The sequence below is a fragment of the Shinella sp. R2-11 genome (genome assembly GCF_055330205.1).
In genome coordinates this window covers 333,598-389,465 of the sequence record NZ_JBVAPC010000001.1, presented here as the reverse complement: position 1 = coordinate 389,465, position 55,868 = coordinate 333,598, and the positions used below count along the sequence as shown (strand labels likewise).

Annotated in this window: 53 protein-coding genes, 1 pseudogene and 1 riboswitch (2 of these 55 only partly in view); of the genes and pseudogenes, 32 read left to right on the top strand and 22 right to left on the bottom strand. The window is 65.4% G+C overall.

Going from position 1 to position 55,868, the window contains the following annotated elements:
• A protein-coding gene (gene hemN / locus ACZ1A1_RS01905) for an oxygen-independent coproporphyrinogen III oxidase (RefSeq protein ID WP_463618527.1) crosses the window boundary here: on the top strand, positions 1-747 show its 3' portion. The gene continues 606 nt to the left of window position 1, outside the view; only the last 747 of its 1,353 coding nucleotides appear in the window; its start codon lies off the left edge, out of view; it ends in the stop codon at positions 745-747.
• Positions 748-807: 60 nt separating this feature from the next.
• Here hemN and ACZ1A1_RS01900 read toward each other — a convergent pair whose 3' ends face one another.
• The 6 genes from ACZ1A1_RS01900 to ACZ1A1_RS01875 form a co-directional block, all read right to left on the bottom strand.
• Complete coding sequence (locus ACZ1A1_RS01900; RefSeq protein ID WP_463618526.1) at positions 808-2,706, bottom strand: nitric oxide reductase activation protein NorD; 1,899 nt, start codon at positions 2,704-2,706, stop codon at positions 808-810.
• 8 nt (positions 2,707-2,714) lie between these two features.
• Positions 2,715-3,518, bottom strand: coding sequence for an AAA family ATPase (locus ACZ1A1_RS01895; RefSeq protein ID WP_463618525.1), 804 nt, complete (start codon positions 3,516-3,518; stop codon positions 2,715-2,717).
• Positions 3,519-3,582: 64 nt separating this feature from the next.
• Complete coding sequence (locus ACZ1A1_RS01890) at positions 3,583-4,929, bottom strand: cbb3-type cytochrome c oxidase subunit I (protein ID WP_463618524.1); 1,347 nt, start codon at positions 4,927-4,929, stop codon at positions 3,583-3,585.
• Between the two features lie 24 nt (positions 4,930-4,953).
• Positions 4,954-5,406 carry a c-type cytochrome gene (locus ACZ1A1_RS01885; RefSeq protein WP_463618523.1) on the bottom strand — a complete coding sequence of 151 codons (453 nt, stop codon included), beginning with the start codon at positions 5,404-5,406 and terminating at the stop codon, positions 4,954-4,956.
• 155 nt (positions 5,407-5,561) lie between these two features.
• A complete protein-coding gene (locus ACZ1A1_RS01880) occupies positions 5,562-5,837 on the bottom strand; it encodes a cytochrome C oxidase subunit IV family protein (RefSeq protein ID WP_415213076.1) in 276 nt (91 codons plus the stop codon).
• A gap of 10 nt (positions 5,838-5,847) precedes the next feature.
• Entirely contained in the window at positions 5,848-6,408 is a 561-nt protein-coding gene (locus ACZ1A1_RS01875; RefSeq protein WP_463618522.1) for a cytochrome c oxidase subunit 3, read from the bottom strand.
• Positions 6,409-6,506: 98 nt separating this feature from the next.
• Between ACZ1A1_RS01875 and ACZ1A1_RS01870 the strand changes: the two genes are divergently transcribed.
• Positions 6,507-6,662, top strand: coding sequence for a hypothetical protein (locus ACZ1A1_RS01870; RefSeq protein WP_162911266.1), 156 nt, complete (start codon positions 6,507-6,509; stop codon positions 6,660-6,662).
• A gap of 34 nt (positions 6,663-6,696) precedes the next feature.
• Here the strand turns inward: ACZ1A1_RS01870 and ACZ1A1_RS01865 are convergent, their stop codons facing one another.
• From ACZ1A1_RS01865 to ACZ1A1_RS01855, 3 genes are all read right to left on the bottom strand, one after another.
• Complete coding sequence (locus ACZ1A1_RS01865; protein WP_463618521.1) at positions 6,697-9,972, bottom strand: TonB-dependent receptor domain-containing protein; 3,276 nt, start codon at positions 9,970-9,972, stop codon at positions 6,697-6,699.
• Between the two features lie 107 nt (positions 9,973-10,079).
• Positions 10,080-11,087 (bottom strand): FecR family protein, encoded by a 1,008-nt coding sequence (locus tag ACZ1A1_RS01860; RefSeq protein ID WP_463618520.1) that lies wholly within the window; start codon positions 11,085-11,087, stop codon positions 10,080-10,082.
• A 141-nt stretch (positions 11,088-11,228) separates the two neighbouring features.
• Positions 11,229-11,744, bottom strand: a complete 516-nt coding sequence (locus ACZ1A1_RS01855; protein ID WP_463618519.1) for an RNA polymerase sigma factor — start codon at positions 11,742-11,744, stop codon at positions 11,229-11,231.
• Positions 11,745-12,005: 261 nt separating this feature from the next.
• Between ACZ1A1_RS01855 and ACZ1A1_RS01850 the strand changes: the two genes are divergently transcribed.
• The 4 genes from ACZ1A1_RS01850 to ACZ1A1_RS01835 are packed head-to-tail and all read left to right on the top strand — an operon-like array spanning position 12,006 to position 16,262.
• The gene (locus ACZ1A1_RS01850; protein WP_463618518.1) at positions 12,006-13,049 is read left to right on the top strand and encodes an ABC transporter substrate-binding protein; all 1,044 of its coding nucleotides are present in this window, start codon (positions 12,006-12,008) and stop codon (positions 13,047-13,049) included.
• A gap of 11 nt (positions 13,050-13,060) precedes the next feature.
• Positions 13,061-14,197 carry an ABC transporter ATP-binding protein gene (locus ACZ1A1_RS01845; protein ID WP_463618517.1) on the top strand — a complete coding sequence of 379 codons (1,137 nt, stop codon included), beginning with the start codon at positions 13,061-13,063 and terminating at the stop codon, positions 14,195-14,197.
• Between the two features lie 2 nt (positions 14,198-14,199).
• Positions 14,200-15,447 carry an ABC transporter permease gene (locus tag ACZ1A1_RS01840; protein ID WP_463618516.1) on the top strand — a complete coding sequence of 416 codons (1,248 nt, stop codon included), beginning with the start codon at positions 14,200-14,202 and terminating at the stop codon, positions 15,445-15,447.
• Between the two features lie 5 nt (positions 15,448-15,452).
• Positions 15,453-16,262 carry an ABC transporter permease gene (locus ACZ1A1_RS01835; protein WP_415215352.1) on the top strand — a complete coding sequence of 270 codons (810 nt, stop codon included), beginning with the start codon at positions 15,453-15,455 and terminating at the stop codon, positions 16,260-16,262.
• Between the two features lie 17 nt (positions 16,263-16,279).
• On the opposite strand, the gene ACZ1A1_RS01830 is transcribed toward ACZ1A1_RS01835, so the two are convergent.
• Both ACZ1A1_RS01830 and ACZ1A1_RS01825 read right to left on the bottom strand, forming a co-directional pair.
• Entirely contained in the window at positions 16,280-17,155 is an 876-nt protein-coding gene (locus ACZ1A1_RS01830; protein ID WP_313192022.1) for a LysR family transcriptional regulator, read from the bottom strand.
• A 69-nt stretch (positions 17,156-17,224) separates the two neighbouring features.
• On the bottom strand, positions 17,225-18,439 hold the full coding sequence (locus ACZ1A1_RS01825) for a M24 family metallopeptidase (RefSeq protein ID WP_424548037.1): 1,215 nt from the start codon (positions 18,437-18,439) through the stop codon (positions 17,225-17,227).
• Between the two features lie 294 nt (positions 18,440-18,733).
• Between ACZ1A1_RS01825 and ACZ1A1_RS01820 the strand changes: the two genes are divergently transcribed.
• The 10 genes from ACZ1A1_RS01820 to ACZ1A1_RS01775 all read left to right on the top strand — a co-directional run bounded on the left by ACZ1A1_RS01820 (position 18,734) and on the right by ACZ1A1_RS01775 (position 30,038).
• Complete coding sequence (locus tag ACZ1A1_RS01820; protein WP_463618515.1) at positions 18,734-19,903, top strand: transporter substrate-binding domain-containing protein; 1,170 nt, start codon at positions 18,734-18,736, stop codon at positions 19,901-19,903.
• Entirely contained in the window at positions 19,900-20,523 is a 624-nt protein-coding gene (locus ACZ1A1_RS01815) for an ANTAR domain-containing response regulator (RefSeq protein ID WP_313192024.1), read from the top strand. Before ACZ1A1_RS01820 ends, ACZ1A1_RS01815 begins: the two co-directional genes overlap by 4 nt.
• On the top strand, positions 20,510-21,403 hold the full coding sequence (locus ACZ1A1_RS01810) for an ABC transporter permease (protein WP_463618514.1): 894 nt from the start codon (positions 20,510-20,512) through the stop codon (positions 21,401-21,403). Before ACZ1A1_RS01815 ends, ACZ1A1_RS01810 begins: the two co-directional genes overlap by 14 nt.
• Positions 21,403-22,323, top strand: a complete 921-nt coding sequence (locus tag ACZ1A1_RS01805; protein WP_119255396.1) for an ABC transporter permease — start codon at positions 21,403-21,405, stop codon at positions 22,321-22,323. The genes ACZ1A1_RS01810 and ACZ1A1_RS01805 overlap by 1 nt, the downstream gene beginning before the upstream one ends.
• A 29-nt stretch (positions 22,324-22,352) precedes the next feature.
• Positions 22,353-23,978: an ABC transporter substrate-binding protein gene (locus tag ACZ1A1_RS01800; RefSeq protein WP_463618513.1), complete on the top strand. Its 1,626-nt coding sequence runs from the start codon at positions 22,353-22,355 to the stop codon at positions 23,976-23,978.
• Entirely contained in the window at positions 23,968-24,912 is a 945-nt protein-coding gene (locus tag ACZ1A1_RS01795; RefSeq protein WP_463618512.1) for an acetamidase/formamidase family protein, read from the top strand. The genes ACZ1A1_RS01800 and ACZ1A1_RS01795 overlap by 11 nt, the downstream gene beginning before the upstream one ends.
• Before the next feature lie 52 nt (positions 24,913-24,964).
• The gene (locus ACZ1A1_RS01790; protein WP_463618511.1) at positions 24,965-26,758 is read left to right on the top strand and encodes an ABC transporter ATP-binding protein; all 1,794 of its coding nucleotides are present in this window, start codon (positions 24,965-24,967) and stop codon (positions 26,756-26,758) included.
• Positions 26,759-26,808: 50 nt separating this feature from the next.
• Positions 26,809-27,057: riboswitch (cobalamin riboswitch) on the top strand.
• 166 nt (positions 27,058-27,223) lie between these two features.
• Positions 27,224-28,240, top strand: coding sequence for an ABC transporter substrate-binding protein (locus ACZ1A1_RS01785; protein ID WP_463618510.1), 1,017 nt, complete (start codon positions 27,224-27,226; stop codon positions 28,238-28,240).
• On the top strand, positions 28,237-29,277 hold the full coding sequence (locus ACZ1A1_RS01780; RefSeq protein WP_463618509.1) for a FecCD family ABC transporter permease: 1,041 nt from the start codon (positions 28,237-28,239) through the stop codon (positions 29,275-29,277). Before ACZ1A1_RS01785 ends, ACZ1A1_RS01780 begins: the two co-directional genes overlap by 4 nt.
• Positions 29,274-30,038, top strand: a complete 765-nt coding sequence (locus tag ACZ1A1_RS01775) for an ABC transporter ATP-binding protein (RefSeq protein ID WP_463618508.1) — start codon at positions 29,274-29,276, stop codon at positions 30,036-30,038. Before ACZ1A1_RS01780 ends, ACZ1A1_RS01775 begins: the two co-directional genes overlap by 4 nt.
• 68 nt (positions 30,039-30,106) lie before the next feature.
• Here ACZ1A1_RS01775 and speB read toward each other — a convergent pair whose 3' ends face one another.
• The 6 genes from speB to ACZ1A1_RS01745 form a co-directional block, all read right to left on the bottom strand.
• A complete protein-coding gene (gene speB, locus ACZ1A1_RS01770; protein WP_119255401.1) occupies positions 30,107-31,060 on the bottom strand; it encodes an agmatinase in 954 nt (317 codons plus the stop codon).
• Between the two features lie 107 nt (positions 31,061-31,167).
• Complete coding sequence (locus ACZ1A1_RS01765; protein ID WP_463618507.1) at positions 31,168-32,100, bottom strand: phosphatidate cytidylyltransferase; 933 nt, start codon at positions 32,098-32,100, stop codon at positions 31,168-31,170.
• Positions 32,097-32,753 carry a lysophospholipid acyltransferase family protein gene (locus ACZ1A1_RS01760; RefSeq protein ID WP_463618506.1) on the bottom strand — a complete coding sequence of 219 codons (657 nt, stop codon included), beginning with the start codon at positions 32,751-32,753 and terminating at the stop codon, positions 32,097-32,099. Before ACZ1A1_RS01760 ends, ACZ1A1_RS01765 begins: the two co-directional genes overlap by 4 nt.
• Positions 32,750-33,181: a hypothetical protein gene (locus tag ACZ1A1_RS01755; protein WP_463618505.1), complete on the bottom strand. Its 432-nt coding sequence runs from the start codon at positions 33,179-33,181 to the stop codon at positions 32,750-32,752. The genes ACZ1A1_RS01760 and ACZ1A1_RS01755 overlap by 4 nt, the downstream gene beginning before the upstream one ends.
• Positions 33,178-34,512: a phosphatase PAP2/dual specificity phosphatase family protein gene (locus ACZ1A1_RS01750; RefSeq protein ID WP_463618504.1), complete on the bottom strand. Its 1,335-nt coding sequence runs from the start codon at positions 34,510-34,512 to the stop codon at positions 33,178-33,180. Before ACZ1A1_RS01750 ends, ACZ1A1_RS01755 begins: the two co-directional genes overlap by 4 nt.
• Positions 34,513-34,519: 7 nt before the next feature.
• Positions 34,520-36,256 (bottom strand): bifunctional alpha/beta hydrolase/class I SAM-dependent methyltransferase, encoded by a 1,737-nt coding sequence (locus ACZ1A1_RS01745; RefSeq protein WP_463618503.1) that lies wholly within the window; start codon positions 36,254-36,256, stop codon positions 34,520-34,522.
• Positions 36,257-36,378: 122 nt separating this feature from the next.
• Between ACZ1A1_RS01745 and ACZ1A1_RS01740 the strand changes: the two genes are divergently transcribed.
• On the top strand, positions 36,379-36,975 hold the full coding sequence (locus tag ACZ1A1_RS01740) for a CDP-alcohol phosphatidyltransferase family protein (RefSeq protein ID WP_463618502.1): 597 nt from the start codon (positions 36,379-36,381) through the stop codon (positions 36,973-36,975).
• 4 nt (positions 36,976-36,979) lie between these two features.
• On the opposite strand, the gene ACZ1A1_RS01735 is transcribed toward ACZ1A1_RS01740, so the two are convergent.
• From ACZ1A1_RS01735 to ACZ1A1_RS01725, 3 genes are all read right to left on the bottom strand, one after another.
• Entirely contained in the window at positions 36,980-38,296 is a 1,317-nt protein-coding gene (locus ACZ1A1_RS01735; protein WP_463618501.1) for a replication-associated recombination protein A, read from the bottom strand.
• A 141-nt stretch (positions 38,297-38,437) separates the two neighbouring features.
• Positions 38,438-38,980: a flavin reductase family protein gene (locus tag ACZ1A1_RS01730; protein ID WP_463618500.1), complete on the bottom strand. Its 543-nt coding sequence runs from the start codon at positions 38,978-38,980 to the stop codon at positions 38,438-38,440.
• A gap of 139 nt (positions 38,981-39,119) precedes the next feature.
• A complete protein-coding gene (locus ACZ1A1_RS01725; RefSeq protein WP_463618499.1) occupies positions 39,120-39,509 on the bottom strand; it encodes a RidA family protein in 390 nt (129 codons plus the stop codon).
• A 163-nt stretch (positions 39,510-39,672) separates the two neighbouring features.
• Here ACZ1A1_RS01725 and ACZ1A1_RS01720 point away from each other — a divergent pair, with 163 nt between their 5' ends.
• The 5 genes from ACZ1A1_RS01720 (at position 39,673) to ACZ1A1_RS01700 (ending at position 44,653) form a co-directional block, all read left to right on the top strand.
• Positions 39,673-40,302, top strand: a complete 630-nt coding sequence (locus ACZ1A1_RS01720) for a hypothetical protein (RefSeq protein WP_463618944.1) — start codon at positions 39,673-39,675, stop codon at positions 40,300-40,302.
• A 264-nt stretch (positions 40,303-40,566) separates the two neighbouring features.
• Positions 40,567-41,769, top strand: a complete 1,203-nt coding sequence (gene repA, locus ACZ1A1_RS01715; RefSeq protein ID WP_463618498.1) for a plasmid partitioning protein RepA — start codon at positions 40,567-40,569, stop codon at positions 41,767-41,769.
• Positions 41,770-41,771: 2 nt separating this feature from the next.
• Positions 41,772-42,797, top strand: coding sequence for a plasmid partitioning protein RepB (gene repB, locus ACZ1A1_RS01710; RefSeq protein ID WP_463618497.1), 1,026 nt, complete (start codon positions 41,772-41,774; stop codon positions 42,795-42,797).
• A 156-nt stretch (positions 42,798-42,953) separates the two neighbouring features.
• Positions 42,954-44,276 carry a plasmid replication protein RepC gene (repC, locus tag ACZ1A1_RS01705; protein WP_463618496.1) on the top strand — a complete coding sequence of 441 codons (1,323 nt, stop codon included), beginning with the start codon at positions 42,954-42,956 and terminating at the stop codon, positions 44,274-44,276.
• An 89-nt stretch (positions 44,277-44,365) separates the two neighbouring features.
• On the top strand, positions 44,366-44,653 hold the full coding sequence (locus ACZ1A1_RS01700) for a DUF6074 family protein (protein WP_463618495.1): 288 nt from the start codon (positions 44,366-44,368) through the stop codon (positions 44,651-44,653).
• Here ACZ1A1_RS01700 and ACZ1A1_RS01695 read toward each other — a convergent pair whose 3' ends face one another.
• A complete protein-coding gene (locus tag ACZ1A1_RS01695; RefSeq protein ID WP_463618494.1) occupies positions 44,654-45,235 on the bottom strand; it encodes a LysE family translocator in 582 nt (193 codons plus the stop codon).
• 131 nt (positions 45,236-45,366) lie between these two features.
• Here ACZ1A1_RS01695 and ACZ1A1_RS01690 point away from each other — a divergent pair, with 131 nt between their 5' ends.
• Positions 45,367-45,867, top strand: a complete 501-nt coding sequence (locus ACZ1A1_RS01690; protein ID WP_318913202.1) for a heme-degrading domain-containing protein — start codon at positions 45,367-45,369, stop codon at positions 45,865-45,867.
• A gap of 42 nt (positions 45,868-45,909) precedes the next feature.
• Here the strand turns inward: ACZ1A1_RS01690 and ACZ1A1_RS01685 are convergent, their stop codons facing one another.
• On the bottom strand, positions 45,910-46,671 hold the full coding sequence (locus ACZ1A1_RS01685; protein ID WP_313192047.1) for a DeoR/GlpR family DNA-binding transcription regulator: 762 nt from the start codon (positions 46,669-46,671) through the stop codon (positions 45,910-45,912).
• A 228-nt stretch (positions 46,672-46,899) separates the two neighbouring features.
• Between ACZ1A1_RS01685 and ACZ1A1_RS01680 the strand changes: the two genes are divergently transcribed.
• From ACZ1A1_RS01680 to ACZ1A1_RS01640, 9 genes and pseudogenes are all read left to right on the top strand, one after another.
• Positions 46,900-47,808, top strand: a complete 909-nt coding sequence (locus ACZ1A1_RS01680; protein WP_463618493.1) for a phosphotransferase — start codon at positions 46,900-46,902, stop codon at positions 47,806-47,808.
• On the top strand, positions 47,805-50,246 hold the full coding sequence (locus ACZ1A1_RS01675) for a GcvT family protein (RefSeq protein WP_463618492.1): 2,442 nt from the start codon (positions 47,805-47,807) through the stop codon (positions 50,244-50,246). The genes ACZ1A1_RS01680 and ACZ1A1_RS01675 overlap by 4 nt, the downstream gene beginning before the upstream one ends.
• A gap of 447 nt (positions 50,247-50,693) precedes the next feature.
• Positions 50,694-51,812 (top strand): RHE_PE00001 family protein, encoded by a 1,119-nt coding sequence (locus tag ACZ1A1_RS01670; protein WP_463618491.1) that lies wholly within the window; start codon positions 50,694-50,696, stop codon positions 51,810-51,812.
• A gap of 10 nt (positions 51,813-51,822) precedes the next feature.
• Positions 51,823-52,339: pseudogene (locus ACZ1A1_RS01665) on the top strand (SDR family oxidoreductase).
• A 441-nt stretch (positions 52,340-52,780) separates the two neighbouring features.
• Positions 52,781-53,815, top strand: coding sequence for an ornithine cyclodeaminase family protein (locus ACZ1A1_RS01660; RefSeq protein WP_463618490.1), 1,035 nt, complete (start codon positions 52,781-52,783; stop codon positions 53,813-53,815).
• 201 nt (positions 53,816-54,016) lie between these two features.
• Positions 54,017-54,142, top strand: coding sequence for a hypothetical protein (locus tag ACZ1A1_RS01655; protein WP_463618489.1), 126 nt, complete (start codon positions 54,017-54,019; stop codon positions 54,140-54,142).
• Between the two features lie 194 nt (positions 54,143-54,336).
• Positions 54,337-54,696, top strand: coding sequence for a hypothetical protein (locus ACZ1A1_RS01650; protein WP_463618488.1), 360 nt, complete (start codon positions 54,337-54,339; stop codon positions 54,694-54,696).
• 184 nt (positions 54,697-54,880) lie between these two features.
• Positions 54,881-55,411, top strand: coding sequence for a YcnI family copper-binding membrane protein (locus ACZ1A1_RS01645; protein WP_463618487.1), 531 nt, complete (start codon positions 54,881-54,883; stop codon positions 55,409-55,411).
• A gap of 57 nt (positions 55,412-55,468) precedes the next feature.
• Positions 55,469-55,868 carry the 5' portion of a copper resistance CopC/CopD family protein gene (locus ACZ1A1_RS01640; RefSeq protein WP_463618486.1) on the top strand. The gene runs 1,199 nt beyond the window's last position, so 400 of the gene's 1,599 nt are visible here — the first part of the coding sequence; it begins with the start codon at positions 55,469-55,471; its stop codon lies beyond the right edge, outside the window.

Here is a 55,868-nt window from a genome sequence, read left to right as displayed (position 1 = left end):
AATTTCGACCTCATCTACGGCCTGCCGCACCAGACGGTGGCCTCCTGCATCGAGACGGCGCGGGCGGCGGTCGCCATGCGGCCGGAGCGCTTCGCCGTCTTCGGCTACGCGCATATCCCTTCCTTCAAGAAGCACCAGCGGCTGATCGACGAGCGCGCCCTGCCGGATGCGGCGATGCGCGCCGAGCAGGCCGAGGCCATCGCCGAGACGCTTGCCGCGGCCGGCTATGTCCGCATCGGCCTCGACCATTACGCCCTGCCGGCCGACAGCCTCGCGCTTGCCGCAAGGCGCGGCCGGCTGCATCGCAATTTCCAGGGCTACACGACGGATGCCTGCACGACGCTGATCGGCTTCGGCGCCTCGTCCATCGGGCGCACGCCGGAAGGCTACGTCCAGAACGAAGTGCCACCGGGGCTCTACGCCCAGCGCATCGCCTCCGGCCGGCTCGCGACCGCCAAGGGTTACCGCATCACGCCGGAGGACCGGCTGCGCTCCGAGATCATCGAGCGGCTGATGTGCGATTTCCGCGCCGATGTCGGCACTATCGCCGGCCGGCACGGCTTCGATGCGGCGGCGCTTATCGAGGGCAATGCCCGGCTGGCGGCGCTCGAAGAGGATGGGGCGGTTGACATCCGCGGTGGCACGGTCACCGTGCGGCAGGACCATCGCTTCATCATCCGCGCCGTCGCGGCGGCCTTCGACGCCTATATCGACCAGTCCGCCCACACCCACAGCAAGGCCGCCTGAAACGAGAAAGGCCCGGCATGGTGCGGCATGCCGGGCCTTTCCGCGCTGGTCCTGCGTCCTCTATCCCACAAGACCGCGATAGATCGCCGGCAGTGCCGCGGGCAGCCTGGCGATATTGCTGACGATGGCATAGCCATTGCGGCCGAACATGGCCGGCACATAGGCCTGCGCCTCCCGGTCGACCGTCACCCCGAACACACTGACGCCCGTGCGGCGCGCTTCCGTGATGGCGCGACGGCTGTCCTCCAGCGCGAAGCGGCCCTCGTAGTGATCCACGTCGTTCGGCTTGCCGTCGGTGAGGACGAGGAGGAGCTTGCGGCGGTTCGGCTGCTCGCGGAGCCTTGCCGCCGCATGGCGGATCGCCGGGCCGATCCGGGTGTAGAAGCCCGGCTTCAGCGCCGCGATGCGCGCCTCCACGCCATGGCCCATCGGCTCGCCGAAATCCTTCACCGTCTCGACGCGCACCCAGGAGCGGCGGCGCGAGGTGAAGGTGAGGATGGAATGGTTGTCGCCGCAGGCCGCAAGGCCGTGGGCGAGCACCGTCAGCGCCTCCTTCTCGACGTCGAGCACCCGGCGGTTGTCGAACCAGGCATCGGTGGAGAGCGAGACGTCGACGAGGATGGTGACGGCGAGGTCGTGCGCCTGCGGCCGGCTCATCAGGTGGATGCGGTCGCTGCCCTGCCCGCCGGCGGCAAGGTCGCTGCGCGCCCTGACCACGGCATCGAGGTCGAGTTCCGCCCCGTCGAGCTGCGCGCGCAGCATCTCGTGCCTTGGCCGCAGCACCTCGAACTGCCGGCGCACGCGGCGGATAAGGCTTTTCGTATCGGCATCGGCCTCCGGCACGGCGGCGGTGTCCGGCGCAGGTGATGCGAGCACGCGGCAATGGTCCGGCAGGTAGGTCGCCGTGCGGTAGTCCCATTCGGGATAGGTGTATTCGCCGGTCAGCCGCGTGCGGTCAAGCGCTTCCGGCGGCAGGTCGAGGTCGAAGTGGAAGCGGGCGGCGGGCCTTCCCTTGCGCTTGCCGAGCGTCATGTCGTCCAGCTCGTCGGCGGCCGAGGCGTCGTGGTCGTCGCTGTCGTCGCCGGGGCGGTCGACATTGACCATCTCGGCCATGGCGAGGATCTTCTCGAAGCGGTTGAGAATGAAGGGGCTGCGCTCGCTCTTGCGGTTCTCCGCCTTCTCGCGCTCCGCCACATGCCGGCCGGTCTCGGCGGCCTGCGGATCGCCGCCGGCCGCCGGCTGGTCGTCCTCTCCTCGTCCTTCGCCGTCCTCGCGCAGCAGCGCATCCGGCCAGAGCGGCACCGGCAGCATGGGCAGGTAGCCGGGCGGGGCACGGTGGGGGAAGATAACCGGCAGCGTGTCGTCGGCAATCCCGGCGCCCTTCTTCAGCAGGCCGAGGATGCGGTTCTCGACATGGCGTTCGATGGACGGCAGCGGCCGACTGCGCCGCGCATCGAGCGTCGCGGCGCAAAGCCGGCGATAGCGCCGGGCAAGGCCCGGAAAGGCGGCAAGCACCGCCTTTGCCGTCGCTTCCGCCCGCGCGAGGATCGCAAGGTCCCGCTGGAGCGGGTCGGCATGCGTCACCTGGTCCAGAGGCATGACGGCCATGGCGGCGGCGAGCCAGACATAGAGGTCGCGGTTGAGGCCGCGGTCGGCGAAGAGGGCGATCTCGCCGGGCAGCATCAGCGTCGCGTGGTCGCGGCCGGGCTGCACCAGCTTCTCCTCGCCGAGCCCCATGCGCTGGCGCAGCCGCAGGCGATGCGTCGAGGTGCGTCCGCGCGCCGGCGCGATCTGCATCGCGCCCTCCCCGCCGAAGCCGCGGAAGCAGACGGCGAGCACGGGCCGGACCTCCTCCAGCCGGACGGCATGGTCCGGGTGGCGTTGCCATGTGGCGGTGTTGCCGACGAGCCTGTGCCAGGCCCGGCCGACGGTTTCCTCCAGCTCCAGGAAATCCAGCATGGCGGGCCTCAGCGGATCATCGCGTCGGCGACTTCGAGGAGCGCGGTCCTGACATCCGGCTCGTCGGTGAGCGGCTCGATCATGGCGGCGCGAACCGCCTCGCGCATCGTCATGCCGCTGTCGATGAGGCAGGCGCAATAGACGAGAAGGCGCGTGGAGACACCCTCTTCCAGATCGTGGCCCTTGAGGGCGCGCAGCCGGTGGGCGAGCGCGACGAGCGGGGCGACGCGCGCCTCGTCCAGCCCGCTTTCGGTGGCGACGACGGCGATCTCGGCCGCCTTCGGCAGGAAATCGAACTCGATGGCGACGAAGCGCTGGCGCGTGGAGGGCTTCAGCGCCTTCAGGAGGTTCTGGTAGCCGGGATTGTAGGAGACGACGAGCATGAAGCCGGCCGGCGCTTCCAGCACTTCGCCAGTGCGCTCCAGCGGCAGAATGCGGCGGTCGTCGGTGAGCGGATGGAGCACGACGGCGACGTCCTTGCGGGCTTCGACGATCTCGTCGAGATAGCAGACGCCTCCCTCGCGCACGGCGCGGGTCAGCGGGCCGTCGACCCAGACCGTGTCGCCGCCCTTCAGCAGGTAGCGGCCGGTGAGGTCGGCGGCCGACAGGTCGTCATGGCAGGAGACGGTGGAGAGCGGCAGGCCGAGCCTTGCGGCCATATGGCTGACGAAGCGGGTCTTGCCGCAGCCCGTCGGGCCTTTCAGGAGCAGCGGAAGCTGGCGCGTCCAGGCGTTCTCGAACAGGGCGCATTCGTTGCCGGAGGGGCTGTAGGCGGGGATGTCGGCGCGCTCAGCCTTGAGCATCACGTTCATGTCGGTCTCCAGTTTCATAGAGGGGAAAGTGCCGGCCCCGCGGGATGACGGGGCCGGCCAGCACTCACTCGGCCGGCTGGACCATCCGGGTGAGACTGTCGGCACGCTCGCGGCCGGGCACCAGCACGGCCCAGATGAACATCAGCGCCGAGACGAGGACGACGGCGCCCGAGCCGAGGCGGACCCAGTAGAACAGCGAGAGCTGGTCCTGCACGTCCATGAAGCTTTCGCCGAGCACGCGCTGGAGGTGGATCTGCACGACGCCCGCGAATGTGAGCGCGAAGGTCATCACCGACATGGCCGTGCACATGATCCAGAACGAGGCGATCGAGAGCCACTGGTTGTAGGGCTGGCGGCCGCGGATCTCGGGGATCGCATAGGCCATCATGGCGAGGTTCAGCATCACATAGGCGCCGAAGAAGGCGAGGTGCCCGTGCGCGGCGGTGACCTGCGTGCCGTGGCTGTAGTAGTTCACTGACGACAGCGTGTGCAGGAAGCCCCAGACGCCGGCGCCGAAGAAGGCCATGACCGAGCAGCCGATCGACCAGAGCAGCGCCGCCTTGTTCGGATGGTTGCGGCCGGCCTTCCAGGTCATCACGAAGGTGAAGATGACCATGGTGAAGAAGGGCGCCACTTCCAACGTCGAGAACAGCGAGCCGATCCACTGCCAGTAGCCCGGCGCGCCGATCCAGTAATAGTGGTGGCCGGTGCCGAGGATGCCCGAGAAGAGGGCGAGGCCGACGATGACGTAGAGCCACTTTTCCACGACCTCACGGTCGATACCGTTGATCTTGATCATCAGGAAGGCGAGCACGGAGGCCATGATCAGCTCCCAGACGCCCTCGACCCACAGATGGATGACGTACCACCAGTACATCTTGTCGAGCGCGAGGTTCGCCGGGTTGTAGAAGGCGAAGAGGAAGAAGAGCGCAAGGCCCCACAGGCCGAAGAGCAGGATGTTGATGACCGTGGTCTTGCGACCCTTCAGCGCGGTCATGGTGATGTTGAAGAGGAACATCAGCACGACGACGACGATGCCGACCTTGGCGATGAAGGTCTGCTCGAGGAACTCGCGGCCCTCATGGATGCGGAACATGTAGCCGACGACCGTCAGCCCCGCCGCCACGAAGAACAGCCAGAACTGGAGGACGGCGAGCTTCGGGCTGAACAGCTCGGTCTCGGTCTCCTCCGGGATCATGTAGTAGGTCGCGCCCATGAAGCCCATGAGCAGCCAGACGACGAGCGCATTGGTGTGGATCATGCGCACGATGTTGAAGGGCAGGAGCTCGGAGAGCATGTTCGGCAACACGTAGATCGTGCCGGCGAGGACCCCGAAGGCCACCTGGGCGAGGAACAGGCCGAGCGCGCCGTAAAAATACAGCATCGCGGCCTTCTGCGTTTGATATTTCATATCTTTTCTCCTGGACGCTATCGGTCAGCCGGCATCGTTCGGCGGCCAGTTCTGGGTCTTGATCCTGCTCGTCCATTCGAGGAAGTCGGCAAGATCGTTGAGTTCCTGTTCGGTGAGGTTGAACTGCGGCATCTGCCGCCGGCCCTCCGCGCCGCTCGGCTGGGCGGCCATCCAGGCCTTGAAGGCCTCGCGCGCGCCCTCCGGGTCCTCCGCGCCGCCGTAGCGCTTCCACACATTGCCGAGCTCGGGCGCGAAATAGGCGCCCTCGCCGAGCAGCGTGTGGCAGTTGATACAGGCGTTCTTTTCCCAGACGTGCTTGCCGCGGGTGACGCTGTCGGTGAGCGTCGCCTCGTCCGTCGAGGTGGTGCGCATGTAATAGTGCGAGTGGGCCGTAAGCCCCACGAAGATCGTGAAGAAGAAGATGGACCCGCCATAGAAGACGTTGCGGGCCCCGGTCTTGGTTAGGCGCTCTGCCATCCCCCGGTCCTTTCCCTTGCCGAACCCGAGAGGCCCGGCGCCAAAACCCCGCCGATCGGTTGCCGGCGATCCCCTCGCCGGCCTGCGGGACGTCTCCGGTTCTAGCCGCGGGAGAAATGCCTTCTTTGCGAATAGGCAAAGACCGAGGCGGTTCGTCAGCCGATCAGGTTGATGGCAAGCGCGCGCACGAGCGCGAGGGAAAGCAGCGTCGCCGGCCAGGCGAGCAGCGCCGAGCGCATGAAGCCGCGGTTCGCCCGCAGTTCCATGAAATCGAGGATGACGAGGCGGCCCTTCGCATAGGCCATGACGAGCACGGCGGCGACCGGCACCAGCAGCCCGCCCGAAAGCCCGCCGACGAAGGCACCGCCGGCGGCGAGCGTCAGCAGCATGGCGAGGGTGGCGAGGAACTGTTCGCGGGCCTGTCGGGTCATCGGAAAATCCTCACGTCAGATAGATGATGGGGAACATGACCAGCCAGACGAGATCGATCGCATGCCAGAGCGTCGCGATCATCACGACATTGCCGCGCGACGGCCGGCGGGCGACGAGAAGCAGGACCGCCGCGCCGAAGACGACATGCAGCAGATGGAAGCCGGTGACGAGGAAATAGAGCTCGGCAAGCGTGCCGAGACCGCCGACGCCCGCCTTCACTTCGAGCCTATATTCGAAGGCCTTCACCACGGCGAAGGCGAAGCCGAGCAGCGCCGCCAGGACGAGGGGACGGCGGGCCGCCCTATCCCCGGCGCTGAGCCGCACCGCCAGCGCCGCCTGCCAGCCGCTCAGCACGAGTATGATGGTATTGGCGGCCGCAAGCCCGGGATGAAGATGGGCGCGAAACAGCGCCGCCCCTTGCGGATCGAGCACCGTCAACACCATGAAGGCGACGAGCAGCGCCCCGAAGACGGCAAGTTCGCTCCAGACCAGAATCCACAAGAGCAGGGAATCCGCTTCCCCGCTCTCCACCTTCGTTGCCGCCGTGCCGAGATCATTCGCTGCCGTCATGGCCTTTCCCTAGCAAGCCGGGCCGCGGCCTTCTTTGCGCCGGCACAAAGATGGAACCGGCGGAACGCGGCATGGTGGCGGCAGAAAAGGATGGTTTCATGAGCGACGCGCAGTTCGGCCTGATGGTCGCGGCCCCGGTGATTATCGGCTTTGCCCTCATGCTCTACCGCATGGGCGTGCTTCAGGGGGCAGGAACGCTTTCGGCCGTCGGCGCCTCGGTGGTCATCGCGGCCGTGCTGTTCTTCGGCCAGTAGGGGCCGCAGCTTCCAGGCTGCGGCCTCACTTCGCCTAGAACCGGTAGTTCACGCCCAGCTTGATCTGGTCCATGCGCGGCTTGCCCTTCCATCGATAGGCGACGCCGTTGAGCTCCGGCGTCTCGAAGCTGCCATGCGTCAGGTTGGCGAAGCTGTATTCGCCCGTGACGGTGACCTTGTCGGAAAGGGCATATTCGATGCCGCCGCTTGCCGTCCAGCCGGAGAAGCGGCTGCTGTCGGAGGCCTCGGACCAGACGAGCTCGCCGGCGATGCGCCGGGCGCGCTTATATTTGCCGTCCATGTCCGCCACGGCATAGCCCACCTTGCCGAAGATCAGGATGTCGCCGATGGCATAGCCGATGCGCCCGTGCACGCCGGCGAACCAGTTGGCGTCGACCTCCCCGCCCTGTATCCCGGTGATGACCATGTCCTTGTGGGTGTTCGACCAGGAGAATTCGCCGCCGACGCCGAGGACGACATTGTTGGTGAGCTGGTAGTCGTAGCCCATCTGGAAACCGGCGGCGTAGCCGGACGTGTCCCCGAAGCTGTAGTTCTGCGGGTTCATGCCGTTCTGGGAGAAATCGGCCATCTGGAAACTGGTCAGCCCCGTGCCGGCATGAAGGCCGGCATGGAAACCGGTCCAGTCATAGGTGTCGGCATCGTCGAGGCCGAGCGCGCCTTCGAGGGAGGATGCGGAAAGATCGGTCGTCAGGCTGACGCGGATCGTCCGTCCCGGCGAGGGAACCCGCGTCAGGCTCAGCGGCTCGACATAATAGACGTCCGTGAGGTTCTCGACGGCAAGGCTGAGCGTCGCATAGTCGGTCAGCTTGTAGGACGCCCACACGTCGACGATGGTATAGGGCTTCCACGGAATCTGCGCGATGAGGCTGGCGCCGCCCTGCCCCGGAGCCTGGGCGCTGGCGGCGCGCGGCCCGATATGGGAAAACCGGCTGCTCAGCGAAAGCCGCTCGTCCAGCAGGGTCTGCGTCAGCGTCAGGTTCACCTGGTATTCCGGCGGAACGTAGTTCGTGGCGTAGTCGCTCGCTAGCGAGGAATTCGCGCAAGTCGCGACGGTCACGCAATATTCGACATTGGTGTAGTAGGAGCCGCCCAGCTCGGCGGTGAAGCCGCCGCGCTCGTAGCGGGCGGAAAGATCGACGCCCGAGAACTTCGCCTGCTCGATATTGCGGATCCGCATGGTCGTGCTGTTGACCCGCGTCCGGTTGATATAGTCGTCGATCGTGCTGTCGAAATAGCCGACCTTCAGCCGCAGGCTGTCATCGCCGTCGAAGACGCCTTCCCGGGTGAGGTTCGTGCCGAATTCCCAGGTTTTCGAGGTTTCCGGCCGGAGGTTCGGATCGACGACCGTGGCGAAGCCGCCGGCCGATTCGAACAGGGATGGCAGGCGCGCGGCGTTCTTGTAGCTGCCATAGACGTTCCAGCCTTCGAGCGGCGTCACGGTCAGGGTGCTCGAATAGTCGAGTGCATCGTCCGTCTGGACCGGGTCGGTATTGCCCGGAGCATTGTTGCGGGATTCGAAGCGATGGTAGCGCAGGCCGCCGTCGAGCTTGAGCCAGTCGAGCGCCTGCCAGCCCGCATTGGTGAAGGCCGAGGCCTCCCAACGCTCGCCGTTCCGCGGCGCGACATTTCCCCCGACATTCAGCGGCCGCGTCTCCTCGTGGAGATAGGACAGGCCGTATTGCAGGGAGATGTCGCCGAAGGACGTCTGGAAGCGCGAGGTGTTCGACAGGTCCGTGCCCCGCATCTGCGATTCCTTGGTGATCGTGCCGTCGACCGCCTGCGTCTCCTCGTCGAGCCAGCTTCCCCACAGGTTCCACTTGAGATCGACGAGGTCGCTTTCAGGGTCCCAGTGGTAGCGGCTGGTCAGGGTATCGACGCGGATATGGGAGGGGTTGCGCTGGTAGGTCGAGTCGCTATCGGTTGCCAGTTCCGTGGCATATTGTTCGCCGAAGGTGCTGTCGTAGAGCGAATAGCCGAGTTCCAGCGTGTGGTCGTCGCCGAAGCGAAACGTTCCCTTCAGCAGGCCGGAATAGATGTCCTGCGAGGTGTTCAGGACCTCCTCGCCCGGAAGATAGATCGACAGGCCCTTCTCGTACCAGTCGAGCGCGCAATCGCGGCCGGCGGCATCGTCGCATGCCGCCGGGCTCGGCGCGCCGCTGCCGTTCCTGCCCGCGTGGTAATTGCCGGAAACGCGACGCGAAAAGCCGCCGAGGATATCGACATTCTCGCTCCGTCCGGCGAGAACGAGGCTCGCCGAGCCCGAATTGATGTCGAAGAGGCCCGGACGGTCCACCTTGCTTCCCGGCAGCGTCCAGAGATAGCCGGCCGTATCCCGTTCACCGGAGAGCGCCAGGTGGCGCTTCGACAGGGACGTCCAGGGCGAAGTGGTGTTGCTGCTGCCCTCGATCTTCATGCGCGCGCCGAAATTCTCGCCTTCCGGGATGATGTCGTCGGCGTTCAGCGTGCGCATGCTGACCATGCCGCCGATCGCGCCGGCGCCGGTCGCGCTGGTGCTCGGTCCCTTCTCGACGGCGACGCCGCCGATGAAATCGGGATCGATGAAGGTCGAATTGGCAATGCCCTGATAGCCCCGGTACATCGCGGTCGAATTCTGCGCGCCGTCGACCGTGACGGGAACGCGGCCCTGGCCCTGCAGGCCGCGGATATTCGCGTCGATGCCGCCGCTGGCGCGGCTCTGGCCCGAATAGACGCCCGGCGCGCCCTTCAGGATATCGGCGGGGCTCGCCCCGCGATAGCGCTCGATCTGGTCGCCGGTGATATAGGCGCTCGAATCCGATGCGACATAGGGATCGTCGGCGCCGTTGCCGGTGCGGGCGCCGTCGACCGTGATGGCCTCGAGCACCGTCGATCCGTCCGCATCGGCCGCCGCGCCGTCGATGGTGCCCGTCGCCTGGAGATCGACCAGCGCCGCGGTCGTCGGGCCGGTCATGCGCACCGAGAGGCCGCTGCCGGCCATCAGCCGCCGCAGCGCCGCGGCGGGCGGCATCTGCCCGGAAACCGCCTGCGAGCGCTTGCCGGAAAGCGCGCTTGCAGAATAGCCGACCTGCCAGCCGGTCGCGCGAATGAAGGCATCGAGCGCATCGGGCAAGGGCTGGGCCGGGATGGAGAAGGCAACGCCCCTGGTCTCCATGGAGACGCGGCTCGTCTTCTGCTGGGCGACCGCCTCGGCGGGCGTCATCGCAACGCTCGCCAATACCGTCGACGCCAGAAGCGCCCAACGGGTCGTCCTGCTGCCATGCCTCTTGTCGATACCATCGGCTTTCGCCATTTCGCTGCCCCTTCAAACGTCGTCGAATGCGGCGGCGGCATCCCCTGCCGCCGCCAATACCCATTCGACGTAAGCCGCCGGGCGATCTCACAAAAAAACTTGAGAATTTATCGAAGGATTATGACGCCGCCCGGAAGGCGGGTCCATTTCGCCCCGACGACTTCCGCCAGGCTGCGGATCGCGTTCTCGGCTTCATCCAGGCGATAGTTGCCGCTGACCAGCACGTCCGCGGCGCGATCGTTGAGCGTGATGACCCGCCCGCCGTAATAGCGGGAGAGGTCGCGGATCACCGCGCCGAACGGCTTGGAATAGAAGATCACCCGACCCTCGCGCCATGCGAGGTCGCGCGCGGGATCGGCCGGACGGATGGGGGAGAGCGCATCTTCCTCCACCTCGATCATCTCGCCGGGCTGGAGTTCCACGCCCTGCCCGCAGTCCGGCAGGCGGGCGACATCGACCCGTCCGCGCTCCAGAACGACGCGGTCGCCTTCATCGCCGGAGCGGACGGCGAAGGACGTTCCCTTCACCTCGGCCTCGCCATAGCGCCCGGCGACCCTGAAAGGATGGGCCGGATCGTGCCTGACGTCGAACCACGCCTCGCCGTCCAGCACGCGCACGTCGCGCCGGCCGCCTTCGAAGTCGAGCGCGACCGCGCTTGCCGTGTTCAGCAACATTCGCGAGCCGTCCGGCAGAGTGACATCCTTCTGCTCGCCGGCGGCCGTCAGGTAATCCGCCTGCCAGCGGATCAGAAGCGCGGGATATTCCAGCACGCCGACGACGAGAGCGATGCACGCGGCCATCGCCGCCACGGTCCTCATCCATGGCCGGCCGCTTGCGGGAACGGGCCGGCGGCCTTGCGTACCCTGCGCCCGCGCGAGGTTCTGCGAGGCGGCGGCGACCTCCGGCAGGTTCCAGATCCGCAGAAGTTCGGCATAGGCCTGCTCGTTCTGCGCGCTCTCGCCGCGCCAGCGGCCGAATGCCGCCAGCTCGGCCGGATCCTCGGTCCCCTGCAGGCGGACGAACCAGTCCAGCGCCTGGTCCGCGACGGACCCCGCATCTGCCGGCTCGATGCCCGGAACGTTCCGGTCGGGTTTCTCCAGGCTCAAAGCGCCCATCCCTTCTTCTTCGATTGGCACGCCCTTCCACAGGATGACGTTTCAGCCCGCGCGATCTCACAACGAACCCTCGGACAGAGACGATGTCCAGGGCGGGTCGCGGGCAGGCTTCCTGTGCCGGGGCTTTGCTTCAACACGATTTCATCCTCGATCAAGGCGGCTGAAAAGGTCCCGCAGACTGCCCATGACGAGCTTGACGTCGTTGAAGACGGTGTTCGGGGACACGCCGAGATGCTCCGCGATCCGGGGATAGGACCATCCTTCCACCCTGCTCAGGAGCCAGACGCGCCGCGCCCGGTCCGGCAGTTGCGTGAGCAGGTCCTCGACATGCCGGAGCCTGTCGGCCTGGATCATCCGCTCCTCGGCCGAAGGCGTGGCGTCCGCCACGCCCAACGCCGAGGGGTCCGCGGCATCCATGGTTTCGACATGGCCGCGCGTCCTGTTCTTCCGCAGGTAATCGAGGGCGAGGTTGTGCGCGGTGCGATGGAGGAACGCCTCCACATGCTCGACCGGCCCCTTTTCCATGGCGCGCCGCACGCGCAGGTAGCTTTCCTGGGCAAGATCCTCGGCGATCTGCGGATCGCGGACGACCCTGAGGGCCGTCGCCATCAGCGACCGGCGCATGCCGAGATAGATGCTTTCAAGATCAGCGGCCACGCTTTGCCTGCTACCAGTCCGGATTGCCTCGCCGGGCCGCCTTGAAGACGGCCGGGCGACAACGGTCGGCGACTACTAGACAGCAGAAACATGACTTTCAAGTTCATATTTATGCGCACGCGCCGATAAGCGCCACTCATGTCCCCATGACAGCAACTTATTTGCGCCGCGGCATGTCGCAACATAGGCTTTCCCCATAGCCCGCAAGCAAGACGGGCGCTGTGACGGGTACATCAGATCTGTCTCCAGAGAGGAATTTCCATGTTCAGAACACGCATGTTCCTGGCAGCGGCGACGCTTGCCTATGGCCTCGCGCTCGGCACGACGATGGCCGCCGAGCCGCTTTCCGTCATGAGTTTCGGCGGCGCCTATCAGGAAGCCCAGAGAAAGGCGGTGTTCACCGCCTATGCCGAGGAGACCGGAAGGCCCGTCTCCGAGCAGGAATACGGCGGCGAGATCGCCAAGATCAAGGCGATGATCGACAGCGGCAACACGACCATCGACGTCGTCGACGTCGACGCCCCGACGCTGCTCCAGGGCTGCGACGAGGGCATTTTCGAAACGATCGACTGGGAGAAGATCGGGCCGAAATCGGACTGGCTCGCCGGCACGACGTCGGACTGCGGCGTCGGCACGATCGTCTATGCGACGATCCTTTCCTATGACAAGGACAAGCTGGCCAAGCCGCCGACGAAACTGGCCGATCTCTTCGACCTTGCGAATTTCCCCGGCAAGCGCGGCCTGTGGAAGAACCCGGCGACCAATCTCGAATTCGCGCTGCTGGCCGACGGCGTCGCCCCGCAGGATGTCTATACGGTGCTCGCCACGCCCGAGGGCCTCGACCGCGCCTTCGCCAAGCTCGACACGATCAAGAAGGAGATCGTCTGGTGGGAAGCGGGCGCGCAGGCCCCGCAGCTCCTCGCCTCGGGCGAGGTGACCATGACGACGGCGTGGAACGGGCGCATCTTCAACGCCAACAAGGAAGGACGCCATTTCGGCATCGTCTGGGACAACCAGATCCTCGATTCCAACTACTGGGTCATCCCGAAGGGCGCGAAGGACATGGAGGGCTCGCTCGCCTTCATCCATTTCGCCGTCGAGCCAAAGGTGCTGGCCGGCATCGCGAAATACATTCCCTACGGTCCCGTCCGCACGACGGCCGCCGCGGAAGTGGCATCCGACGATGCCAGGAACCTGCCGACCAGCCCGGAGAACCTGACGACCTCCCTGACGCTCGACAACGCCTTCTGGGCGGACCATGGCGACGAGATCCGCAAGCGCTTCACCACCTGGCTTTCCAACTGAGGAGCGCGCGGATGAACACGATGACGATGGAAAGGGGGCGCCTCGACGAGGCGCCGCCGACCACGACCGCCAGCGAGACCATGGTCGCCTTCGAGCGCGTGCAGAAGACCTATGACGGGCGCACGCTCGTCGTCGAGGACCTGAACCTTGCGGTGCGGCGCGGCGAATTCCTCACCATGCTCGGTCCTTCCGGCTCCGGCAAGACGACGACGCTGATGATGCTCGGCGGCTTCGAGCAGCCGACGAGCGGGCGCATCCTGCTCGAAGGGCAGGCCGTGGAACGCCTGCCGCCGGAGCGCCGCGACATCGGCTTCGTCTTCCAGAACTATGCACTCTTCCCGCATATGACGGTGGCCGAGAATGTCGGCTTCCCGCTGCGCTATCGCGGCATCAGGGGAGCGGAGGCAAAGCGCCGGGTCGAGGAAGCGCTTTCCATGGTCAAGCTCACCGGCCTTGGCGAACGCCGTCCGGCGCAGCTTTCCGGCGGGCAGCAGCAGCGCGTCGCGCTCGCTCGCGCCATGGTGTTCAAGCCGAAGCTCATCCTGATGGACGAGCCGCTCGGTGCGCTCGACAAGCAATTGCGCGAGCACATGCAGGTCGAGATCAGGCGGATCCAGCAGCAGCTCGGCATCACCATGGTCTATGTGACGCACGACCAGTCAGAAGCGCTTACCATGTCGGACCGCATCGCGGTCTTCCACGAGGGGCGCATCCAGCAGCTTTCCGACCCGATGACGCTCTACGACCGGCCGGAAAACCGCTTCGTCGCCGGCTTCATCGGCGACAACAACACGCTCGCCTGCGAATTCGCCGGAACGGAAAACGGCCTCGGCGTCGTGCTGATGCCGGACGGAACGCGGCTTTTCACGACCGGGCCGTCCGGCCAGGCGCGCGCGGACCTCACGGTATCGCTCCGCCCCGAGCGGCTCGGCCTCGACGGTCCCGACCGTAGAAACGCCGAAAACCGTATCCCCGCCCGCGTCCTCGACAGGACCTTCCTCGGAGACCGGGTGCGGCTGACGTTGGAGGCCTTCGGCAGCGAGCGCATCGTCGCTTCCGTGCCGGCAGCCGAGGGCGCGGCGATCCTGCCGGGAAGCAGCATCGGCATGGCCTGTTTCGCCGCCGATTGCCGAACGCTGACGAGGTAGCCATGACAGAGACCCTCTCCCTTGCCATTCCGCCCACGTCGGCCAGCCTCGGCGCGGCCCTGCGCCGGGCCGAGCGGCCGAACCGCCTTCGCGCCTTCGCCCTCGCGCTGCCGGCGCTCCTCTTCCTCGTCGTCACCTTCGCCGCCCCGATCGGCCTCTTCCTCACCACCGCCGTGCGCAACCCGGAGGTCCGCAGCGTCCTGCCGCAGACCGTCGCCGCGCTCGACGGCTGGGATGGGCGCGCCACACCGGGCGAAGAGGCCTTCGCCGCGCTTGCCGCCGACCTTGCCCGCGCGAAGGAGGACAACACCGCCGCATCGCTCGGCAAGCGGCTGAACTACGAAAGCGCCGGCATGCGCAGCCGCATCATGTCGGTGGTCCGCCACCTCGGCAATCTCAAGGATGGCGCCCTTGCCCCGCAATTTGCGGCGCTCGATCCGGTCTGGGCCAGTCCCGACCTCTGGGCGATCATCAAGCGCAACGGCAGCGCCGTCACACCCTATTACCTGCTGACATCCGTCGACCTCGCGCAGGACGCCTCCGGCGGCATCGAGCGGGTGGAGGCGAGCCAGGCGGTGTTCCTCGACATTCTCGGGCGCACGCTCTGGATCGCGGCCCTCGTGACCGCCGCGACGCTCGTCCTCGGCTTTCCCACGGCCTATGTCATCTCGCTGGCGCCGTCGCGCATCGCCGGATTCCTGCTGCTTCTGGTGCTGCTGCCGCTCTGGACATCGCTTCTGGTGCGCACCACCGCCTGGGTCGTGCTGCTGCAGACGGACGGGGTGATCAACCAGATCCTCCTGGCGCTCGGCCTCACCACGGAAAAGCTCCAGCTCATGCTGACCCGCTTCGGCACCGTCACGGCGATGACGCATATCCAGCTCCCCTTCACGATCCTGCCGATCCTCAGCGTCATGAAGTCCATCCCGGAAGGGCAGATGCGGGCCGCCCGCTCGCTCGGCGCACCGCCCTTCTTCGCCTTCTGGCGGGTCTATGCGCCCCAGACGCTGCCGGGTGTCGCCGCCGGCTGCCTGATGACCTTCATCCTGTCGCTCGGCTACTACATCACGCCGGCCCTCGTCGGCGGCCCGCGCGACCAGATGATGTCGAACTTCATCGCCACCTACATCAACCGCGACCTGAACTGGGGCATGGCCGCCGCGCTCGCCTGCCTGCTCCTCGTCATGACGCTTTCCATCTACCTCCTGTTCCTGCGCCTCGTCGGCGCGGAGCGCATCAAGCTCGGGTGAGAACAATGTGGCTTCCCGCTTACGCAACCCGCGGCGAACGGCTCTGCCGCCTCGCCGTCGTCGCCTTCGCCTTCGCCGTGCTCGTCTTCCTGATCGGGCCGCTCTTCGTCGTCTTCCCGCTCTCCGTCTCGAAGGATCCGTTCTTCACCTTCCCGATCCAGGACTATTCCTGGCGCTGGTATGCGGATTTCTTCGAGAATGCGCGCTGGACGCAGAGCCTCTTCAACAGCCTCGTCGCGGCCGCCTGCAGCACGGCGCTCGCCACGCTGCTCGGCACGCTCGCAGCGCTTGGCATCAGCCGGCCGGGCTTTCCGGCGCGAAAGGCGGTCATGGCGCTGATGATCTCGCCGATGATCATGCCCGTCGTCATCGTCGCCGTCGGGGCCTACATGTTCTTCGGTTCGCTTGGGCTTACCAATACGCGCACCGGGCTGGTGCTCGCCCATGCGGCGCTTTCCATCCCCTTCGTCGTGGTCACGGTGCTTTCGGCGCTTTCCACCTATGACGCCAACCTCTCGCGGGCCGGCGCGAGCCTCGGCGCGGGTCCTGTCAGCGTCTTCTTCGCCGTCACGCTGCCGCTGATCCTGCCCGGCATCGTCTCCGGCGCGCTGCTCGCCTTCGCCGTCTCCTTCGACGAGGTGATTGTCGCCCTCTTCCTGACGGGCGCCGAACAGCGCACCCTGCCGGTGCAGATGTTCTCGGGCATTCGCGACCAGATCAACCCGACGATCATGGCGGCGGCGAGCCTGCTCACCACCGTCTCCATCGCGCTGTTCCTGGCCTTGAGCCTCATCCGCCGGGTGCGGCGGGCCTGATCGCGGCGGGTTTTCCGTCAGCCGTCCCGCGTCTCGGCGAGAAACGCATCGGCGAAATGCGCCGCGAAGCTCTCCGCCACCGGGGAGCGCTTGCGGTCCGAGCTCAGATAGATACCGACGACGACGTCCGTGAGCCTTGGCAGGCCGAGGGCGTCGTCGAGCGTTGCAAGCTTCGACGGCAGGATGCGGCGGGCGAGGACCGTATTGCCGAAGCCGGAGCCGACCGCCGCCTCGAGGCCGGAAAGGCTGGGGCTGGTATAGACGAGATCGTAGCCGCGCCCGTCGCGCTGCAGCGCCGTCAGCATCGCCCGCCGGTAGAGACAGCCTTCCGGATAGCAGACGATGCGCAGGTTGCCGCCGCCGTCGGTGACGAGCGAGGTCGGGCTGTCGCCGACCCAGGCGAGCGGCTCCTTCCAGGTCATGAACGCGCCTTCCGCCGGCCCATCCGGCGTCATCGCCACGACAAGGTCGTAAAGCCCGTTACGCAGGCCCTGCAGCAGGACATGGGAGAGGTCGCAGACGACCTCGAAGCGGAAATCGTGGCCGCTGCGGGCAAGGCGCGGCATCAGCTTCGGCAGGAAATGATCGGCATAGTCGTTGGGAATGCCGAGGCGGATCTTGCCGTGCTGGTCGCGCCGCGACAGGCGCAGCACCATCTCGTCGTTGAGCGCCAGCATCTGCCGGGCATAGCTCGCGACAAGCTCGCCCGCCTCGGTCGGCTGGGCGCTGGCATCCTTGGTGAAGAGGGAAACGTTGAGCAGTTCCTGCAGCTTCTTCATCTGCAGGCTGATGGCCGGCTGGGTGCGGCCGAGCTGTTCGGCGGCGCGCGTGTGGCTGCGCAGGTCGATGACCGCCAGGAAGGTGCGAAGAAGGTCGGTCGGGATATTTCTCACGGGGGCGGCACCGCTTCCAAAAGGAAACGGGCCGATCGGACGGCCCGTTCCAAGTTGCCCGCGGACGGGTCAGGCGGGGAGGATATTATGCTCCGGACCGAAGGGGAAGCCCGTGATGTTCTCGCTGCCGGTTTCGGTCATCACCAGGATGTCGTGCTCGCGGTAGCCGCCGGCCCCCGGCATGCCGTCCGGAATGGTCAGCATCGGCTCCATGGAGACCACCATGCCCGGCTGGAGCACCGTGTTGATGTCCTCGCGCAGCTCCACGCCCGCCTCGCGGCCGTAATAATGCGAGAGCACGCCGAAGGAATGGCCGTAGCCGAAGGAGCGGTAGCCGAGCAGGCCGTGATCGCGGTAGATCTCGTTGAGTTCCGCCGCCACGTCGCCGCAGCGCGCGCCGGGCTTGAGCAGTTCCAGGCCGCGGCGGTGCACCGCGCAGTTGATCTCCCAGATGCGCAAGTGCTCGTCGCTGGCATGGTCGAGGAACAGCGTGCGCTCCAGCGCCGTATAGTAGCCGGCGATCATCGGGAAGCAGTTGAGCGAAAGGATGTCGCCCTTCTCGACGCGGCGCGAGGTCACCGGATTGTGCGCCCCGTCGGTGTTGATGCCCGACTGGAACCAGACCCAGGTGTCCATCAGCTCGGCATGGGGGAAGCGGCTTGCGATATGGCGGACCATGGCCTGCGTGCCGGCGAGCGCCACCTCGTATTCCGGTACGCCCTCGCGCACCGCCTTCGCGACGGCGGCCCCGCCGATATCGGCGGTCCTTGCGCCTTCCTTGATGAGGGCGATCTCCTCGTCCGACTTGATCGTGCGCAGCCACATGGTCGGGGAACCGATGTCGACGAATTCGACATTCGGGAAGGCCTCTTCCAGCAGGCGGCGCAGCTCGAGATCGACCTGGTCGAACTCGATGCCGATGCGCGAAGCCTTCGGCAGGAGCGTCTGCAGGGCATGGAAGAAGTTGTCGCGCTGCCAGTCCGTATAGGTGATGTTGTCGCCGAAGGTGCGGCGCCAGGGCTGGCCGGCATCGATGCCGGCGGAAACGGAGGTGGCCTTTTCCGGCGTGATGACGAAGGCGTAGCGCCGGCCGAAGGAGCAATAGAGGAAATCGGAGAAGTAGCAGATGTTATGATACGAGGTCAGGATCGCCGCATCGAGCTTCAGTTCCTCCAGAATGCGGCGCATCGCATTCTGCCGCCGCTCCATCTCGCCCGCCGAGAAGGTCGGCTGTACCTTCTTGCCATTGTGCATCTCCTGCAGCCGCAGAAGCTGGTTGGGCATCCCCCGCGCAAACATGTTCATGTGAAGCTCCTTCTCCGCGCCAACGCGCTGTTTGACGGGGATCAGGGTAGGAACCTTCACGGGTTCTGGAAAATTAGAAGTTCCAATGCCCTCATAAGGAAAGCGCCGCGGCGCCTGCGACACGCACGCAAGGAAATTCCCCAAAGCGGCGACCGGTGGAAACAAGTTGACAAATCCGCCCCGAACTCGGTAATTTCCGGAAAATTCTAATTGGCACTTGGGCCCCTCCGGAACCGATCGTTCCGGCGGGGCTTTTTTGTTTGGTTTCCAGGCATGGTCGCGAACGGCAAGAAGATCATCTCCGTGGGAGTGCTGTTCTCCCAGTCCGGCCCCTACGGGCGGCTGGGATACGAGGGCTATCGCGGCGCGATCGCCGCGATAGAGGCCGTCAATGCGCAGGACCTGCCGTTCGCGCTGAAGCCCGTCGCCGCCGACCCGGGCGGCAATATCGACCGCTACGCGGCGCTGTGCGACGATCTGGTCACCGGCCATGGCGTGCGCCATGTCGTCGGATGCACGACGTCGTGGAGCCGCAAGGAGGTCATTCCGATCGTCGAGAAACGCGATGCGGTGCTGTGGTATCCTTGCGTCTATGAAGGCTTCGAGGCGAGCGATCGCGTCGTCTATATCGCGGCCTGCGCCAACCAGCATCTGGTCCCGTTGATCGACTTCATCATGCCGCGCTTCGGCAAGCGGGCGATCCTGCTCGGCTCGAACTATATCTGGGGCTGGGAAACCAACCGGCTCGCGCGCGAGATGTTGCATGCGGCCGACGGCGAGGTGCTCAGCGAGCGCGCCGTCGCCATCGGCGACACGGATATCGGCCATCTCATCCGCGAGATCGAGGCCAGGAGGCCGGATTTCATCCTCAACAACCTGATCGGCGAATCCTCCTATGCCTTCCTGAAGGCCTATGCCGACCTCGGCCGGCGCGATGCCGATTTCCGCGCCACCGTGCGGCCGGTGCTCAGCTGCAACTTCTACGAAAGCGAGCTGGAAAGAGTGGGCGGGGACGCGGAAGGGAACTTCACCGTGAGCTGTTATTTCCGGTCGCTTCCCGGGGAGGCGAACCGGGCCTTTCTCGAAAAGGCGCAAGGGGACGCCTCCGGCAGCGGAATCTCGGCCTTCTTCGCCCAGAGCTATTCCAGCATCCTGCTGATTGCGGACGGGATCGCCCGCGCCGGCACGGACGCCATCGAGCCCGTTCTCGCCTCCTGCAAGAGGCATGCGACAAGCACGCCGCTCGGCGATATCATCGTCGACGCCCGCACCAACCATATCGCCCTGCCCGCCCATATCGGGCGGGCGCGCAATGACGACGGGTTCGATATCGTGCACCTGGCGGAAAGCGCCATCCAGCCGGACCCCTTCATGGCCCGGACCCATCTGAAGTCCAGCATGAACGAGGGCCAGCAGCCCGGCTTCCTGAGGCTCGTCAAATGACCAAGACCGACCGATCCCTCGCCTTCCCCTCCTGGGGCGCCTTCGAAAACTGGACGGCGCTGATCGTCCACCGCCGCCACGCCAATGTGGACGCCATCACGCAGCAATTGCAGCGCATCGGCGTCGAGGCGGTGGAGTGCTGGCCGGACGTGCCGGAGAATGCCGACGTCTCCCCCTTCAACATCGTCTTCTTCGATGTCGACATGGGCTATGACGGGCAGTTCCCCTGGCAGCCGCAGCAGGCGCCGGTGCCGACCGTGGCGCTGATCGGCTCCGAAGCGCCCGGGCGCATCGACTGGGCGCTGCGCCAAGGCGCGGATGCGCAGCTCATCAAGCCGATCGGCAGCGCCGGTGTCTACAGCGCGCTGGTCATCGCCATGCACAATTTCCACCGGCGGCATGCGCTGGCGACGGAGATCGGCGCGCTGCGCGACAGCCTCGACCAGCGCGAGGCGGTGGCGCAGGCGACCGCGATCCTGATGCTGGCGGAAAATATGTCCCCCAGGCAGGCCTACCAGAAGCTGCGCCTTGCCGCGATGACCGAGCGCGTCAGCGTCGAGGCCATGGCGCGGCGTTTCCTGAACGAACAGCAGGCAGGACCCGACCGTGAGCGCGCTTGATACCCTTCCCGGCAACCGGAAAAAGGCCGAGCGCGGCGTGTTCGCCCGCATCCTGCGCCGGCGGCTGGCGGCATTCGGCCTCTTCGTCATCGTCCTGACGGTCGTTGCGGCGCTCTTCGCGCCGTGGATCGTGCCCTTCGATCCGAACGAGCAGTTCTTCGACGGGCTGACACTCGAGGGCGCGCCGCTGCCGCCCGACGGCAAGTTCTGGTTCGGCACCGACCTCGTCGGCCGCGACCTGTTCTCGCGCCTGATCTACGGCGCGCAGACCTCGCTGATCATCGGCGTGGTGGCGAACGGCATCGCCGTCCTGATCGGCTCGGCGGTCGGCATCTGCGCCGGCTATTTCCGGGGCGTGGTCGAGACCGTGCTGATGCGCTTCACCGACCTGATGATGGCCTTTCCGGCCCTCCTGCTCGCCATCGTGCTGGCCGCGATCTTCAAACCGAGCCTGTGGATCGTCGCCATGGTGATCGCCATGGTCAACTGGGTGCAGATCGCCCGCGTGCTCTATACCGAGACCCGCTCGCTCTCCGAGCGCGACTTCATCGAGGCGGAGCGGGCGATGGGCGCGGGCGCGCCGCGCATCATCCTCAAGCATATCCTGCCGCATCTCTTCTCCACCATGATCGTCTGGGCGACGCTCGGCATTGCCACCACGGTGCTCTTGGAGGCGACGCTGTCCTTCCTCGGCATCGGCGTGCAGCCGCCGACCCCTTCCTGGGGCAACATCATCTTCGAGAACCAGACCTATTTCACCAGCGCGCCCTGGCTGGTCTTCATTCCCGGCGCGGCGATCCTGCTGCTGGCGCTGGCCTTCAACCTGGTCGGCGATGCCCTGCGCGACGTGCTCGACCCGACCCAGCAGGGACACCACTGATGCCCGCCTATATCGCCCGCCGGCTGCTCCAGACGCTGATGATCCTGATCGGCATCAGCTTCGTGACCTTCATCCTGCTCTATCTGGTGCCGGCCGATCCGGCGCGCCAGATCGCCGGCCGCAGCGCCACGGCCCAGACCGTGGAGAACATCCGCGAGCAGCTCGGGCTGAACCTGCCCTTCTACGAGCAGTATCTGCGCTATCTGAAGGGCCTCGTGCAGGGCGATCTCGGGCGCTCCTATCTCCAGAAGACGGAGGTCGCCTCGCTCATCTGGTCGCGCCTTCCGGCAAGCCTCCTGCTCATGGCCGGGGCGATCGTCAGCGAGCTCGTCATCGGCCTCACCATGGGCGTCGTCGCCGCCACAAGGCGCGGCAGCCGCACGGACAACGCGCTGATGATCTTCTCCTTCGTCGGCGTCTCCGCGCCGCAATTCGTCATCGGCATCCTGATGCTCTATGTCTTTGCGGTGAAGCTCGGCTGGTTCCCGATCGGCGGATACGGCACGTTCCAGCACATGGTCCTGCCGTCGCTGACGCTCGGCCTGCTCGGCGCGGGATGGTATTCGCGCATGATGCGCTCGTCGCTCCTCGACGTGCTGCGCCAGGACTATATCCGCACCGCCCGCGCCAAGGGCCTTGCCCGCTGGACGATCCTCTTCCGCCACGCCATGCCCAACGCCATCCTGCCGATCATCGCCATGATCGGCATCGATATCGGCCTGTTCATGTCGGGCATCGTGGTGGTGGAAAGCGTGTTCGGCTGGCCGGGCATCGGCCAGCTCGCCTGGCAGGCCATCCAGCGCGTCGACATTCCCATCATCATGGGCGTCACCATCGTTTCCGCCTTCGCCATCGTTCTCGGCAACCTTCTTGCGGACCTCATCACTCCGCTGATCGACCCGCGCATCAAGCTGCGGTGAAGAAACACTCCAGAGAGAAAGGGACAGACATGAAAAAAACACTTCTCGCAGCCGCGTCCGTGCTGGCGCTTGGTCTTGCCGCCCCGCTCGGCGCAATGGCCGAAACCGTCAAGCAGGGCGGTTCGATGATCGTCACCTACAAGGACGACGTCTCCACGCTCGACCCGGCCATCGGCTACGACTGGCAGAACTGGTCGATGATCAAGTCGCTGTTCGACGGCCTCATGGACTACGAGCCGGGCACCACCAACCTGCGCAAGGAAATCGCCGAGGACTACACGATCTCCGAGGACGGCAAGACCTTCGTCTTCACCCTGCGCAAGGGCGTGAAGTTCCACAACGGCCGCGAACTGACCGCCGACGACGTCAAGTATTCCATCGAGCGCGTGGTGAACCCGGCGACGCAGAGCCCCGGCGCCGGCTTCTTCGGCTCCATCGCCGGCTTCGAGGAAGCGTCCGCCGGCAAGGCCGAACATCTTTCCGGCATCACCGTGACCGATCCCTATACGATCAAGTTCGAGCTGAGCCGTCCCGACGCGACCTTCCTGCATGTGCTGGCGCTGAACTTCGCCCATGTGGTCCCGAAGGAGGAGGTCGAGAAATACGGCGCCGACTTCGGCAAGCATCCGGTCGGCTCCGGCGCCTTCAAGATGGCCGAATGGACGCTCGGCCAGCGCATCGTCTTCGAGCGCTTCAAGGATTATTACAATCCCGAACTGCCCAAGCTCGACCAGATCACCTTCGAGGTCGGCCAGGAGCCGGTCGTCGCGCTGCTGCGCCTGCAGAACGGCGAGATCGACATTCCCGGCGACGGCATTCCGCCGGCCAAGTTCATCGAGGTGACCCAGGATCCGAAGTTCAAGGACCTGATCATCCAGGGCGGCCAGCTGCATACCGGCTACGTCACCATGAATGTGAAGATCGCGCCGTTCGACAATGTGAAGGTGCGCCAGGCCGTCAACATGGCCATCAACAAGGATCGCATCGTCCGCATCATCAACGGCCGCGCCCTGCCCGCCAACCAGCCGCTGCCGCGCTCCATGCCGGGCTATGCGGAAGACTACAAGGGCTATCCCTACGATCCGGAAAAGGCCAAGGCGCTGCTCGCCGAGGCCGGCGTTCCGGACGGCTTCGAGACCGAGCTCTTCGTCGCCAACACCGATCCGCAGCCGCGCATCGCGCAGGCCATCCAGCAGGACCTCGCCGCCATCGGCATCAAGGCGTCGATCAAGTCGCTGGCGCAGGCCAACGTCATCGCGGCCGGCGGCGAGCCGGACGGCGCGCCGATGATCTGGTCCGGCGGCATGGGCTGGATCGCCGACTTCCCCGATCCGTCCAACTTCTACGGCCCGATCCTCGGCTGCGGCGGCGCGGTCCAGGGCGGCTGGAACTGGTCGTGGTACTGCAACGAGGAGCTCGACAAGAAGGCGCAGGAAGCCGACTCGATGGTCGACCCCGCCAAAAAGGCGGAGCGCGAGGCGCTGTGGCGCGACATCTACCTGAAGATCATGGACGACGCGCCCTGGGCGCCGATCTTCAACGAGGAACGCTTCTCCGTGCGCTCCGAGCGCCTCGGCGGCCCGGATGCGATCTTCGTCGATCCCGTTCATATCCCGGTCAATTACGACGAGGTTTACGCAAAAGATGTGCAATAACTGCCAGTACACCATCCATGGCCGGCATCATCACTTCGGCTGGGACAATTCGTTCCAGCCGGCGGAAACGGTGGCCCCGGGCTCGACGCTGAAATTCGAATGCCTCGACAGCGGCGCCGGGCACTATCATCCCGGCAGCACCGTCGCGGACGTGTCGACGATGGATTTCTCCAGGGTCAATCCGGTCAGCGGCCCCATCTTCGTGGATGGGGCCAGGCCCGGCGACGTGCTTAAGGTCACCATCCATCAGTTCGAGCCCTCGGGCTTCGGCTGGACGGCCAACATTCCCGGCTTCGGCCTGCTCGCCGACGACTTCAAGGAGCCGGCGCTGGCGCTGTGGAACTACAATCCCTCAACGCTGGAGCCGGCGCTGTTCGGCCAGCATGCCCGCGTGCCGCTGAAGCCGTTTGCCGGCACCATCGGCGTCGCGCCGGCCGAGAAGGGCCTGCACTCCGTCGTGCCGCCGCGGCGCGTCGGCGGCAATCTCGACATCCGGGACATTGCCGCCGGGACCACGCTCTACCTGCCGGTCGAGGTGGAGGGCGCGCTGTTCTCCATCGGCGACACGCACGCCGCGCAGGGTGACGGCGAGGTCTGCGGCACGGCGATCGAAAGCCAGATGAACGTCGCGCTGACGCTCGACCTCATCCGGGACACGCCGCTGAAGATGCCGCGCTTCACCACACCCGGCCCCGTGACCCGTCATCTCGACAGCAAGGGCTACGAGGTCACCACCGGCATCGGCCCGGATCTGTGGGACGGCGCGAAGGCGGCCCTCTCCAACATGATCGACCTCCTCTGCCAGACGCAGAACCTCAACCCGGTGGACGCCTACATGCTCTGCTCGGTCTGCGGCGACCTGCGCATCAGCGAGATCGTCGACCAGCCGAACTGGGTCGTGTCCTTCTACTTCCCGCGCTCGGTCTTCGAATAGGCATGCGGGGGGCGGCTCCGGCCGCCCCTCCCACAATCCAGAAAGCATGGACATGAATACGGCTTTTCCGCTCTTGCAGGTCAGGGATCTGGTGACGCAGGTCGCAACGCCCGACGGTGCGCGCACCGTCGTCGACCGGCTGTCCTTCGACCTCAAACGCGGAGAAACGCTGTGCATCGCGGGGGAAAGCGGCTCGGGCAAATCGATGACCGTGCTGTCGCTGATGCAATTGCTGCCGAAGAACCTCGCGCGCGTGGCCGGCGGATCGGCCATCATGAACGGCCGCGACATCCTGAAACTCGACGAAGGCCAGATGCGCGGCGTGCGCGGGCGCCATATCGGCATGATCTTCCAGGAGCCAATGACCTCGCTCAATCCCGTCCTGACCATCGGGCGGCAACTGGCAGAAGCCGTCGGCTTCAGGTCCGGCCTTTCGGACGCGGCGATGGCGCACCGCTGCAAGGAACTGCTCGACGAGGTGCAGATTTCCGATTCCGCGCGCCGCCTGCTGCAATATCCGCATGAACTGTCGGGCGGCATGCGCCAGCGCGTGATGATCGCGATGGCGCTCGCGCAGAAGCCGGAAATCCTGATCGCGGACGAGCCGACCACCGCGCTCGACGTCACCGTGCAGGCGCAGATCCTCGCTCTCATCCGCAAGCTCCAGGCCGAAAACGGCGTCTCCGTGATCCTCATCACCCACGACATGGGCGTGGTGGCGGAAATGGCCGACCATGTGCTGGTGATGAACAAGGGCAGGGACGTGGAGCACGGCCCGCTGCGCGAGGTCTTCCACCAGCCGAAGGACGACTATACGCGCAAGCTGCTCGCCGCCGTGCCGCGGCTCGGCGAGATGACCGGGACGGACAAGCCCAAGCGCGCGCCCGCGCAGGCCAGGGCGGAGGAAGAGGCGGAGAAGGCAGCACCCGTGCTCGAAGTCGACGATCTCGTCGTCCGCTTCGACATCAAGGGCGGCATCCTGCAGCGGCCGGTGCGGCGCGTCCATGCGGTGGAGGGCGTGTCCTTCACCGTCGGGCGTGGCGAGACGCTGTCGCTCGTCGGCGAATCCGGCTGCGGCAAATCCACGACCGGGAAGGCGCTGCTCAACCTCGTTCCGTGGAGCGGCGGCATCCGCATCGGCGGAAAAAGCACGCAGGGGCTCAGCCGCGCGGCCATGCGGCCGGTGCTGCGCGACATCCAGATGATCTTCCAGGACCCCTATGCCTCGCTCGACCCGCGCATGCGGGTGGGCGACCTCGTCGCCGAGCCGCTCGTCATCCACGGCCTCGCTGCCGGCAGCGAGTTGAAGGACCGTGTCGAATATCTCTTCCGCCGCGTCGGCCTGTCCGCCGAGCAGATGCGCCGCTACCCGCATGAATTCTCCGGCGGCCAGCGCCAGCGCATCTGCATCGCACGTGCCCTGTCGCTGTCGCCGAAGCTGATCGTCGCCGACGAGAGCGTCGCGGCGCTCGACGTCTCCATCCAGGCGCAGGTCCTCGACCTGCTGCAGGACATCCAGAACGAGACCGGCATCTCCTACCTGTTCATCAGCCACGACATGGCGGTGGTCGAACAGATCAGCCATCGCGTCGCCGTGATGTATGCCGGCCGCTTCGTCGAGATGGGCACGCGCGCCCAGGTGTTCGAGAACCCGCAGCACGATTATACGCGCAAGCTGATGGATGCGGTGCCCGTCGCCGACGCCGACCGCGAGCGCCGGCTTTTCATCCCGAACGAGGGCGAGCTGCCCAGCCCCGTCAAGCCGCTCGACTACGCCCCGCCCCTCTCCGTCCGCAGGGAGGTCGGGAACGGGCACGTGGTCTGGCACGAGGCGAAGGTCGCCTAAGACCCGGGAAGGGATCGGGCAGGACGCCACTTGACGTCGCGCGGACCGGCGTCCTAATTGAGCCCGACGGTTCCCGGAGGAAGACTCCGACGGGATTAATAGGGAACACGGTGCGGACGACCCAACAGGGACCAAGACCGTGGCTGCCCCCGCAACTGTAAGCGGATTGCCGATCATCACGGGAAGGGCCGGCGCGGCCTTTTCCGGGCCAAGGGCCATGCCACTGCGGATGTCGCGGGAAGGCAGATGATCGACAGATATCCGCGAGCCAGGAGACCTGCCGTCGAACACGATCCAATCAGCCGGGCGGGGATGCCTGGAAGGGAGCAGACATCTTTGACCTGAGCCTTCGCCGATATACGGCCTCCATCCGCCTCGATTGGGCTTTTCCCGTCCACGAGGCGTGAGCAATCCGTCGCCGCACCGTCACGCCGTATTGCCACCCTCCCCGAGATCGAGGCTCCCATGCGCCAGACAATCGCAACCATCACCTTCGCCCTCGGCCTTGCCGGCCTTGCCGGCACGGCTTTCGCCGCCACCCGATATCCGCTGACGCTCGAAAATTGCGGCCGGCAGGTCACCTTCGAGAAAGCGCCGGAGAAGATCGTCTCCATCGGCCAGGGCATGACCGAAGTGCTTTTCTCGCTCGGCCTTGCCGACAAGGTCGCGGGAACAGCGGTCTGGGTCGGGCCGGTGCTGCCGCAATATGCCGAGGCCAATAGCAGGATCAAAAGGCTGGCGGACAACGATCCGAGCTTCGAGGCCGTGGTCGGGCAGGAACCCGATCTGGTGGCCGCGGAATTCGAATGGCATGTCGGCGCGCAGGGCTCCGTCGGCAAGCGCGAGCAATTCGCCGATCTCGGCATCGAGACCTATATCGCGCCGGCCGATTGCGTCGCCAAGATCAACACCGACGGCGGAGACGGCGTGCGCGAGACGCTGTTCACCATGGACCTGGTCTATCGGGAAATCGCCGAACTCTCCGAGATCTTCGACGTGAAGGACCGGGGCGATGCGCTGATCGCCGAACTGAAGAAGCGCGAGGCGGATGCCGTGGCGTCCATCGCCGGCGCGGCCGGCAAGAACCTGCCCGTCGTGTTCTGGTTCTCCAGCAAGGAAGTCAACGGCGATGCCTTCATCGCCGGCAAGAACAGCGCGCCGGCCTATATCCTCAAGACCATCGGCGCGAAGAATGTCGTGACGACCGAGGAGGAATGGCCGCTGGTCGGCTGGGAGACGATCGCCCAGGCGAACCCCGCCGTCATCGTGCTCGCGACCATGGACCGCCGCCGCTATGCCGCGGACGATCCGAAGGTGAAGATCGACTTCCTCGAAAACGATCCCGTCACCAGGGAACTCGATGCCGTCAAGAACAAGCACTTCGTGATGATGGACGCCCAGTCGATGAACCCGACGATCCGCACGATCGACGGCATCGAGACGCTGGCGAACGGCATCAAGGCCTTCGGCCTCGCGCAGTGAGGATTACCGCTTCATGGCGGCATCGGTGGTGGGTGCTTGCGGCACTCGCCATCGCCTCCACCCTTCTCCTTGCCCTCATGATCGGCCTCGCGGTCTCCATCGGCGAGATCGCGATTCCCGTTTCCACGACCGCGAGGGCCGTGTCGAACCGGCTTTTCGCAACGGCGTTCGAGCTCAACCGCATCCATGAGGGCGTCATCTGGGACTATCGTCTCAGCCGGGCGCTGGTGGCGGCCAGCGCGGGGGCCTCGCTCGCGCTGTGCGGCGCCATCCTCCAGGCATTGCTTCGCAACCCGCTGGCCGAGCCCTATGTGCTCGGCATATCGGCCGGCGCGTCGACCGGCGCCGTCTGCGTGATGATCCTCGGCCTCGGCCACGGCGTCCTCTCGCTTTCCGGCGGCGCCTTCGCCGGCGCGCTGGTCGCCTTCCTGCTGGTGGGCATCCTTGCCTCGGGCACGGGCGGGTCGAGCGAGCGGATCATCCTGTGCGGCGTCGCCGGCTCGCAGCTCTTCAATGCGCTGACCTCCTACATCGTCACGACGTCGGCGAATGCGGAGCAGGCCCGCGGCGTGCTGTTCTGGCTTCTCGGCTCGATGAGCGGCGTGCGCTGGCCCGATGTCTATCTCTCGGTGCCGATCACGCTCGCGGGCTTTGCCGCCTGCCTGTTCCATGCCCGCGCCCTCGATGCCTTCGCCTTCGGGACGGATGCCGCGGCATCGCTTGGGATTGCCGTGCGCAGGACCCAGATCGTCCTCTTTGCCGTCACGGCGATCATGACCGCGGCCGTCGTCAGCATGGTCGGCTCGGTCGGTTTCGTCGGGCTCGTCATCCCGCATGCCGCCCGCTTCCTCGTCGGGCCCTCGCATGGCCGCCTCCTTCCGGCGACCGCGCTCGGCGGCGCGATCTTCGTGGTCGCCGCCGACATCGTCTCGCGCATCATCATCCCGCAGCAGATCCTGCCCATCGGGGTGGTCACGGCGCTGTTCGGCGCACCGGCCTTCGCCGTCATCCTCTATCGCGTCCGGAAAAGCGCATGAGCATCTCCATCGAAGACGTATCCTATTCGGCCGGGAACACCCTGATCATCGACGGGGTCACGCTCGCGGTGACGCAGGGCAAGGTGCTCGGCCTGCTGGGGCCGAACGGATCGGGAAAATCCAGCCTTCTGCGCCTGATCTGCCGCCTGCGCCGTGTCGAGAGCGGGGTGATCCGGCTGGGCGGGTACGATGTCTCCACCCTCTCACGCGCCGGCCTTGCCCGCCGCGTCGCCTTCGTGGAGCAGCAGTCGACGACCGATATCCCGCTGACGGTGCGCGACATCGTCCAGCTCGGACGAACGCCCCATCGCGGCCTTCTGTCCTCATGGACGCCCGAAGGGGATGCGGCGGTGGACATTGCGCTTGAACGGGTCGACATGAGCCACCGGGCCGGCCAGCTCTGGCAGACCCTTTCCGGCGGCGAGCGCCAGCGGGTTCACATAGCAAGGGCGCTCGCGCAGACGCCGAGCGAGCTGCTGCTCGACGAGCCGACGAACCACCTCGACATCCAGCACCAGCTCGACATCCTCTCCCTGGTATCGAAGCTCGGCATCACCTGCATCATCGCCATGCACGACCTCAATCTCGCGGCGATGTTCTGCGACAGCCTCGCCGTGCTCGACAAGGGCAGGATCGTCGCTGCGGGAACGCCGCAGGCGGTTTTGACGGAAGAGCTGATCGCGCGCGTCTTCGGCGTCCGGGCCCATATCGAACGGTCGGCGGTCCATGGCCGGTACAACATCCAGTACGCGATGGACTGAAGGACGGCGGCGCTCTTGCGGAGTGCCGACGATCGTTCGGCACTCCGGGTCTTCGGAAGAAGGACGGGCTATCGCCTCTGCACGCCCGGCAGGACGCAGAGCATTTCGAACAGCAGGTTCGCCGCGGTGATCGCCGTGTTGCCGGACGGGTCGTAGGGCGGCGAGACCTCGACGAGGTCGCAGCCGACGAGGTTGAGGCCCCAGCAGCCGCGGATGATCTCCAGCGCCTGGATCGTGTTGAGGCCGGCGATTTCCGGCGTGCCGGTGCCGGGCGCGATCGACGGGTCGAGGCTGTCGATATCGAAGGAGAGATAGACGGGACGGTCGCCCATCTGCGCGCGCACCTCCTCCATCAGCGGGGTGAGCGACTTGTGCCAGCACTCCTCCACCTGCACGACGCGGAAGCCCTGCTCACGCGGCCAGTCGAAATCGTCCGCCGCATAGCCGGTGCCGCGCACGCCGATCTGGATGCAGCGGCTGGTGTCGAGCACGCCGGCCTCGACGGCGCGGCGGAAGGGCGTGCCATGGGCGATGGGTTCGCCGAACATGTGCTCGTTGATGTCGGCATGGGCATCGACATGGATGAGGCCGACGGGGCCGTATTTCTCGGCCATGGCGCGCAGGATCGGGTAGGAGAGCGTATGGTCGCCGCCGAGCGTCAGCGGCTTGCAGCCGTCCCTGATGATATCACGGTAGGCATCGGTGATGATGTCGACGCATTTCGGCAGGTTGAACGTGTCGATCGCCACATCGCCGATATCGGCGACCTGCAGGCTGTCGAAGGGCGCGGCGCGCGTCGCCATGTTGTAGGGGCGGATCATGCAGCTTTCGGTGCGGATCTGGCGCGGCCCGAAGCGCGTGCCCGGCCGGTTCGAGGTGCCGATATCCATGGGGATGCCGACGAAGCAGGCGTCGAGCCCTTCCGTCGTCGGCTGCGTCGGCAGGCGCATCATGGTGGCGGGACCGCCGAAGCGCGGCATCTCGTTGCCGCCGAGCGGCTGGTTGAAGGTCTTGGTCGTCATCTATCTTCCTCCGGCGGGGCAGCCTGTTTCTGTCGTTTGCCCCATCCTGAACATCACTTTACGAAACTTGCCCGGGCGCCCGGAATACCCCTTTTCGATTATTCTCGCTACGTCCAGGCATAGCGCACGATGTGGAAGAAGACCGGCGCGGCGAAGACCAGGCTGTCGGCGCGGTCGAGCATGCCGCCGTGCCCCTCGATCATGTGGCCCCAGTCCTTGACGCCGCGGTCGCGCTTGATCGCCGAGGCGACAAGCCCGCCGAAGAAGCCCATGATGCAGGCAAGGCCGGCCAGCACGCCCGCCTCCAGCGGTAGGAAGGGCGTCAGCCAGTAAAGCCCGGCCCCCAGCAGCGACGCGCTGGCAATGCCGCCTATCAGGCCTTCCCAGGTCTTGGACGGCGAGATGTTCGGCGCGACCTTGTGGCGGCCGAAGAGCTTGCCGAAGATATATTGCAGCACGTCGCTGCCCTGCACCGTCGCGATCAGGAAGGCGATCAGCAGAAGCCCCCTCCCCTCGTTGCCGGGAATGGGCAGCGTCACCAGCGCCGGCACGTGGCTGATGCAATAGACCGAGAGCATGATGCCCCATTGCTGCTCGCTGACCCGCTCCAGGAAGCGGGACGTGTCGCCGCGGATCGCCGTCAGCGCCGGCATGGCGAGGAAGCAATAGACGGGAACGAAGATCGAATAGAGCCCGTACCAGTCGATCCAGATCAGATAGTACTGGACCGGGATGACGATCAGGAACATGCCGAGCAGCGTCCAGCGGTCGGCATGGCGGGTGTTGGTGAGCGTCACATATTCGCGCAGCGCCGCGAAGGAGACGAAGGCGAAGAGCAGGATCACCCCGCCGGGGCCGAACAGGAAGGCGGCGCTGATGCCCGCGACCATGATCCACCAGGCCTTGATGCGGGCATTGAGGTTGTCGAGCGTCCCCGGCAGCGGCCGCGTGCTACGCCAGGAAAGGACGCCGGCAACGAGGCTTGCCGTGGTGAGGACGGCGACGAGGCCGAGGAAGAGGCGCGTGGTGTCGTCGCTCATGGGCGATTTCCATCCTTTCGGGGCGCAAGGGCAAGAAGGGCGGAGCGGGCGCGGTCGAGGAAGACCTTCCGGTCCTCCCCCGCCTCCAGCCTGACGGGTTCGCCGAAGACGACGCGGCAGAGCAGCGGCACCGGCAGCAGCGCGCCTTTCGGCAGGACGCGCGACATGTTCTCGATCCAGCAGGGCACGAGCTCGACATCCGGCCGGGCGGCCGCGAGATTGTAGAGGCCGGAGCGGAAGCGCAGCAGCGGTTCCTCCGTCATGTTGCGCGTGCCCTCGGGGAAGAAGATCAGGGATTCGCCCGCATCGAGCGCCGCGAGCATGACAGCAAGGGGATCGGTGGTGCGCTCGACCCAGTTGCGCTCGACGAGCACGGTGCGCAGCAGCTTTTGCGCGATGAAGCGGCGGACGGCATCCGCCTTCCAGTAATCCGCGCCGGCGACCGCGGCCGTCCGGCAGCGCTCGGCGGGATTGAGGCAGGTGGAAACCAGGATGAAATCGCCGTGGCTCGCATGATTGGCGAAATAGATGCGCTGCGGGCCGTTCGGCTTCACGCCCGCCCAGATCGGCCGGATGCCGGTGACGGCGCGCGAAAGGCCCGCAAGCGCCGCGCTCGACGCTTTCTGCAGCAGCGATGCCTTGCCGTATCTCATGTTCCCACCACAGCGTCGAGCAAGAGAACGGCATAGAGCATCACGCCGATGGCGAGCGAAATGCGTTGCAGCCAGAGAAGCCTGCGGCACCCGGCAAGGCGTTCCGGCATGGTGCGCACCACCCCGTCCCTTGCGCGAAGCCCCATTCGCGCCAGCACGTCATCCACTGCGGCAAGTCCCGTCGCCTCCTCGCCATGCGAGGCGGCGAGCCGGAAGAGCGCGGCATCGAAGAGAAGATGGACCGAGAAGGCGAGCGGCAGGAGGCAGAAGGCAAGCAGCAGCCACCAGGCAAGCGGTCCCGCAAAACCCTCCGCTCCCGCGGTCGGCGGCGCGAGCGCAAGGACCAGCAAGGCGATGAGCCCGCCGATGAGGCCATTGCGCCGCAGCCGGCGGCTGGCGCCTTCCGCCATGCTGCTCCACGCGGTCATCGCGCTGCCTCCTCGATGGCCGCATAGGCCCCGACGTCCAGACGGACCGGCCGGCCGGATGCTTCGATCTGCGCCACGGCGGCCGCGGCACTTCCCGCATGCCCCGACTGCAGCAGCCAGCAGGCGGCAACCATGGCGCTACGCTGGAAGCCGAGGGCGCAGCAGATGAGAACGGGGCCATGCCGGCGGGCCGCTTCAACCGCCAGCGCAGCCTCGCGGATGCGCGCGGCGGGGACGGGCAACAGGTCGAGCGAGGGAAAGGCATGCCAGGCAAGGCCGGACGCCTTCAGGCCCGGCAGTTCCGCCGTCATGTCGACGACCGTAGCACAGGCCCCGAGTTCGCCGCGCGCAGGCATGCGGCCGAGGAGGACGCCGTCGGCGATTTCAGCCGCGGGTGCAAGATGCCGCGTCCACCAGCGGATATTCAGCCGCACCCCGAGCCGGTAGGGCAGGAACAGCCAGCGGCCGGCAAGGCTGATCGCGCCATCGGCCCCCTTCTGGAAGACCCGTTCCCCGGCACCGGCATAGCCGGCGGCGACAAGGGCGAGCGCGAGCGCCGGCCAGAGAAGGAGGAGGCCGGTCCCGGAACCGCGCGTTGCCGGAACGGCGAGGACAAGCAGGATCGCCGCGCCCGACCCGTAGCAGATCGCAAGCCGCCGGGCCTTGGCGTCCTTCGTCAGGCGGAAGCCGGCAAGCGGCGAGGATTGCCCGGACGGGAAGAGCCAGAGCGCGAGGAAGCCGAGCAGCGCGCCCGTCGGAATGTCGATGACATGGTGCTGCCACGTCGTCAGCACCGAGATGCCTATGAGGAAGCACCAGACATGCCATGCGGCACGCCATCCCCCGGCAAGCCGCGTGCGCCAATGGTCCCAGATGATGACGAGCAGGGCGATATGCAGGGACGGCGCCTGGTTGAATGGCTTGTCGAACCCGCCGAGCACATCGAACATGAAGCCCGGCAGGCCATGCGTTTGCGGCCGCTGGAAGATCGCCTGCAGCGGGAAGGCGACGAAGCAGGCGACGGCGACGAGCTGCGCGGTGAGATAGCGGCGCGCGAGGCGCCCGACCTCTTCCGGGCTGTCGTTGACGAAGAGCGAGAGCGCATAGAAGGCATTGATCGACCAATAGGGGACGATGGTCCAGGCGATGAAGGGAATGCGCTCTTCCCAGCCGAAGGCGAGGTTCGGCACATCCGTCCTCAGCGAGGCAAGCCAGTTGGCGGTGCCGTAGGTGAGATAGAAGAACGGCGCGAGAACGGCGAGCCAGAGCGCCGCCGCCCGGAAAACCGCGCGTCGGCCGCTCGACGGAACGGATGCGATACCCTCTCCCATGCGATCCTCAGATGCGCTCGGCGAGCGACACGGTGAAGATGCCCCACTTGTCGATGCGCTGCTCGATCTTGCGGAAGCCGGCGGCGGCCACGAGCTGGTCCATCTCCTGCTGGGTGCGCCGGCGCATGATCCAGGCCTCGCCGCCGCGATGCGAGGTGAGCGCGCGGGCGATCATCTCGAGCTGCGGATGCCAGGGCTGGCCGGTATAGACGAGCAGCGATCCCGGCTCCATCGCCCGCGCGAGGCCGGCAAGCGAGGCCTCGATCAGGGCATTGTCCGGGAAGAGTTCATAGAGGCCGGAGACGATGGCGAGCGTCGGTTTCGGCGCGATGGCGGCAAGCCCCTCCGTGTCGAAGGCGTCGGCGCGGTGGAAGGCGGCGATGTCCTGAAGGCCTCGTTCGGCGATCAGCGCTGAGCCTTTCTCCACGTTGATCGGCGAATAGTCCTGCAGGCGGATGCTTTCCGGCTTCGCATCCGAGGCCGCGACGGCATCCAGCACGTAGCGGCCATGGCCGGCGGCAATGTCGAGGACGCGCAGCGGCCTTCCTTCCGCCGCAAGGCGCGAAAGCGCCTTTGCGATCAGTTCCTCCAGATGAATCTTCCGCTGCCGGATGCCGCGCCAGCCGATGGCCTCGAGGAATTGCCTGTCGATCAGCCGCCCGCCGGGTCCGAGGCCGCGCGGTTCATTTTCATAGACATAGTCCAGCGTCGAACCGGAATCGAAGCCGGTGCGTACGCCGTTCGCGATCCCCTTGGAAAAGAGGGCGCCCAGCCGGATCGAGGCGCGCGTCATCGCCCAGTAGAGGCCGCGCGGGGAGAAAGGCGAAAGCGGCGTTGCCAGACGATCCGCCTCGTCGCGCGTATGGCCGGACAAATGGGCCTGCCGGAGATCCGCGACGACCGGCGGCACGGCGAAGCGGGAAAGGATGAAGGCGCGCAGCTTTTCCAGCGCCTTCGCCCGCTCCCGCTCGCCGAGCGTGTCGTGATAGAAGCCGGGCAGCATGTGGCGTTCCTTGATCGTGGAGCCGAGATTTTCGAAGAAGCGGTGCTGCGGCGCATGGCGCACGACGAAATCGCTGCCCGAAACGAGAAGCTGCGTCGGCACCGTGATCGCGCGGGCATCGGCCACCACGCGGTCGGCCGCCTCGTAGAGTTCCAGGAGGATGTTGGAGGCGATGGGGCGCGTGATCAGCGGATCGGCTTCGAAGGAGGCGATCCGCTCGGGATCATGCGTCAGGAAGCGCGCCTTGACATAGGAGTTGACGAAGAACGTGCCCTTCAGCTTCTGCCAGAACGCGATGCCCTCCTTCGCGAAAGGCACGTAGAGCTTCACGTCGAAGGCGGGCGAGGCGAGCACCAGCGCGCGGATGCCCGGCGCGTAGTCGTGCACCCAGGTCGCGGCCAGGACGGCACCGACGCTCTGGGCGACGACGGCGATGTCCTCCATGGCAAAGCCGTCCGTCTCGCTTATATGGCGCACGAAGCAGTCGAGGTCTCGCACCGAATGGGCGAAGGACGGGGAATGGCCCCGCTCGCCGGGCGAGCGGCCATGCCCGCGCGCATCCCAGGCATAGAAGGTGAAATCGTCGAGGCCGAGTTCTTCGGCGATATGCGCGACGCGCCCGCCATGTTCGTGGCCGCGATGCAGAAGCACGATCGCGCCCCTGGCGGTGCCGGAGCGGGCGGGCCAGACGCGATAGAACAGCTCCACGCCATCATGGCTCGCAAACGCCTTTTCGATCATGCCGTCATCCCCTTGCACTGATATCATCCTCCCCTATACGGATGAGGCCCCATATTCGCAGTTGATTTCTCGTCGATTGCGCTTTCTTTTCAATCGAAGCAATCGAGCGGATTTTCGCTTTCATGTCGATCTATAAACTGAAATCGTCCTTCCAGAGCCTGCTTCGTCCACTGGTGGGGCGGCTGGCGGCCATGGGGCTCACCGCCAACCAGGTGACGCTCGTCGCCGCCATCGTCTCGGTGGGGATCGGCGCGCTTCTGCTTGCCCTGCCCGAACCGGCGCTCTTCGCGCTCGTGCCGGTCTGGATGTTCCTGCGCATGGCGTTCAACGCCATCGACGGCATGTTGGCGCGCGAGCATGGCCAGAAGAGCGCGCTCGGCGGCTATCTCAACGAGATCGCCGATGTCGTTTCCGATGCGGCGCTCTATGTGCCCTTCGCCCTGATCGCCCCCTTCTCGCTGCCCTGGATGGCGGCCATCGTGTTCCTCGCGACCCTGACGGAATTTGCCGGCGTTCTCGGCGTCGCCCACGGCAGCGGGCGCAACTACGAAGGACCGATGGGCAAGAGCGACCGTGCGCTGCTTTTCGGTGCGCTGGGCGCCCTCGTCGCCGCCTTCGGCACGCTGCCGGCCTGGACATGGCATATCCAGCCGATGGCCTGCGTGCTGCTCGTCTGGACCGTGGTCAACCGCGTGCGCGCGGGCCTTGCCGAAAGCTGAGCCGTCAGCGCTTTTCGCCGAAGCGGCGCGGTGCCGGCCTTCCCGTCACCTGCTCCCAATGCTCGTCCGCCCGCCGCTCGAAGGTGGCGGCATCGCGCGCATCGCTCTGGTAGAAGGCGCCGCGCGGCACGTCCGGCGCATAGACCTGCTCGCTCCAGCCGCGCCCGTCATCATGGGGAAAGGCATAGCCGACATGGCCGAGCGCCGCCGCGCCCTTGTAATGCGCGTCGCGCAGATGCAGCGGCACCGCGGACGGCGCCTCGCTCGCCACATGGGCGAGCGCGAGCGAAATGCCACGGCAGGCGGAGTTGGACTTGGGGGCGCGGGCGACATGCAGGGCCGCGTGGGCCAGGATGATCTGCGCCTCGGGATAGCCGATCTTTTCAACGGCGTGCAGCGCGGCGACGGCGGTCTGGAGCGCGGTATTGTCGGCAAGGCCGACATCCTCGGACGCATGGATCATGATCCGCCGGGCGATATAGCGCGGATCCTCGCCGCCGTGGATCAGCCGGGCGAGCCAGTAGAGCGTCGCGTCGGGATCCGAGCCGCGCATCGATTTCACGAAGGCCGACACCACGTCGTAATGCGCATCGCCCGAGCGATCATGGTTGACGGGCGCGGCCGCATAGGCCTCCTCGACCATGGCTTCCGTGATCACGACGGGCTCGCCGGGCGCGTGGCCGACCGCAAGGCTTTCCAGAACGGTCAGCGCCCGGCGGGCGTCGCCACCGGAACGGCCGGCGATACGGCGCAGCAATGCCAGCTCCAGTGTCACGTCAATGCCGCGTGCGGCGAGGTGATGGAGACCGCGCCGGATCACGTCTTCCATCTCCTCGATGGCGAGCGGCTCAAGCTTCAGGATGGTGGAGCGGGAAATCAGAGCGGGCGTCAGCGTATGATAGGGATTGCCCGTGGTCGCGCCGATGAAGTCGGCGACGCCCTCCTCGCAAAGCGCCAAGAGATGGTCCTGCTGCGTTGCGCTGAAGCGATGCACCTCGTCGGCGAAAAGCAAGGTGGGGCGCATGCGCGCCTCGTCGGCGATCTTGCGGATGTCGGCGACATTGTTGTGGGCGGCATGCAGCGGGCGAAAATTCTTGCCGAGCATGTTGCCGATGGCGCGGGCGATCGACGTCTTGCCGAGCCCCGGCGGCCCGTAGAGGATGATGCTGCCGAGCCGTCCGGCGGCAATGCGCCGGCGCAACATCGTGCCGGGGCCGATGACCTTCTCCTGGCCGATCACGTCGTCCAGCGTCGCCGGGCGCAGTTCGGCGGCGAGCGGCATGGAACCGGTGCGCGGTGCGGCATCGAAAAGATCGGTCATGGAACTCCCCGTCGAAAGGCGCTGTCCTTTCCGGCCGGGCATGCGGGAAAACCGCATGCGACCGGAAGACGTTCGTCTACCGGTCCGAACGGGCAGGGTCAAAGCGAATCCGCACCTCGCGGAGCCTACGGCCATCAATCCCTAGCGGGGAACGGCGTGATAGCGGCCATCCTGGTAGAGCAGGGAATGGCCGGTGCCGGTGCGGATCGCCTGCACCTTGCCGATGACGATCACGTGGCTGTGCCGCTCGATGGCTTCCTCGACGGTGCAGTCGATGGCGGCGACGGCTCCGAGGAGAAGCGGTGCGCCGCTGACGGCGGTCGTCCATTCTGCACCGCGGTAGCGATCGGGGCCGCGCAGGCCGCCGCGCCCGGCGAACTGGTTGGCAAGCTCTTCGTGGTCCGCGCCGACGATATTGATGCCGAAATGGCCATGGCGTTCGACGATGGGCCAGGTGGAAGAGGTGCGGTTGAGGGAGACGAGCATGCGCGCCGGCTCGACGGAGAGCGCCGTCGCCGAGGTAACGGTGGCGCCCGTGCGATTCTCCCCCTCCCCTGCCGTGATGATGCTGACGCCGCCGCCGAGCGTCCGCAAGGCCGCCTTCAGGCTGTCGGCATCGACGGGCTGCCCGGACGGAGCGGCACCGCCGATGTTGAAAAGCGTGGTTTCGATATGCGCATTCATGCTTCCCGCTCCGCTGGAGGCCTCATGCGGCAAGGGATAGCAGAGGGCCATGGAGCGCGGCAGGCATGGCTTTTCTAAATCTACAATTTTTGTAGAAAATATATGGTCGAATGCCTTTCCCCGATGCGTGCGGATATCTCTAGGCGGTCCGCCGCGCGGCCATGGCCGTGACCTCTACCTTCATGCCGGGATCGGCAAGGGCGCTGACGCCGACGGCGCAGCGGACGGGATAGGGCTTCCTGAAATAGCTGCAATAGACCTCGTTGAATGCCGGGCGGTCTGCCATGTCGGTGAGATAGATCGTTAGGTGGATCACGTCGGCGAGCGTGCTGCCCGCCTTCTGCAGCGAAGCCTTCAGGCTTTCCAGTGTCGCGATGCTCTGTGTCCGGATATCGCCCGTCTCGATGGAGCCGTCAGCCCGCAGCGGGATATGCGTCGTCATCAGGAGATTGCCGAGGCCGGCGACGTCCGAGGAAATCTCGCCCTCGTCCGTATCCTCGATGAAAAAGGGGGCGGTGCTGTCGGCCATGACTGATTCTCCTTCGCTGTCTTTCGTCAGAGAACCACCGGCTTTGCCGCCTGCCGTCAACCGAAAACCATCCGGTCCTCTCGAAGCGGGTGGCGTTTGCACCCGTCGACGGCTAGCCTGCCCTTATAGGAGAATGCCTGCGCTCCAACTCAAGTGCGAAACCATGCCGCTGCAAAACCGCGTCACGCCTTTCGGAGATATCGTGGCCATCGCCCAGCGGGGCCTCTTCACGGGAAATCGCGGCATCCTCCACGATCCGGCGACAAGGACGCTGCTCGGCCGGCGATGGGCCGGCAAGGCCTGGCTGATCTGTGCCTGCGAATTCCAGGGCCGCCGCCGCACGGTGATGGGCGGGCAAAGCTGGACCGAGCTTTTCTTCCTGGACGAGGCCGTGGCCCTCGCTGCCGGCCACAGGCCGTGCTTCTTCTGCCGGAGGGAGGCCGCCGAGCGGTTCCGGACGCTATGGGCATCGTCCGGCAGGCAGGCGCTTCCGACGGCCGCCGGCATGGATGCCGTGCTGCACGGCGAACGCCTGGAGCGGCGCAGGAAGCGGCTGCATCCGATCCCGGGACCTGTCGCGGATCTACCGGACGGCGCGATGGTTGCCGTCGGAGAGGATGCCTTTACATTGGACGCGGGTCTTGCCCATCGCTGGACGGAGGCGGGATACGAGCCGCCCCGCAAGCTTCAGGGCGCCGACTGGCTTCTGACACCACCCTCCACGCTCAGGGTTCTCGGTGCCGGATATCGGCCCGTATTCCATCCCGCGATTCGCACAACAAACGGTGGGTAAAGGCATCGCAGCGGGTGTCCTCGGGCCACAGAGGACAATAACCTGTGACAAAGTCGCATTACACGCCCTGCCATTCCACGACAGGAAATAAGGCAACTTTGTGGGGAATTCCGCGGAAGATCAACGTGGAAGGCGCTTCGTGACCCCGCAAGGCGCGCTTTCCCGCCGAACATAATGCCTTGCTCTTACATCAGAATCGGTTCTAGATGCGGTTTAATCCCTCATATGGGCTTGAAATCGCACCTTGAGATCCGTGACATGAATATGGCCGCAACGTTTGGACAGGCAATTTCCGAGGTCGATCAGTTGATCATCGGACAGGCCCATGAGCTTTCAGACAAGCTGAAGCAGCACCGGCTGGAAATGTTCCCGCCCGTCGCGCGAAAGGGCCTGCGCCAGTTCCAGCTGAGCGAGGCTGCGCATTTCCTCGGCGTCACCAGCGGCTACCTGCGCAACCTGTCGCTGGAATCCAAGGGTCCCCTGCCGCAGGTCACCCCTTCCGGCCGCCGGTCCTATACGGCCCAGCAGTTGCAGGAGATGCGCGAATATCTCGAGCAGAACAGCCGTGGCCAGCGCTACGTGCCGCGCCGGCGCAGTGCCGAGCATCTGCAGGTCATCGCCGTGGTGAACTTCAAGGGCGGCTCCGGCAAGACGACAACGACCGCGCATCTGGCGCAGCATCTCGCCCTGACCGGGCACCGCGTCCTTGCCGTCGATCTCGACCCGCAGGCGAGCCTTTCGGCCATCCACGGCTTCCAGCCGGAATTCGACGTCGACGAGAACGAGACCCTTTATGGCGCCATCCGCTACGACGACCAGCGCCGGCCGCTGAAGGAGATCATCCGCAAGACCAACTTCCCCGGCCTCGACATCGTGCCGGGCAATCTGGAGCTGATGGAGTTCGAGCACGACACGCCGCGCATCCTCGCGCAGGGCAACAGCGGCGATTACGGCCGCATCTTCTTCGCCCGGCTGGACGAGGCGCTGTCCTCGGTCGCCGACGACTACGACGTGGTGGTGATCGACTGCCCGCCGCAGCTCGGCTTCCTGACGATGAGCGCGATCTGCGGCGCGACGGCGGTGCTGATCACCGTGCATCCCCAGATGCTCGACGTGATGTCCATGTGCCAGTTCCTGCAGATGCTGGGCGAGGTGCTGAACACGCTGAAAAGCGCGGGCGGCAACATGAACCTCGACTGGCTACGCTATCTCGTCACCCGCTACGATCCGGCCGATGGCCCGCAGACGCAGATGGTCGCCTTCATGCGCTCGCTTTTCAAGCAGCATGTGCTGACCAGCACGATGGTGCGAAGCGTCGCCATCGCTGATGCGGCGCTCACCAACCAGACGCTCTACGAGGTCGAGCGCAGCCAGTTCACACGGGCCACCTACGACCGGGCTCTCGAATCCATGGAAGCGGTCAATTCGGAGATCGTCGATCTCATTCACAAGGCATGGGGGCGTTGATCATGGCGCGCAAGAACGTTCTGTCCAACCTGATGAACCCGTCGGCCGAGCCGGCGGATCCGGCCAATCCGGGACAGGAAGAACAGCGCCCGCCGATCACCTACAAGGGCATCGGCGCGCTGGGGGCGGTCACGAGAAGCATCGACGCGCTCGCAGCCAAGGCCGATGCGGCCAGGGAAATCGAGGCAAAGCTCGCCGCCGGCGAAGTCGTCATCGAGCTTGAGCCCGACCAGATCGAGGAATCCTTCATTTCCGACCGCCTGGTCCATTCCGATCAGGAATTCCAGGAGCTCGTCGAGGCGATGCGCGTGCGCGGCCAGGATTCGCCGATCCTCGTGCGCCCGCATCCCACGAAGGACGGCACCTACCAGATCGCCTTCGGTCACCGCCGCGCCAAAGCCGCCCGGCTGCTCGGCCGGCCGGTGCGCGCCATCGTCAAGTCGCTGACCGACCGTGACCATGTCATCGCCCAAGGCCAGGAGAACAGCGCACGCGCGGATCTTTCCTTCCTCGAGCGGGCGACCTTTGCCGGGGAACTGGAGACGCGCGGCTTCGATCGCGAGACGATCATGTCGGCTCTCAGCGCCGACAAGACGACCGTTTCGAAGATGCTTTCGGTCGTGAACCGCATCCCGAAAGGCGTGCGCGCCGGCATCGGCCCCGCCCTTTCCATCGGCCGCGACCGCTGGCATGAACTGGCGACGCGTTTCGACGATCCCGCCAATGAAGACAAGGCCGTGGAGTTCCTGGCGCGCGAACGCATCCGGACCCGCCCGCCGGAGGAACGCTTCAACCTTCTCAACAGCCATCTCACGCGCCACGAGACGCCGGCCACCGCAAAGCCGGCACCGGCCACCTGGCACCGCAAGGACGGCGCTGTGGAAGCCTCGATCAAGACGAACGGCCGGCAATACACGATTGCCCTGAAGGCAGCGGAAGCCGCGGCGTTCGGCGCCTACATCACCCGTAATCTGGATCGCCTCTACGAGGCGTATCGCACGGAAAACAAACAGAAATCAGGAGATTAATCCGCAAAAGAAAAAGGCCCCCTCAACGTTGCCGTCGCGGAAGCCCTTCTCATCGTTTAGCAGCCTGAGAATCGCACTTCCCCGAATCACAGTCAAGCCTTTTCGGCACCGGTTTCGGTGATGGGGTCTCTTTTGCCTGCTGAAAGGTGAAGAGACATGGAGATGGACGGCATAACGACGCCTTTCGGGCGGCGGACGATGACGCTTGGCATGTTGGCAAGCCAGGCGATCGCGCAAAAGATCGCGCCGGAAGCCAGCGTCGACAAATGGAAGCTCTATCGCTGGCTTTGCGAGGCAAGGCCGAAGCTCGGCATCAGCGACCGTTCGCTTTCGGTGCTGAACGCGCTGATGAGCTTTTATCCGAAGACCGATCTTAACGGCAGCGATGGGCTGGTGGTGTTCCCATCCAACGCCCAGCTTTCGCTGCGCACGCATGGCATGGCGGAAACCACGCTGCGCCGGCATCTTGCCGCGCTCGTGGAAGCCGGCCTCCTCTCCCGCAGGGACAGCCCGAACGGCAAGCGCTATGTCCGCCGCGACCGGCATGGCATGATCGGCGAAGCATTCGGCTTCTCGCTCGCACCCCTCCTTGCCCGGGCAAGAGAGATCGAGATGCTGGCCGCCGAGGTCACCGCCGAGCGTCTGTTGCTGCAGCGTCTGCGCGAGCGCGTGACACTGGTGCGCCGCGACATCACGAAGCTGATCGGCACGGCGCTGGAGGATGGCCTCGCCGGCGACTGGACGCAGTACGAAGCGGAATATCGCCGGCAGGCGGACGCCTTGCCGCGCATCGCCACGACGGAAATCCTGGAGCCGATCCTCGACGCACTCGAAACCTTGCGGACGGAAATCCTCAAATATCTGGAACAGCAGATTATTTTGCAAAATACGGCTGGCAATGCCGCTCATATTGAGCGGCACAAACAGAATTCACAATCCGAATCTATTTCTGATTCTGAACATCGCTTTGGAAGGAAGCGGGAGGACAATTTTGGCGTAGAGCCGTTGCTGTCGCATCAGACGAGCATGAAAGAGCCGGCAAAAGCCGTCGAGCGGGAAGCCAGCCGAGAGGGGATGCAGCCAACCAGCCGGCGTGCACCACTCCCAGGCGATTCTGCACGGTTGCAACCTCCAAAGCCCTTCCCGCTTGGGCTCGTTCTGCAGGCTTGCCCTGAAATCGTGCCGTTCGGACCGGGCGGCAGCATTTCGAGCTGGCGCGATCTGATGACGGCTGCCGTCGTGGTGCGCTCGATGCTGGCGGTCAGTCCTTCTGCCTATGAGGAGGCCTGCCAGGCGCTCGGGCCGGAAAATGCGGCGACCGTGATTGCCTGCATCCTCGAGCGCTCGGGTCATATCAACTCGGCCGGCGGCTATCTCCGCGATCTCACCCGTAAGGCGGAACGGCGGGAATTCTCCCTTGGACCGATGCTGATGGCCCTTCTGCGAACGGGGGGAGCACCGGCGAAACAGGCGGGCTGATGCAGAGTAAGGCGGCAAATCCACTTTGGAAACGGCATGTTAACCATAGGGTTCCTAATCATGGGTGGACGAAAAGGAAGCCCGAATCAATGCCGCCACTCGCCTCGGTCCAGCCGCGCCACCGTTCCATCGCCACCGATACCGTCGTTCCCTTTCCGGCCGAACGTCGGACAGCCCAGATCCGCCATTGTGCCGGCGAGCTGGACGGGCTTCAGGGAGAAGATGCGCGCCTCTACTGGATAAGGGTGTGCCGGGAACTGGCGGAGGAACTGCGCAAGCTCGGTTCGAGCGAAAACCAGGCGCGCACCGCCGTCCTGGCCTTTCAGGACGAGGTGCAGCAGGAACTCTTTCGCATGCATCACGCCGAGGATGTCTAATCAGAGCATGCCTGACGCGCTGCCGGCAAGCCCGACCGAAAAGACGACCAGGAAGATGGCCGCCACGCGATAGACGAGGCGTGGCGAAATGATCGGTGCCCGCCCGGCGATACTCCCCAATGCCAGGAAGCTTGCTCCCGCGCAAAGGACGAGAAGGCTGAAGAGACCGAGTGCCGGCGCGATCTCCATGAGGTTCCCGGTCGGCATGATCGCGAGTGCGATGATCGGTGCTTTCGGATTGAGCATCGTCGTCAGGAAAACCTGGCGAACCGTGACTGCAGACGTTGGCCCTTCGAGCGCTTTTGCCGCTGAAACGCGCCACAGCCGGATCGCCAGAAACAGCACCCAGCATGCAGCGAGAACGCGAAGGCCCGTGGCGAGCGGTGGATGCTCATTGAAAAGAGGCGCGGCAACTGTCGTCAAAGGGATGACGACAGCAAGATAACCGCAGAGCTCGCCGAGAAGAAGAGGAAGGCTCGCGCGCCAGCCCCGCGCAGCGGCGCCGACAGTCAGCAGGGTATTGGTTGGCCCCGGCGTGAAGAGCAGCGCGAGGATGGCGGGAACGAAAAGACCGTCGGGCATGGAGGCTCCATGGCTATGCTTTAGCCCTACTCTATCGTATCCGCGCAAGACAAGCTTGATCTCCGTCAATGCCTCTTCCTCTTGCCGGAAACTCCCGATAGGAATCGTCAGCGTATTCGAAGGAGATGGTCATGACCGAGGCGATTGCAGAGGATATCCGGCGGCTGGAGGAACAGGAACGCTTGCTGCGTTTTACCAGCTTCGGCCCGGCGGACGCATGGGCGCTCGGCAACCGGGTGCGCGAGGTGGCGCTTGCTCGCGGCGCGGGCGTGGCGATCGATATCTCGCTCAGGGACCGGACGCTCTTTCATGTGGCCCTGCCCGGCACCACGACCGACAATGCCGAATGGATCCGCCGCAAGCGCAACACGGTACTGCGCCTTTGGAGCGCTTCCTACCTCGTCGGCAGGCGCCTTGCGCTTTCCGGCCGGGACCAGGTCGAGGCGCGCAATCTTTCCTATGCCGATTTCGCCACCCACGGCGGCAGCGTTCCGCTTTTCGTTGCCGAGCTGGGCTGCGTCGGAGCGGTGACCGTCTCGGGCGTGCCGGAGCGTATCGACCATGCGATCGTCGCCGATGCCATGGCATCCTTCCTGAATATCGATCTGGGTGATGCGCGCCTTCCGGAATAGGCTCGGCGAAGAACGCCGGCGCTGTCGTTTACGGCGGTAAACTCAGCTCGCGAGAACCACGCTGACGCCGGCTGTTTTGAGCGCCGAGCCGATATCGCGTGGCGGTATCCGATCGGTGAAGAGCTCGGTAAGCGCGCCGAATTCGCAGACCCGGACGAGGCCCTGCCGGCCGAACTTGGTATGATCGGTAATGACCACGGCCCGCTTGCCGCGGGAGACGACGGCCCTTGCGAACTCGGCCTCTTCCAGATCGTAATCCATCACGCCGATTTCCGCATCGATCGCGCCCGTCGTTATGACCGCATGGCCCACGGTGAAGTGGCTGATGAACTCGATTGCCGAGACGCCGAAGGCCGCGCCGTTGTCGCTCCGCAGCTCGCCGCCCGCCATATAGACGCGGTTGTCGTTGATGGTGGAAAGCGTGCGCGCGATATCCGAGGAATTGGTCACGACGGTCAGGCGGCGGTGGCCGAGCAGTTCGCGGGCGAGGTAACTGGTCGTCGTGCCCGTATCGAGCATGATCGAGTCGCCGTCGCGGATCGTCGCGGCCATGGCGACGGCGATCGCCTTTTTCGCGTCGCTGTTCTCCCGCATGCGCTTTTCGAACGGCGCCTCGCCGAGGATGGAGGGCAATGCCACGGCGCCGTGCATCTTCACGACCGTTCCGCTGCTCGTCAGCGGCTTGATATCGCGGCGAACGGTTTCCAGCGAGACATCGAGCCTTCTTGCTAAGTCGGAAATGGACACCGTTCCATCCTGCTGGAGAAGGCGAAGAATGTCACTGTGACGCTTGGAGTAGTTCATATTCGTGGGATTCCGCAGAAGAGTACGTCTATTTTCATAAGCTTTTACGGACCTGCTGGCAAGAAAAGCCGCATAATCAGTCATAAAAACATAAAAAACCACACGCCCCCGATTGACAGCGGCGCAGGGAGAGCATGACATTGCGCTAATAAGGCGAAAGAGCCGGCAAGGGACTTCGGTCGCGGTGAGAGGGGCCTCGCAACCAGCCGATCCGCGGGAGGAGCATCGATGGAAGGCGACGGGCTCGACCGCGTCGTTGAGGAGCGAATTCGCGCCCTGCCCTGCTGGCGCGGATCCATAGAAATTTCGCCCCTTCCCGGCGGTATCAGCAATGAGAGCTATCTGGTGGCTGATCAGGCACGTCGTCACGTCGTCCGGTTCGGGCGGGACTATCCGTTCCATCATGTCTATCGCGACCGGGAGCTCATGACGGCGCGGGCAGCACATGCCGCAGGATTCGGGCCGGAGATTCTCTATTCCGAACAAGGCGTTATGGTTTCAGCCTATCTGGACGCTCGTCCGCTCCGCGCCAGTGATGTGGCCAGCGACTATCGCCGGATCGCCGACCTCCTGCGTCGCTTTCATATAGCCATGCCAGGGGAGGTCGAGGGCGCGGCTTTCCTGTTCTGGCCCTTTCATGTGGTGCGGGACTATGCCCGAACGCTGAGGATCGGCGGCAGCCGCATGCTGCGGCAGGTGCCGGCCTATCTCGAACTGGCCGAGGAACTGGAGGCGGCACAGCTTCCGCTGCCTATCGTCTTCGGCCACAACGACCTCCTTCCCGCCAATATCCTCGATGATGGGGAGCGGCTTTGGCTGATCGATTTCGAATATGCCGGCTTCTCGACGGCCATGTTCGATCTTGCCGGCGTCACATCCAATGCCGAGTTGCCCGCAGACATCGCCGAGGATTTTCTAACTGTCTACTTTGGCTCCCCGCCTTCCTTCGAAATGCGCCGTGCGCACGCGGCCATGCAATGTGCCTCGCTCCTGCGCGAATCCATGTGGGCGATGGTGTCCGAACTGCATCTTGCGGCGCCTGGTGCGGATTATGCCGGCCATGCGGCAAGCAATCTTGTCCGCCTCGAAGAGGCGCTCGATCACTACCGAACGACCTACGGGAAACGCCTCAAATGACCCTGCCTTCCCATGCCGCTATCGTCATCATTGGTGGCGGCATCATCGGCTGCTCGACGGCCTTTCATCTCGCGCGCGACCATAAAGCGGATGTCATTCTTCTGGAACAGGAGGCGTTGACCTCCGGCTCCACCTGGCATGCCGCTGGTCTTGTCGGCCAGTTGCGCTCGTCGGCCTCGATCACTCGTGTGCTGAAATATTCGGTCGATCTCTACAAGGATCTCGAGCACCAGACGGGCGTTGCGACAGGCTGGAAGATGACGGGCTGCCTTCGGCTCGCGACGAACCGGGACCGCTGGACGGAGTTCCGCCGCCTTGCCACCACAGCGGGAAGCTTCGGCATGGATATGCACCTGCTGTCGCCCGAAGATGTGAAGGCCCTCTGGCCTCTGATGGAGGTCGGCGACCTCGTGGGCGCAAGCTTCCTGCCGACGGATGGGCAGGCGAGCCCATCCGATATCACGCAGTCGCTTGCCAAGGGCGCCCGCATGCATGGTGCCAGGATCTTTGAGCATGTGCGCGTCACCGGTTTCGATCTGCAGGATGGGCGAATCCACAACGTGCGCACGACGATGGGGGATATTGCCTGCGAGACGGTGGTCAACTGCGCGGGCCAATGGGCAAGGCAGGTCGGGGCGATGGCGGGGGTCAACGTGCCCCTCCAATCCGTGAAGCACCAGTATATCATCACCGAGCGGCTTCCGGGGCTCGCCGCGGATGCGCCCACGGTGCGCGATCCGGACCGGCGCACCTATTTCAAGGAAGAAGTCGGCGGCCTGGTCATGGGCGGCTATGAGCCGAACCCACAGGCCTGGACGACCGGCGACATGCCGGCCGATTGGGCCTTTCGGCTGTTGGATGACGACTACGATCATTTCGAACAGCATATGGTCGAGGCGATCGCCCGGGTGCCGGCACTGGAGAAAGTCGGCGTCAAGCAGATGATCAACGGCGCGGAGAGCTTCACGCCCGACGGCAACTTCATTCTGGGCGCTGCGCCGGAATGCCGGAACATGTTCGTCGGGGCGGGTTTTAACGCCTTCGGCATCGCCTCCGGTGGCGGGGCAGGGTGGGTGCTGGCCCAGTGGATCGTCGACGGGGAGGCGCCGCTCGACCTTTGGTCCGTCGATATTCGCCGGTTCAGCGACCTGCACAGGGACCGTCAATGGGTGCTCGATCGCACGCTGGAAGCCTATGGGAAGCACTATGCGATCGCCTATCCGCATGAGGAATACGAGAGCGGCCGTCCGCGCATCGTCTCACCGCTCTATGATCGCTTGAAAGGGCAGGGGGCAGTCTTTGGCTCGAAGCTCGGCTGGGAGCGACCGAACTGGTTTGCGCCGGAGGGAGTGGCGGCGCGGGACATCTATTCCATGGGTCGGCAGAACTGGTTTACCGCCGTAAACTCGGAGCATCGGCACGTGCGCGAGGCGGTGGGCATCTTCGATCAGTCGTCCTTTGCCAAATATGAGATGAGGGGGCCGGATGCAGTGAAGGCCCTCGACTGGATCTGCGCCAATGACATTTCCAGGCCGGCTGGCCGCATCACCTATACGCAGCTTCTCAACAGCCGCGGCGGTATTGCCGCCGACCTGACAATTGCGCGGCTGTCCGACGATACGTTCTATATCGTGACGGGCACTGGCTTTCGCACGCATGACCTTGGATGGATAGCGGACCATATTCCAGCGGGCTCCGATGTCACGCTCCGCGATGTGACGGAGGAGTATGGCGTGCTCTCGCTGATGGGGCCGAAGGCGCGAGCCATACTTGCGGCGATTACGGATGCGGACATGTCCAATGTCGGTTTTCCCTTTGGCCATGTGCGGGAAATTTTCGTAGCCGGCCGTTCGGTTCGTGCACTGCGCATCACTTATGTCGGGGAACTCGGATGGGAATTGCACATGCCGATGGACGCTCTGGCCGATGTCTTCGATGTGCTAATGGCGGCGGGGACGGCCTCGGATATCCGGCCCATCGGCTATCGCGCGCTTGAATCGCTGCGTCTCGAAAAGGGCTATCGGGCCTGGGGGGCGGATATCACGCCGAACGATACGCCCTTTGAAGCCGGTCTCGGCTGGGCAGTGAAGCTGCACGGGAAGGGGGATTTTCTCGGTCGCTCCGCGCTGGAGGCCGCAAAGGGCTGGCCGCGCGGGAAGGCCTTCGTTGGCTTTACGGTCGACGATCCGGATATTGTCCTTCTCGGCCGCGAGACGATCCTGCGAAACGGTGAACCGGTAGGGTATCTGACGAGCGGGGGATACGGCGGCACGATCGGCAAAGGCATCGGTTACGGCTATGTCTGCCGCTCGGAGGGCGTGGACGATACCTTCCTGAAAGATGGCGTTTACGAGCTGGTCGTCGCGATGGAGCGCACGCCCGCGACCATACACCTGGTGCCGATGTACGACCCGCTGGGCTCGCGGGTGAGAAGCTGAGAATGCTGAATGGCCGTTTGTCGCAGGCGGCTAGGTCTGTTCCTCCTGGGATGACGAGCAGGGGACCGCAGCGGCCGTTGGCGTTAGCGCTCTGCCGCTGATCATCCTCGCCATTGCTATGGAAGGCACCTCGGCTATTCATTGCTTTGCCTCGGGTGGCGAGCCGATAGCGCTCCATGGGATACCTGATGGTCGGGCATATTGGCGATCTCACAACGCCTTAAGTGGAGGGAAGGCTATCAATCGTTCGTAAACGTCTCTATGATCTCATTGAGAGGGTGAGGTGAGTCGGAGCGTGCGAGTTTACGCGGACTCTAAGGGGCCGAAGAGGCCACGTCCCGCCGTTATCCGAGAATTTCCTCTTACTATTCCTGATTCCTTTTCAGCGAAACCATCATGTGGTGAACGTTATTGGCCGCATAGCGTTCGTTTGGCAAATCGTTTACCATGAATTCAATGCGTTACGATCTTGCGAAATTGCCCATCCAACGCCTGCTTCAGCCGCTTTCCGATGCGGGAGTGGCCTTGGCGCGGCTTGATGAGAGAGTTGCCCGCTCCCCGGTCGGTCAGGGATGGATCGGGCGCATGCATTTCGCCGATGCCTGCGCTTCACTGTGGGTCGATGGCGAGCTCGTCCATGTCGAGGACCTCGTCCTGCATGATGCGGCGCATGACATTCGCGCTCCGACCCACGAACTGACCATCGCATCCGATGTCCTCAGAACCCGGCGCCGCATTGCGGCGCAGCCGGCCGACTGGGCCTTGTCGACGCAAGGCCTGAGCGGCCTCTGCCGGGCGGGGGCGGCTGATGAGAAGGGCCTGTCAGATCATGACGGTAGGGATGCCACGGCGATGGAGCGGGGGATCGACGATGTCGGCGAGGATGTCTTGGATCCATTAGCCAGCGAGCTTGCTGCAATCGATGCCTTGCTGGCGCGGTCGGAGGCGGTGATCGCGGAGACGAAGGCCTCCGGTCGCGTGCGCGAGCGGGAGGCGCTCGTCTACGAGGCCGATTGGGACGAGGATGCGCGTCTGGAGGAGTGGCGCACCGTGCTGGCCGAGATCGGCAGCCTGCCGCCGGTGCTGCAGGCGGTGCTCGCCCTCGATGCGTGGAATGTTCTGGGCGTCCTGCAGCATGGGGCTTGGCTCGGGCGGCAGCTTGCCGGCGGGATATTGCGCCAGGCCGCGCTTACCACCGGCGCGCATCTCGTCGCCTTCAATCTCGGCCTGAAGAGCATTCCTGTCGACCGGCGCCGGCACGTCGATCGCGACGTCAGGCTCTCGGCCATGCTGCATGCCCTTGGCGCGGCCGCGGAGCTGGGGCTGAAGGAGCATGACCGGCTGACGCTGGCGCGCACGATGATGGAGCGCAAGCTCGTCGGGCGGCGGACGTCTTCGAACCTGCCCGGCCTCATCGAGCTCGTCCTGGCGCGACCCATGGTTTCGGCCGGCATGGTGGCCGGGGCACTCGACGTCACACCGCAGGCGGCCTTGCGGATCATCCGCGAACTCGGTCTGCGCGAGATGACGGGCAGGGGGCGGTTTCGCGCGTGGGGCGTCGTCTAGGCGCACGGCCATATCGTGCGACAGCGCCGAAGCTGCCTATGGTGGGGTCGACGTGCTGGTGAACAGTGCAGGCACCACGATGCTCTCGCCGCTGGCTGACGCGGACGATACCCATTTTACCCGACAGATCGAGGTCAATCTCAAGGGCACCTTCAACACGCTGCGCGGGGCGGCAAGGCGCCTGCGCGGTGGCGGGCATGTCATCAATTTCTCGACGAGCGTCCCCGGCCTGAAGCTTGAAACCTATGGTGTCTATGCTGCGACAAAGGCGGCAGTGGAAACCCTGACCGGGATCACGGCCAAGGAGATGCGTGGCCGCAGCATCACCGTCGACGCCGCCGCATCTGGCCTGACGGCCACCGATCTCTCCTCGACGGCAAATCGCACGAGCCGGTTGAGCGCATGGCGAGGATGAACCCGCTGGAGCGCCTCGGCACATCGGAGGACATCGCCGCCGCTTCCTTGCCGGCCCGGACGGCGGCTGGATCAACGGCCAGACGCTTCGCGCCAATGGCGGCATAATCTGACCTGCCGCAAAGCGGCCGCTCCTGCCAGCCATCCGTGCCATCCGGCAGGTCTCGTGCCGGTTTTTCGATGCCTCCAATGTCGAGGGGCTTTTTGCGCCGCTTCCCGTCGGTCGCATCGCATTCTCCGTGCACTACCGCAATATTTATGCGTATCCATATTTTGCATACTCGTGCTTCAGGCATACCAGCCTGACTAAGGTAGCGCAGCTTTTCCAGATTGTACGCAGCTTCTTAAGCGACATTCCCTGCGGTTTCCGGGTTTTCATTGCCTTTAACTGCATCCAGTCAAAGAATTTAGCATATAGATACCGGCAAGGTTTGTAATCTAATTTTGGTTGACATTGCATACAATATGGCAATAGCGTGACGTCACGAGGGACGGAGGAGTCCTTTATGCACGACGCGAGTTCCCGACAATCACCCCAGCCAGCGAGAACGCCGATGGAAGCCGATAACAGAACCGATCGTCACCTGTCCCCGCGCACGACCCTCGTGCTTTCCCGCTCCGAAATCGAAGGGCTGGTGACCATGGCGGAGGTTATCGAGGCGGTGGAGGCCGCGCATGCCGACATGTCCAGCGGCAAGGCCGCGCAGCCGGCGGCCATCGCGATGAAGCTTCCCTCCAGCGCCGGGGCCTTCCTGGCGATGCCTGCGCTTGCCGACCGGCAGGGGCTCGCCGTGGTCAAGCTGCTCGCCGATATTCCCGACAATCCGGGCCGCGATCTTCCAATGCAGCGCTCGATCGCGCTGCTCGTCTCGCAGGCGACCGGCGCTCCGGTGGCGATCTTCCATGGCCAGATCCCGACCCGCATCCGGACGGCGGCCGCGAGCGCCGTCGCCACGCGACACCTGTCGCGCCCGGACAGCCGCGTGCTGGGGTTGATCGGCGCGGGCGACCTTGCCGTCGAGCATGTCCGCGCCATCCGGGAAGTGCGCGGGATCGAGCGCGTCGTCGTGTGGTCGCGCTCGGCCGCCACCGTCGCCCGCTTTATCGAACGCGTCGGCCGCGATTGTCCCGGGCTCGTGCTGGAAGGCGCCGCTTCGCCGGAAGACGTCTTCGCCGAGGCCGATATCGTCTGCACGCTGACCCCTTCCCGCGAGCCGCATGTGAAGGGCGCGTGGTTCAAGCCGGGCCAGCACATCAATGCCGTCGGCGCGCCGCCGCGCCCGGATCATCGCGAGATCGATTCCGCCGGCATGGCGAGGGGCCGCGTCTTCCTCGACAGCATCCCGATGGCCATGCACGATTCCGGCGACCTGCTCCTTGCCATCGTCGACGGTGCGATCACCGCGGAACAGGCCTCGACCGAGATCGGCGACGTCATCACCGGTGCCGCGCCGGGCCGCACTTCGGCTGAGGAGATCACCCTGTTCAATTCCGTCGGCCTTGCCGTGCAGGACCTGGCGATCGGCGACCTGATCGTTGCAAGAGCCCGCGAAAAAGGCATCGGCAAGGAAATCGACCTCACGGCCTGAGGTGTGAATCGGGATTGGCCCCGCTCCGGAGGAGAGCTGGGCCGGTTTTCACCGCGCAGATTTGTTTGCACGGTCATGTCCGCATGGCCGCCGGATGGCTGCGTCTATTGAAGAGGAGCGAATGGACAAGCGTTTTATCTGGCAAAGGGGGCTGTGGGGTGGCAAGTTCTGTCTGCTTGCCAACGACCTGACCAATCCTCGATGATCGCCCTGCTGATCCATGGCTATAGCATGATTGCCGTGGTCTTCGGCATTAAGCAGCTCCTCGATCAGCGGGAAGCGAAGGGGCTTGCGATGCTCTACCGGCGTGAGGCTGCCGGCATGTAAGCTGAAGCCGTTACCTTGCGCCTCTTGCGACGCGAACCTGCCCAATCTCCGGGCCCTCGCGCCGCATTGCTCCCGCGCCTTGCCCGGTGCGACAACGAGGACCGTTCCCGTGCCTGTTCACGCCGCGGCGGGGCTGATATGACTGCGGGAGTGAGGGCAAGATGAGAAAACGCGGGCAACGAGGCAGATCCGGCATGGTGGCAGTCGCTGTCGCCATCCTTCTCGCGTTGCAGGCTATTCTCGGCTCCGCAGCCCTTGCCGCCCACAGCGCCACGCCGGCGCTGGACGGCTTCGGAAACCCGCTCTGCATCACCGGTGCCGAAGGCCATGCGCCCGAGCCGGGGCAGGACAGGGACCGTTCGCCGCTTCCAGATTGCTGCACGATCGCCTGCACGATGGCGCTCGGCTTCGTGCCGACGGACAGAGCTGCGGCGATCTTTTTCAATCCGCTCGTTCAGCCTTCGCAGCGCATCGTCGCAAGGAAGGTGCTGCATCTGCGGTCCATGCTGGACCGCCTGCCGGGCAATCCGCGCGCGCCGCCGCTCGCTGCCTGATCGCCGAGCCACCACCGTCTTCTCCAGTCGCATGATCGATGCCGCCCGACGCGAAAGCGCCGGCAATCGGCGCGGCACGCGGAGGGCCATCGCCCTTCGGGCCCGGAGACGGGGCGCTCTTTCAGGAAAACATCCCTATTCCCATTCCTTGCCGGCAGAGTGACCGGCAGCATCGGAGACCGAAATGTTGAAACAGACCCTTGCCGCGACGGCTCTTCTCGTCCTCGGCGCAACTACCGCCCTGGCGCATGTCTCGCTGCAATTGCGGGAAGCGCCGGTGGGCTCGACCTACCGGGCGATTTTCCAGGTGCCGCATGGCTGCGAAGGCAAGCCGACCCATGTCGTCCGCGTCAAGATTCCCGAAGGGGTCATTGCCGTGAAGCCGCAGCCCAAGGCAGGATGGACCCTGGAGAAGATCAAGGGCGCCTATGCCAAGTCCTACGATTACTACGGTACCCCGACGAGCGAGGGCGTGAAGGAGATCGTATGGAGCGGCGGCAGCCTCGGCGACGACGAATATGACGAGTTCGTGCTGCGCGTCTATCTCACGAAGGATTTGAAGGCGGGCGAAACGCTCTATTTCCCCGTCGTGCAGGAATGCGGCGACGGCCTTGCCGAGCGCTGGATCGAAATCCCGGCGGAAGGCCAGTCGGCCGACGACCTGGAACTGCCGGCGCCCGAGGTCAAGCTGCTGGAAGCGGCGGGCGGTCACTAAGCGATGCGGGCCGGTGCCGCCGGGCGCCGGCCCGTACCGGAAATTCGGAGGTTGACCGTGCGAAACCGCAGTCTTTGCCGATCCGCCGTGCTGGCGCTGCTGGCCGGCTGGTTCTGGTGCTGCCTGACGGCGGCGGCCATGGCGCATGCTGCCCTGACGGGCGCCTCGCCGGCTGACAATGCCGTGCTCGATGCCGCGCCGAAGACGCTTTCGCTGTCGTTCAGCGAGCCGGTCTCCCCGCTCGTGCTGCGGCTGGTCCTGCCCAGCGGCGTTGCCTCGCCGCTCCGCGATTTCGTGCTGCGCGACCGTACCGTGGAGATCACCCCGCCTGCGGGCCTTGAAAACGGCACCTATGTCCTCACCTGGCGCGTCGTCTCGGAGGACGGCCATCCCGTCTCGGGATCGACCATCTTCTCGATCGGCACGCCGAGCGCATCCCCGCCCTCGGCGGGGGATG

Bases quoted from the DNA above. Each gene is read 5' to 3' on its own strand.
- ACZ1A1_RS01900 (WP_463618526.1), bottom strand. From the start codon at position 2,706: ATGCTGGATTTCCTGGAGCTGGAGGAAACCGTCGGCCGGGCCTGGCAC.
- ACZ1A1_RS01895 (WP_463618525.1), bottom strand. From the start codon at position 3,518: ATGAACGTGATGCTCAAGGCTGAGCGCGCCGACATCCCCGCCTACAGC.
- ACZ1A1_RS01890 (WP_463618524.1), bottom strand. From the start codon at position 4,929: ATGAAATATCAAACGCAGAAGGCCGCGATGCTGTATTTTTACGGCGCG.
- ACZ1A1_RS01885 (WP_463618523.1), bottom strand. From the start codon at position 5,406: ATGGCAGAGCGCCTAACCAAGACCGGGGCCCGCAACGTCTTCTATGGC.
- ACZ1A1_RS01880 (WP_415213076.1), bottom strand. From the start codon at position 5,837: ATGACCCGACAGGCCCGCGAACAGTTCCTCGCCACCCTCGCCATGCTG.
- ACZ1A1_RS01875 (WP_463618522.1), bottom strand. From the start codon at position 6,408: ATGACGGCAGCGAATGATCTCGGCACGGCGGCAACGAAGGTGGAGAGC.
- ACZ1A1_RS01870 (WP_162911266.1), top strand. From the start codon at position 6,507: ATGAGCGACGCGCAGTTCGGCCTGATGGTCGCGGCCCCGGTGATTATC.
- ACZ1A1_RS01865 (WP_463618521.1), bottom strand. From the start codon at position 9,972: ATGGCGAAAGCCGATGGTATCGACAAGAGGCATGGCAGCAGGACGACC.
- ACZ1A1_RS01860 (WP_463618520.1), bottom strand. From the start codon at position 11,087: ATGGGCGCTTTGAGCCTGGAGAAACCCGACCGGAACGTTCCGGGCATC.
- ACZ1A1_RS01850 (WP_463618518.1), top strand. From the start codon at position 12,006: ATGTTCAGAACACGCATGTTCCTGGCAGCGGCGACGCTTGCCTATGGC.
- ACZ1A1_RS01845 (WP_463618517.1), top strand. From the start codon at position 13,061: ATGAACACGATGACGATGGAAAGGGGGCGCCTCGACGAGGCGCCGCCG.
- ACZ1A1_RS01840 (WP_463618516.1), top strand. From the start codon at position 14,200: ATGACAGAGACCCTCTCCCTTGCCATTCCGCCCACGTCGGCCAGCCTC.
- ACZ1A1_RS01835 (WP_415215352.1), top strand. From the start codon at position 15,453: ATGTGGCTTCCCGCTTACGCAACCCGCGGCGAACGGCTCTGCCGCCTC.
- ACZ1A1_RS01825 (WP_424548037.1), bottom strand. From the start codon at position 18,439: ATGCCCAACCAGCTTCTGCGGCTGCAGGAGATGCACAATGGCAAGAAG.
- ACZ1A1_RS01820 (WP_463618515.1), top strand. From the start codon at position 18,734: ATGGTCGCGAACGGCAAGAAGATCATCTCCGTGGGAGTGCTGTTCTCC.
- ACZ1A1_RS01815 (WP_313192024.1), top strand. From the start codon at position 19,900: ATGACCAAGACCGACCGATCCCTCGCCTTCCCCTCCTGGGGCGCCTTC.
- ACZ1A1_RS01805 (WP_119255396.1), top strand. From the start codon at position 21,403: ATGCCCGCCTATATCGCCCGCCGGCTGCTCCAGACGCTGATGATCCTG.
- ACZ1A1_RS01800 (WP_463618513.1), top strand. From the start codon at position 22,353: ATGAAAAAAACACTTCTCGCAGCCGCGTCCGTGCTGGCGCTTGGTCTT.
- ACZ1A1_RS01795 (WP_463618512.1), top strand. From the start codon at position 23,968: ATGTGCAATAACTGCCAGTACACCATCCATGGCCGGCATCATCACTTC.
- ACZ1A1_RS01790 (WP_463618511.1), top strand. From the start codon at position 24,965: ATGAATACGGCTTTTCCGCTCTTGCAGGTCAGGGATCTGGTGACGCAG.
- ACZ1A1_RS01785 (WP_463618510.1), top strand. From the start codon at position 27,224: ATGCGCCAGACAATCGCAACCATCACCTTCGCCCTCGGCCTTGCCGGC.
- ACZ1A1_RS01775 (WP_463618508.1), top strand. From the start codon at position 29,274: ATGAGCATCTCCATCGAAGACGTATCCTATTCGGCCGGGAACACCCTG.
- speB (WP_119255401.1), bottom strand. From the start codon at position 31,060: ATGACGACCAAGACCTTCAACCAGCCGCTCGGCGGCAACGAGATGCCG.
- ACZ1A1_RS01765 (WP_463618507.1), bottom strand. From the start codon at position 32,100: ATGAGCGACGACACCACGCGCCTCTTCCTCGGCCTCGTCGCCGTCCTC.
- ACZ1A1_RS01760 (WP_463618506.1), bottom strand. From the start codon at position 32,753: ATGAGATACGGCAAGGCATCGCTGCTGCAGAAAGCGTCGAGCGCGGCG.
- ACZ1A1_RS01755 (WP_463618505.1), bottom strand. From the start codon at position 33,181: ATGACCGCGTGGAGCAGCATGGCGGAAGGCGCCAGCCGCCGGCTGCGG.
- ACZ1A1_RS01750 (WP_463618504.1), bottom strand. From the start codon at position 34,512: ATGGGAGAGGGTATCGCATCCGTTCCGTCGAGCGGCCGACGCGCGGTT.
- ACZ1A1_RS01745 (WP_463618503.1), bottom strand. From the start codon at position 36,256: ATGATCGAAAAGGCGTTTGCGAGCCATGATGGCGTGGAGCTGTTCTAT.
- ACZ1A1_RS01740 (WP_463618502.1), top strand. From the start codon at position 36,379: ATGTCGATCTATAAACTGAAATCGTCCTTCCAGAGCCTGCTTCGTCCA.
- ACZ1A1_RS01735 (WP_463618501.1), bottom strand. From the start codon at position 38,296: ATGACCGATCTTTTCGATGCCGCACCGCGCACCGGTTCCATGCCGCTC.
- ACZ1A1_RS01730 (WP_463618500.1), bottom strand. From the start codon at position 38,980: ATGAATGCGCATATCGAAACCACGCTTTTCAACATCGGCGGTGCCGCT.
- ACZ1A1_RS01725 (WP_463618499.1), bottom strand. From the start codon at position 39,509: ATGGCCGACAGCACCGCCCCCTTTTTCATCGAGGATACGGACGAGGGC.
- ACZ1A1_RS01720 (WP_463618944.1), top strand. From the start codon at position 39,673: ATGCCGCTGCAAAACCGCGTCACGCCTTTCGGAGATATCGTGGCCATC.
- repA (WP_463618498.1), top strand. From the start codon at position 40,567: ATGGCCGCAACGTTTGGACAGGCAATTTCCGAGGTCGATCAGTTGATC.
- repB (WP_463618497.1), top strand. From the start codon at position 41,772: ATGGCGCGCAAGAACGTTCTGTCCAACCTGATGAACCCGTCGGCCGAG.
- repC (WP_463618496.1), top strand. From the start codon at position 42,954: ATGGAGATGGACGGCATAACGACGCCTTTCGGGCGGCGGACGATGACG.
- ACZ1A1_RS01700 (WP_463618495.1), top strand. From the start codon at position 44,366: ATGCCGCCACTCGCCTCGGTCCAGCCGCGCCACCGTTCCATCGCCACC.
- ACZ1A1_RS01695 (WP_463618494.1), bottom strand. From the start codon at position 45,235: ATGCCCGACGGTCTTTTCGTTCCCGCCATCCTCGCGCTGCTCTTCACG.
- ACZ1A1_RS01690 (WP_318913202.1), top strand. From the start codon at position 45,367: ATGACCGAGGCGATTGCAGAGGATATCCGGCGGCTGGAGGAACAGGAA.
- ACZ1A1_RS01685 (WP_313192047.1), bottom strand. From the start codon at position 46,671: ATGAACTACTCCAAGCGTCACAGTGACATTCTTCGCCTTCTCCAGCAG.
- ACZ1A1_RS01680 (WP_463618493.1), top strand. From the start codon at position 46,900: ATGGAAGGCGACGGGCTCGACCGCGTCGTTGAGGAGCGAATTCGCGCC.
- ACZ1A1_RS01675 (WP_463618492.1), top strand. From the start codon at position 47,805: ATGACCCTGCCTTCCCATGCCGCTATCGTCATCATTGGTGGCGGCATC.
- ACZ1A1_RS01670 (WP_463618491.1), top strand. From the start codon at position 50,694: ATGAATTCAATGCGTTACGATCTTGCGAAATTGCCCATCCAACGCCTG.
- ACZ1A1_RS01660 (WP_463618490.1), top strand. From the start codon at position 52,781: ATGGAAGCCGATAACAGAACCGATCGTCACCTGTCCCCGCGCACGACC.
- ACZ1A1_RS01655 (WP_463618489.1), top strand. From the start codon at position 54,017: ATGATCGCCCTGCTGATCCATGGCTATAGCATGATTGCCGTGGTCTTC.
- ACZ1A1_RS01650 (WP_463618488.1), top strand. From the start codon at position 54,337: ATGGTGGCAGTCGCTGTCGCCATCCTTCTCGCGTTGCAGGCTATTCTC.
- ACZ1A1_RS01645 (WP_463618487.1), top strand. From the start codon at position 54,881: ATGTTGAAACAGACCCTTGCCGCGACGGCTCTTCTCGTCCTCGGCGCA.